The 57,671-nt window shown below is 40.8% G+C and carries 54 protein-coding genes (2 of these 54 running past the window's edge); 22 read left to right on the top strand and 32 right to left on the bottom strand.

All coding sequences use genetic code 11. The features are described 5' to 3' along the window. The 6 genes from IE199_RS06160 to merA form a co-directional block, all read left to right on the top strand. Positions 1 to 1,703, top strand: the 3' portion of a protein-coding gene (locus tag IE199_RS06160) for a conjugal transfer protein TraG N-terminal domain-containing protein (RefSeq protein WP_109247963.1). It extends 1,867 nt beyond the left edge of the window; 1,703 of the gene's 3,570 nt are visible here — the last part of the coding sequence; the start codon falls outside the window, past its left edge; the stop codon is at positions 1,701 to 1,703. 97 nt (positions 1,704 to 1,800) lie between these two features. Beyond that, a complete protein-coding gene (merR, locus tag IE199_RS06155) occupies positions 1,801 to 2,190 on the top strand; it encodes a mercury resistance transcriptional regulator MerR (protein WP_028867973.1) in 390 nt (129 codons plus the stop codon). 84 nt (positions 2,191 to 2,274) lie between these two features. Beyond that, complete coding sequence (locus IE199_RS06150; protein ID WP_028867974.1) at positions 2,275 to 2,622, top strand: mercuric transporter MerT family protein; 348 nt, start codon at positions 2,275 to 2,277, stop codon at positions 2,620 to 2,622. Positions 2,623 to 2,681: 59 nt separating this feature from the next. Then, a complete protein-coding gene (gene merP, locus IE199_RS06145; RefSeq protein WP_028867975.1) occupies positions 2,682 to 2,957 on the top strand; it encodes a mercury resistance system periplasmic binding protein MerP in 276 nt (91 codons plus the stop codon). 9 nt (positions 2,958 to 2,966) lie between these two features. Beyond that, positions 2,967 to 3,380, top strand: a complete 414-nt coding sequence (gene merC / locus IE199_RS06140) for an organomercurial transporter MerC (protein ID WP_154622165.1) — start codon at positions 2,967 to 2,969, stop codon at positions 3,378 to 3,380. Positions 3,381 to 3,417: 37 nt separating this feature from the next. Continuing rightward, positions 3,418 to 5,091 (top strand): mercury(II) reductase, encoded by a 1,674-nt coding sequence (gene merA, locus IE199_RS06135; protein WP_028867977.1) that lies wholly within the window; start codon positions 3,418 to 3,420, stop codon positions 5,089 to 5,091. A gap of 105 nt (positions 5,092 to 5,196) precedes the next feature. Here the strand turns inward: merA and eexR are convergent, their stop codons facing one another. The 7 genes from eexR to IE199_RS06100 are packed head-to-tail and all read right to left on the bottom strand — an operon-like array spanning position 5,197 to position 8,869. Next, on the bottom strand, positions 5,197 to 5,628 hold the full coding sequence (gene eexR / locus IE199_RS06130) for an entry exclusion protein EexR (RefSeq protein ID WP_040132805.1): 432 nt from the start codon (positions 5,626 to 5,628) through the stop codon (positions 5,197 to 5,199). 54 nt (positions 5,629 to 5,682) lie between these two features. Beyond that, positions 5,683 to 6,216 (bottom strand): FlhC family transcriptional regulator, encoded by a 534-nt coding sequence (locus tag IE199_RS06125; protein ID WP_000566752.1) that lies wholly within the window; start codon positions 6,214 to 6,216, stop codon positions 5,683 to 5,685. After that, positions 6,213 to 6,512, bottom strand: coding sequence for a flagellar transcriptional regulator FlhD (locus tag IE199_RS06120; protein WP_000210563.1), 300 nt, complete (start codon positions 6,510 to 6,512; stop codon positions 6,213 to 6,215). The genes IE199_RS06125 and IE199_RS06120 overlap by 4 nt, the downstream gene beginning before the upstream one ends. Beyond that, positions 6,509 to 7,057, bottom strand: a complete 549-nt coding sequence (locus IE199_RS06115) for a lytic transglycosylase domain-containing protein (protein ID WP_040132806.1) — start codon at positions 7,055 to 7,057, stop codon at positions 6,509 to 6,511. The genes IE199_RS06120 and IE199_RS06115 overlap by 4 nt, the downstream gene beginning before the upstream one ends. Continuing rightward, positions 7,044 to 7,706 (bottom strand): DUF6475 domain-containing protein, encoded by a 663-nt coding sequence (locus tag IE199_RS06110; RefSeq protein WP_007105460.1) that lies wholly within the window; start codon positions 7,704 to 7,706, stop codon positions 7,044 to 7,046. Before IE199_RS06110 ends, IE199_RS06115 begins: the two co-directional genes overlap by 14 nt. Further along, positions 7,693 to 8,562 carry a hypothetical protein gene (locus IE199_RS06105; protein ID WP_040132807.1) on the bottom strand — a complete coding sequence of 290 codons (870 nt, stop codon included), beginning with the start codon at positions 8,560 to 8,562 and terminating at the stop codon, positions 7,693 to 7,695. The genes IE199_RS06110 and IE199_RS06105 overlap by 14 nt, the downstream gene beginning before the upstream one ends. A gap of 55 nt (positions 8,563 to 8,617) precedes the next feature. Beyond that, entirely contained in the window at positions 8,618 to 8,869 is a 252-nt protein-coding gene (locus tag IE199_RS06100; protein WP_024015942.1) for a helix-turn-helix domain-containing protein, read from the bottom strand. Between the two features lie 117 nt (positions 8,870 to 8,986). On the opposite strand from IE199_RS06100, the gene IE199_RS06095 reads away from it, so the two are divergent. From IE199_RS06095 to IE199_RS06075, 5 genes are all read left to right on the top strand, one after another. Next, positions 8,987 to 9,634 carry a LexA family protein gene (locus IE199_RS06095; protein ID WP_000854920.1) on the top strand — a complete coding sequence of 216 codons (648 nt, stop codon included), beginning with the start codon at positions 8,987 to 8,989 and terminating at the stop codon, positions 9,632 to 9,634. 256 nt (positions 9,635 to 9,890) lie between these two features. Further along, on the top strand, positions 9,891 to 11,477 hold the full coding sequence (gene prfC, locus IE199_RS06090; protein WP_189768292.1) for a peptide chain release factor 3: 1,587 nt from the start codon (positions 9,891 to 9,893) through the stop codon (positions 11,475 to 11,477). 182 nt (positions 11,478 to 11,659) lie between these two features. After that, complete coding sequence (gene argS, locus IE199_RS06085) at positions 11,660 to 13,414, top strand: arginine--tRNA ligase (RefSeq protein WP_189768290.1); 1,755 nt, start codon at positions 11,660 to 11,662, stop codon at positions 13,412 to 13,414. Positions 13,415 to 13,430: 16 nt separating this feature from the next. Beyond that, a complete protein-coding gene (locus tag IE199_RS06080) occupies positions 13,431 to 14,549 on the top strand; it encodes an HDOD domain-containing protein (protein ID WP_189768289.1) in 1,119 nt (372 codons plus the stop codon). Between the two features lie 19 nt (positions 14,550 to 14,568). Further along, the gene (locus tag IE199_RS06075; RefSeq protein ID WP_189768287.1) at positions 14,569 to 15,354 is read left to right on the top strand and encodes a TatD family hydrolase; all 786 of its coding nucleotides are present in this window, start codon (positions 14,569 to 14,571) and stop codon (positions 15,352 to 15,354) included. Here the strand turns inward: IE199_RS06075 and IE199_RS06070 are convergent. After that, positions 15,340 to 15,933: a hypothetical protein gene (locus IE199_RS06070; RefSeq protein ID WP_189768285.1), complete on the bottom strand. Its 594-nt coding sequence runs from the start codon at positions 15,931 to 15,933 to the stop codon at positions 15,340 to 15,342. The two genes, IE199_RS06075 and IE199_RS06070, sit on opposite strands and share 15 nt — an antisense overlap. A gap of 94 nt (positions 15,934 to 16,027) precedes the next feature. On the opposite strand from IE199_RS06070, the gene serB reads away from it, so the two are divergent. Further along, on the top strand, positions 16,028 to 17,080 hold the full coding sequence (gene serB, locus IE199_RS06065; RefSeq protein ID WP_229854558.1) for a phosphoserine phosphatase SerB: 1,053 nt from the start codon (positions 16,028 to 16,030) through the stop codon (positions 17,078 to 17,080). On the opposite strand, the gene IE199_RS06060 is transcribed toward serB, so the two are convergent. Further along, positions 17,072 to 19,570 carry a PilZ domain-containing protein gene (locus IE199_RS06060; RefSeq protein ID WP_189768283.1) on the bottom strand — a complete coding sequence of 833 codons (2,499 nt, stop codon included), beginning with the start codon at positions 19,568 to 19,570 and terminating at the stop codon, positions 17,072 to 17,074. The genes serB and IE199_RS06060 overlap by 9 nt on opposite strands. Before the next feature lie 149 nt (positions 19,571 to 19,719). Here IE199_RS06060 and radA point away from each other — a divergent pair, with 149 nt between their 5' ends. Continuing rightward, positions 19,720 to 21,081 carry a DNA repair protein RadA gene (radA, locus tag IE199_RS06055; protein WP_189768275.1) on the top strand — a complete coding sequence of 454 codons (1,362 nt, stop codon included), beginning with the start codon at positions 19,720 to 19,722 and terminating at the stop codon, positions 21,079 to 21,081. A gap of 75 nt (positions 21,082 to 21,156) precedes the next feature. Next, positions 21,157 to 21,564, top strand: a complete 408-nt coding sequence (locus tag IE199_RS06050; protein WP_189768273.1) for a hypothetical protein — start codon at positions 21,157 to 21,159, stop codon at positions 21,562 to 21,564. Positions 21,565 to 21,608: 44 nt separating this feature from the next. On the opposite strand, the gene IE199_RS06045 is transcribed toward IE199_RS06050, so the two are convergent. Then, on the bottom strand, positions 21,609 to 22,517 hold the full coding sequence (locus IE199_RS06045; RefSeq protein WP_189768271.1) for a LysR family transcriptional regulator: 909 nt from the start codon (positions 22,515 to 22,517) through the stop codon (positions 21,609 to 21,611). A gap of 98 nt (positions 22,518 to 22,615) precedes the next feature. Here IE199_RS06045 and IE199_RS06040 point away from each other — a divergent pair, with 98 nt between their 5' ends. Both IE199_RS06040 and IE199_RS06035 read left to right on the top strand, forming a co-directional pair. After that, positions 22,616 to 23,464 carry an SDR family oxidoreductase gene (locus IE199_RS06040; protein ID WP_189768270.1) on the top strand — a complete coding sequence of 283 codons (849 nt, stop codon included), beginning with the start codon at positions 22,616 to 22,618 and terminating at the stop codon, positions 23,462 to 23,464. A gap of 196 nt (positions 23,465 to 23,660) precedes the next feature. Further along, positions 23,661 to 25,754 carry a M13 family metallopeptidase gene (locus tag IE199_RS06035; RefSeq protein ID WP_189768268.1) on the top strand — a complete coding sequence of 698 codons (2,094 nt, stop codon included), beginning with the start codon at positions 23,661 to 23,663 and terminating at the stop codon, positions 25,752 to 25,754. A gap of 64 nt (positions 25,755 to 25,818) precedes the next feature. Here the strand turns inward: IE199_RS06035 and IE199_RS06030 are convergent, their stop codons facing one another. The 4 genes from IE199_RS06030 to IE199_RS06015 all read right to left on the bottom strand — a co-directional run bounded on the left by IE199_RS06030 (position 25,819) and on the right by IE199_RS06015 (position 32,018). Then, positions 25,819 to 26,664: a hypothetical protein gene (locus tag IE199_RS06030; protein WP_189768266.1), complete on the bottom strand. Its 846-nt coding sequence runs from the start codon at positions 26,662 to 26,664 to the stop codon at positions 25,819 to 25,821. Between the two features lie 81 nt (positions 26,665 to 26,745). Continuing rightward, the gene (locus IE199_RS06025) at positions 26,746 to 27,354 is read right to left on the bottom strand and encodes a HutD/Ves family protein (protein WP_189768265.1); all 609 of its coding nucleotides are present in this window, start codon (positions 27,352 to 27,354) and stop codon (positions 26,746 to 26,748) included. A 3-nt stretch (positions 27,355 to 27,357) separates the two neighbouring features. Then, positions 27,358 to 31,050 carry a methionine synthase gene (gene metH, locus IE199_RS06020; protein ID WP_189768263.1) on the bottom strand — a complete coding sequence of 1,231 codons (3,693 nt, stop codon included), beginning with the start codon at positions 31,048 to 31,050 and terminating at the stop codon, positions 27,358 to 27,360. Between the two features lie 20 nt (positions 31,051 to 31,070). After that, positions 31,071 to 32,018, bottom strand: a complete 948-nt coding sequence (locus tag IE199_RS06015; protein WP_189768261.1) for a homoserine O-succinyltransferase — start codon at positions 32,016 to 32,018, stop codon at positions 31,071 to 31,073. Between the two features lie 304 nt (positions 32,019 to 32,322). Between IE199_RS06015 and IE199_RS06010 the strand changes: the two genes are divergently transcribed. The 3 genes from IE199_RS06010 to IE199_RS06000 are packed head-to-tail and all read left to right on the top strand — an operon-like array spanning position 32,323 to position 36,256. Further along, positions 32,323 to 32,832 (top strand): sigma-70 family RNA polymerase sigma factor, encoded by a 510-nt coding sequence (locus IE199_RS06010; RefSeq protein WP_189768258.1) that lies wholly within the window; start codon positions 32,323 to 32,325, stop codon positions 32,830 to 32,832. Beyond that, positions 32,819 to 33,133 carry a FecR family protein gene (locus IE199_RS06005; RefSeq protein ID WP_189768256.1) on the top strand — a complete coding sequence of 105 codons (315 nt, stop codon included), beginning with the start codon at positions 32,819 to 32,821 and terminating at the stop codon, positions 33,131 to 33,133. The genes IE199_RS06010 and IE199_RS06005 overlap by 14 nt, the downstream gene beginning before the upstream one ends. Before the next feature lie 39 nt (positions 33,134 to 33,172). Further along, positions 33,173 to 36,256, top strand: a complete 3,084-nt coding sequence (locus tag IE199_RS06000; RefSeq protein ID WP_268245320.1) for a TonB-dependent siderophore receptor — start codon at positions 33,173 to 33,175, stop codon at positions 36,254 to 36,256. A gap of 101 nt (positions 36,257 to 36,357) precedes the next feature. On the opposite strand, the gene recA is transcribed toward IE199_RS06000, so the two are convergent. Continuing rightward, positions 36,358 to 37,389 (bottom strand): recombinase RecA, encoded by a 1,032-nt coding sequence (recA, locus tag IE199_RS05995; RefSeq protein WP_189768252.1) that lies wholly within the window; start codon positions 37,387 to 37,389, stop codon positions 36,358 to 36,360. 262 nt (positions 37,390 to 37,651) lie between these two features. Beyond that, positions 37,652 to 38,365 carry a PEP-CTERM sorting domain-containing protein gene (locus IE199_RS05990; protein WP_189768250.1) on the bottom strand — a complete coding sequence of 238 codons (714 nt, stop codon included), beginning with the start codon at positions 38,363 to 38,365 and terminating at the stop codon, positions 37,652 to 37,654. Positions 38,366 to 38,616: 251 nt separating this feature from the next. Between IE199_RS05990 and mutS the strand changes: the two genes are divergently transcribed. After that, positions 38,617 to 41,169, top strand: coding sequence for a DNA mismatch repair protein MutS (gene mutS / locus IE199_RS05985; RefSeq protein ID WP_189768248.1), 2,553 nt, complete (start codon positions 38,617 to 38,619; stop codon positions 41,167 to 41,169). A 47-nt stretch (positions 41,170 to 41,216) separates the two neighbouring features. Here the strand turns inward: mutS and rpoS are convergent, their stop codons facing one another. The 10 genes from rpoS to IE199_RS05935 form a co-directional block, all read right to left on the bottom strand. After that, positions 41,217 to 42,152: an RNA polymerase sigma factor RpoS gene (gene rpoS, locus IE199_RS05980; protein ID WP_189768247.1), complete on the bottom strand. Its 936-nt coding sequence runs from the start codon at positions 42,150 to 42,152 to the stop codon at positions 41,217 to 41,219. Between the two features lie 89 nt (positions 42,153 to 42,241). Further along, complete coding sequence (locus IE199_RS05975; protein WP_229854556.1) at positions 42,242 to 43,063, bottom strand: peptidoglycan DD-metalloendopeptidase family protein; 822 nt, start codon at positions 43,061 to 43,063, stop codon at positions 42,242 to 42,244. Positions 43,064 to 43,092: 29 nt separating this feature from the next. Further along, on the bottom strand, positions 43,093 to 43,671 hold the full coding sequence (locus IE199_RS05970; protein WP_189768245.1) for a YqaA family protein: 579 nt from the start codon (positions 43,669 to 43,671) through the stop codon (positions 43,093 to 43,095). Next, the gene (locus IE199_RS05965) at positions 43,668 to 44,330 is read right to left on the bottom strand and encodes a protein-L-isoaspartate(D-aspartate) O-methyltransferase (RefSeq protein ID WP_189768243.1); all 663 of its coding nucleotides are present in this window, start codon (positions 44,328 to 44,330) and stop codon (positions 43,668 to 43,670) included. The genes IE199_RS05970 and IE199_RS05965 overlap by 4 nt, the downstream gene beginning before the upstream one ends. A gap of 3 nt (positions 44,331 to 44,333) precedes the next feature. After that, positions 44,334 to 45,092, bottom strand: coding sequence for a 5'/3'-nucleotidase SurE (surE, locus tag IE199_RS05960; protein ID WP_189768241.1), 759 nt, complete (start codon positions 45,090 to 45,092; stop codon positions 44,334 to 44,336). Further along, positions 45,089 to 46,138, bottom strand: coding sequence for a tRNA pseudouridine(13) synthase TruD (truD, locus tag IE199_RS05955; protein ID WP_189768240.1), 1,050 nt, complete (start codon positions 46,136 to 46,138; stop codon positions 45,089 to 45,091). The genes surE and truD overlap by 4 nt, the downstream gene beginning before the upstream one ends. Then, positions 46,138 to 46,617: a 2-C-methyl-D-erythritol 2,4-cyclodiphosphate synthase gene (gene ispF, locus IE199_RS05950; RefSeq protein WP_189768238.1), complete on the bottom strand. Its 480-nt coding sequence runs from the start codon at positions 46,615 to 46,617 to the stop codon at positions 46,138 to 46,140. Before ispF ends, truD begins: the two co-directional genes overlap by 1 nt. After that, complete coding sequence (ispD, locus tag IE199_RS05945) at positions 46,608 to 47,330, bottom strand: 2-C-methyl-D-erythritol 4-phosphate cytidylyltransferase (RefSeq protein WP_189768236.1); 723 nt, start codon at positions 47,328 to 47,330, stop codon at positions 46,608 to 46,610. Before ispD ends, ispF begins: the two co-directional genes overlap by 10 nt. 7 nt (positions 47,331 to 47,337) lie before the next feature. Continuing rightward, on the bottom strand, positions 47,338 to 47,631 hold the full coding sequence (gene ftsB / locus IE199_RS05940; protein WP_189768234.1) for a cell division protein FtsB: 294 nt from the start codon (positions 47,629 to 47,631) through the stop codon (positions 47,338 to 47,340). Between the two features lie 76 nt (positions 47,632 to 47,707). Beyond that, positions 47,708 to 48,328 carry a hypothetical protein gene (locus tag IE199_RS05935; protein ID WP_189768232.1) on the bottom strand — a complete coding sequence of 207 codons (621 nt, stop codon included), beginning with the start codon at positions 48,326 to 48,328 and terminating at the stop codon, positions 47,708 to 47,710. A gap of 194 nt (positions 48,329 to 48,522) precedes the next feature. Between IE199_RS05935 and IE199_RS05930 the strand changes: the two genes are divergently transcribed. Then, positions 48,523 to 49,428, top strand: coding sequence for a mechanosensitive ion channel family protein (locus tag IE199_RS05930; protein WP_189768230.1), 906 nt, complete (start codon positions 48,523 to 48,525; stop codon positions 49,426 to 49,428). 62 nt (positions 49,429 to 49,490) lie between these two features. Here IE199_RS05930 and eno read toward each other — a convergent pair whose 3' ends face one another. Next, complete coding sequence (gene eno, locus IE199_RS05925) at positions 49,491 to 50,783, bottom strand: phosphopyruvate hydratase (RefSeq protein ID WP_189768228.1); 1,293 nt, start codon at positions 50,781 to 50,783, stop codon at positions 49,491 to 49,493. A 118-nt stretch (positions 50,784 to 50,901) separates the two neighbouring features. Further along, a complete protein-coding gene (gene pyrG, locus IE199_RS05920; RefSeq protein ID WP_189768226.1) occupies positions 50,902 to 52,545 on the bottom strand; it encodes a CTP synthase in 1,644 nt (547 codons plus the stop codon). A gap of 244 nt (positions 52,546 to 52,789) precedes the next feature. Between pyrG and IE199_RS05915 the strand changes: the two genes are divergently transcribed. After that, positions 52,790 to 53,374, top strand: coding sequence for a DUF4202 domain-containing protein (locus tag IE199_RS05915; RefSeq protein ID WP_189768224.1), 585 nt, complete (start codon positions 52,790 to 52,792; stop codon positions 53,372 to 53,374). Between the two features lie 4 nt (positions 53,375 to 53,378). Here the strand turns inward: IE199_RS05915 and IE199_RS05910 are convergent, their stop codons facing one another. The 4 genes from IE199_RS05910 to IE199_RS05895 form a co-directional block, all read right to left on the bottom strand. After that, positions 53,379 to 53,762, bottom strand: coding sequence for a YbaN family protein (locus tag IE199_RS05910; RefSeq protein ID WP_189768222.1), 384 nt, complete (start codon positions 53,760 to 53,762; stop codon positions 53,379 to 53,381). A gap of 116 nt (positions 53,763 to 53,878) precedes the next feature. Then, positions 53,879 to 54,289, bottom strand: coding sequence for a hypothetical protein (locus tag IE199_RS05905; RefSeq protein WP_189768220.1), 411 nt, complete (start codon positions 54,287 to 54,289; stop codon positions 53,879 to 53,881). A 52-nt stretch (positions 54,290 to 54,341) separates the two neighbouring features. Next, positions 54,342 to 55,427, bottom strand: a complete 1,086-nt coding sequence (locus tag IE199_RS05900; RefSeq protein ID WP_189768218.1) for a metallophosphoesterase — start codon at positions 55,425 to 55,427, stop codon at positions 54,342 to 54,344. 105 nt (positions 55,428 to 55,532) lie between these two features. Next, positions 55,533 to 57,671 carry the 3' portion of a TonB-dependent receptor plug domain-containing protein gene (locus tag IE199_RS05895; protein ID WP_189768216.1) on the bottom strand. The gene runs 939 nt beyond the window's last position, so only the last 2,139 of its 3,078 coding nucleotides appear in the window; the start codon falls outside the window, past its right edge — the gene reads right to left on this strand; it ends in the stop codon at positions 55,533 to 55,535.

The raw sequence follows: 57,671 nt of genomic DNA, 5'->3' as shown, positions 1-57,671 counted from the left end.
CAGGGGGGAATGACTCCCCACAAGGTAACTTGCCTGGAGTCGATAAGCCTGAATCCTCAAGAGTGCCAAAAATATCACGGCTACGAGCAGGCTTGGATTTAGGTGGAAACTTTAGTGGCCAAGTTGAGTCGTCAGAAGGCAGTTCTCGATCTACGACCGCAAATACGCTCACTGGGGAGATGCAAAGCTTGGCATCGAGTGATTCACGACGTGCTGAGTATCGCGATGCAATGGTTAAGGACCTTTCAGATTCAAGACGTTCTGGCGTTGAAATGTCGTTGTCTAACCAAGACTATCAGTCACTTCAGAGTTCAGCACAAGACGTTATCACGGCATCAAACCGCTTTAGTGAGCTTGATCAGGCCAGCTACAGTCTATCAGGACAAAGGAACACGGATGGTGCGACGTTAACTCGATTAGCAGCGGATAATCCTGAAGTCATGGATTATTTAGGTCGCTATATGAACCAGCATGTTGAAGCAGGTAACCGATTACGTGAAAACCTTCCAATGTATCAGCGCTTGCTACCTGATGATAATCAGGCGTATGTGGCCGCAGCTATGGAGTCTTTAACCTATAGCAACTCCTCGACGCCCGCTGAACGAGACAATGACTATCAAGCAGCAATGACTGTTATGGCCATGGCTACCGGAGCCGATTTACGATCTATTCAGCCACGCTCTAATGAAGGCTTGTCATCAACTGCACCTACTTTTGGTGGCACTCAAAGCCAAGTTGAATCCGGTGTTCTGGGAGGCTATGAGGATGCTGCAACAGTTCAAACGCAGTTCAATTCGGCTCAATCCGCTTACCAAACCAATCTTTCTGGTGTAGATGGACAGCTGAATGCGCATCAGCAACAAGCCCAGCAGGCCGTAGCTTCTGACACAAGTACCTATCAATCTGGACTCAACAGTGAAGCTGGCTCTCAGTGGCGATCTCGCATTATGGCTGATGATAGCGGAGTCTCAGGTGCTGAAATGTTCTTCAACAGCGCCAGTGCTATCGGTGATTTCAGTGGCAAGCATACTGATGCAGCTCTGCATACCCTGAATCACTTTGGCGAAGACTATGAGAGTTACAAAGAACAAGCGCTTGAAGATCCTGGCTCACGAGGTTTCTTGCACAACGCTACTGTGGCCAGCAAATCAACCTGGGATGGCTTAAAAGCCGCCGTTGATGCAGGAACCTCTTTGGAAAACCCATTGACGGCGTTTAATGATGCATACAGTGGATCGAGTTCGCAGTATGCCTCCGAAGTAAACTGGGGCACTAAGTCTGAAGCCATGTTGGCGGGGGCATTCGGTGCGGCAGTTAACAATCGATATGGTGAGTTTCTAGAGCAGTATGCTGATGATTTTAAACAGGAAGCATACAGCGAAGGGCAGAGAATGGGATTGACCCCGATTCAAAGTCAAGTTTTCGCTCAAGCTTTCAATGAAGGTTTGGCGGGGCGCGTTTTCAATTCTGAAGACTCATCGAGTTGGTCGCCTGAAATGCTTGGTCTAAGGGAGCAAATGCTAAATGAGTATCGTCAAAAGGATGAGAGTGGCGCTTACATCTCTGACAGTGTGTCTGATGAAGATAAAGCATTTGTGGATAAGCAGATTGCAGTGATCTCAAATGCATCCCTTGCGGGAGATTATGCTCAGAACAACTTGATCGATATTAGGGCATATAACCAGGCATCAGGAAATAAATAAAACAAGGAGTAGAAGCTCAAGGCTAACGAAGTTTTATGGCTTAATTACGTAGATAGGGATATATTTCTCCGTACTTAGATACGGAGAAATATATCACATGTACACAATTGGAAAATTAGCCGAACAAGCTAGTATCAATGTTGAGACTGTTCGTTATTACGAACGACGTGGTCTTATAGAAAAACCTGAAAAACCGCATCTAGGCTACCGACTTTATCCTTTGGCAACATTAAACCGAATAAAATTCATTAAACGTTCCCAAGATCTTGGGTTCACTTTGGAAGAAATCTCCAATTTACTCAGCCTTAATGACACTCCCTGTATAGAAGTGCAAGAAATGACTTTACACAAGCTTGCAAGTGTGAAAGCCAAAATAGCAGGTCTTCGCCGCTTAGAAACCGTTCTCACAGAATTATTGAATGAGTGTAATTCTAATACTAACCAATCCCACTGTCCCATTATTGATTCCCTACTTCCTGAAGATTAATAATGAGTCAAATTTTATCTTGACTCCGTAGTTGGGTACGGGGTTTAAGCTTGTTTTACTAAAGTACGATAAGTAGAGTGAGTTATGTCAAAAAGTAATCCCAACTTTCCAATCATCGGCGGTGTTATTGCCGCTATTGGCGCTGGTCTTTGCTGCGCTGGTCCTTTCGTCTTGTTGCTGCTAGGCGTGAGTGGCTCCTGGATTGGTAATTTAACCTTGTTAGAACCTTATCGTCCCATTTTTATCCTGCTGGTTTTAGCCTTATTTGGCTTCGCAGGCTGGAAGGTCTATCGCCCCGTCGAGGACTGTGAGCCAGGCACCGCCTGTGCAGTTCCTCAAGTGCGAAAACGTCGGCAGGTGATCTTTTGGTTAACGGCACTGACTGCGTTGGTTTTAGTCACCAGTAATTATTGGATTGTCTGGTTTGCCTGATGACGATTTCTAACCTTTTATTTTGATTAAATCTTTATGGCTTGCTCTTGGAGAAAATTATGAAAACACTCGCCCTAATGTCCCTGTTCGTACTGACCAGCCTGAACGCTTTAGCTGCCCCGAAAACAGTTACTTTGGAAGTCCCAACCATGAACTGTGTGACCTGTCCCTTTACCGTGGAAAAAGCCTTACAAAAAGTCGATGGCGTCAGTAAAGCCGAAGTGACCTTTAAGACCAAACTGGCGGTGGTCACCTTCGACGACGAAAAAACCACGGTAAAAGCACTGACCGAAGCCACCACTAACGCGGGTTATCCGTCAACGCTCAAGGAGTAAAGCATAGAAATGCTAATACGGTTACTGACCCGGTTCGGCGATAAGATTAGCTCATTGGGCGCGCTGGTTTCTGCTATGGGATGCGCCATGTGTTTCCCGGCCATTGCCAGTCTGGGCGCTGCGGTAGGACTGGGTTTTCTCAGCCAATGGGAAGGTCTGTTTGTTAGCACGCTATTACCCCTGTTTGCCTGGATTGCCTTGGTACTCAACGGACTTGGCTGGTTCAGCCACCGGCAATGGCACCGTAGTGCGCTGGGTGTGGCCGGCCCCATTTTATTGCTGTTATCGCTCTATCCGTTTTTCCAGTACGGCTGGAGCAGCTATGTCACCTATTCAGCATTAGGCCTGATGGTTGCCGTATCGCTTTGGGATATTTTTTCACCGGCGAATAAACGCTGTGATGATGACAGCTGTGCTGTTTAACACGACGCAATGCCTGACTACTATTTGAGGAAAACGAATGATCTTACTATCGATAGAAGGGATGACCTGTCCAAGTTGCGTCGCCCACGTTAAAGAAGCACTCGATGCGATCGAAGGCGTTAATAAGGTTGAAATATCTTATGAAAACGCCAGAGCAACGATCACCACGAACGGTGGGGTCAGCGTAACCGTTCTCATTGGAGCAATAGAAGCTCTCGGTTATATCGCAAAAGAATCCACTGGCACTGCAAAAGAAATTACTTCACCGAACGACTGCTGTGACAACGAAAATGCAAGCAACACTGAAAGCAACCAAACTCAACATGTGGCGATTATCGGTACGGGTTCCGGCGCTTTTGCCTGCGCTATTAAAGCCGCTGAAGGTGGTGCCAAGGTCACTCTTATTGAGGGAGCCGATGTGATTGGCGGCTGTTGCGTGAATGTCGGCTGCGTACCCTCAAAAATTCTAATCCGCGCCGCTCAATTGGCTCAGCAGCAACGCAATAATCCCTTTACCGGACTGGAAAATCATGCGCCCCAATTGAGTCGAGCCTTGTTGACTCAGCAGCAGACCGCTCGGGTCGAAGAGCTGCGCGCGGCAAAGTACCAGAATATTCTGGAGACAAATCCTGCGCTTAGTTTACTTAAAGGTTGGGCGCAATTTAAAAATGCCAACACCCTGATAGTCAGAAAAAATGATGGAACCGAGCAGGCAGTTCACGCCGATAAAATCCTGATCGCTACCGGCTCCACGCCAACCATTCCTCCTATTGATGGTTTAACTGAAACACCTTATTGGACCTCTACCGAAGCGCTGTTTGCTCAGGAATTGCCGCAGCACCTGGTCGTGATTGGTTCGTCGGTTGTAGCGCTGGAAATTGCCCAGGCTTATCGCCGTTTAGGCAGTGAAGTCACCATATTAGCAAGACATACATTGCTTTATCGGGAAGATCCCTTGCTCGGTGAAAAACTCACCGGATGTTTTGAAAAAGAAGGCATTCGAGTATTAAACAGTACGCAAGCTACCAAGGTGACCCACGATGGAAGCCAATTTACATTGGAAACTAACGCGGGCGATCTACGCTGCGATCGTTTGCTGGTAAGCACCGGGCGACACGCCAATACTTGCCAACTCAATCTGGGCGCGGTGGGTGTTACGACCAACAAAAAGGGCGAAATCGTTGTTAACGAACGCATGGAAACGAATGTTCCCGGTATTTACGCCGCCGGAGACTGCTGCAACATGCCGCAATTCGTCTATGTCGCCGCGGCCGCCGGTAGCCGTTCCGGCATCAACATGACGGGCGGATACGCCAAACTGGATCTATCCACCATGCCAGCAGTGATTTTTACCGATCCCCAGGTGGCAACTGTTGGGCTCACGGAAGAGCAAGCCAACGCACAAGACATTGAAACCGACAGTCGTGTATTGGAGATGGAGAACGTGCCGCGCGCACTGGCGAATTTCGAGACCGATGGTTTTATCAAATTGGTGACGGAAAAAGCCACTGGCCGCCTGATCGGGGCGCAGATTCTGGCGCATGAAGGTGGAGAACTGATCCAGAGTGCGGCGCTGGCGATCCGCAACCGTATGACGGTGACGGAATTAGCCGACCAGCTTTTCCCTTACCTGACTATGGTGGAGGGTTTGAAGCTCTGCGCCCAAACCTTTAACAAGGATGTCAAAGAACTGTCCTGTTGTGCTGGGTAACGAACTTGAGTTGATCCGTATTCATTGATGGAAATGGCATTTTTCATTCGTAGTACGAAAGTGCCAATCAATTTTTTGAGTATAAGTAAAAAAGCAGTCAATTTACTATGACCTTGTTTTTTTAGGGAGGATAGATGAGCGACCATCTGCAAATTCGTTTACCCAGTACCAATATTTTTTTTCGCTCAGGCTTAGTTCTCGACCGGTATCTTTCAGTTGTCTTTGAAATAAATGGATTAGTCCGCTTAAGCCTAAGAAGGCTAAACCGACACATAAAATTGTCCAACTCGCTTGCCAATATGCGATTGCTACAAGCATAGTGATGATGGCTATAAGTCCGATGGGATTACAGGTCGCTTTGAATCCCAAGTAGCTGAAAAAAACGACGGTGCAAATCAGAAATGGCAAAGCCGCTAACTTGGCAGATGCCGTTAATATTTCTGAGGGAAAAAAATGAGCCGCAGCCAAAGTCGCCAGAAAAAGCCCCAGTGATATAAACCAGCAGCGTGCTGGTAAAGATTTAAGTAATTTTATCATCTTAGTACTCTCAAAGTGCACGGGCGGTGCACAATCAAATCATGCATCAGCATGTTAGTTCTCAAAAAGTGCTCTAGTGGTTTGCTCGGCCATAATCTCACACACAGGACATTTAAGCTGAATGCGCTGTTGAGATACCGTCAAATACAGACTGCCGCATCGACACCGGTGTAAGGATGCAAGCTGTGATCTTAAATCACGAGCTAGAACCCAACCTTCATTGATGGTCAGTTTTTTCCAGGGGATCTCAGCTGGAAGATCTGCCTCTTCTCTTGCAACCAAGTACGCATCGTAAGCCTTCATCAAAGCATCGATATTTAATTTCTTGTAGACATTATCACCACCAATATTGACATAAAGCGCCATCAGCAGGGAGCCTTCAACTAGGGCTCTTCTGCTTTTAACGATGGCATCAGATTCTGGCAATTGACCAGGACAAGGTGACTTGCCAGTCACTTCTTTGTGCAGCCTTCTGATAATGTGGATTGGCAAACCTGTATCGAGCGCGATAATGGTCGTTCGAAATCCGTACTTAATAAGCAGCGAGGCTCGGGTAAACAGCTCACTTTTGGACAGGTTATCAATCATGCATCCCCCTTGTTGTTTAGGGTTGATAATAAATAAGCGATTCTTGGGATACCTGTACCTTTGCTCTTCACCATCTCAATCAGTTGGCTTTGGTTACCCCTTGGTTGAAACAGCATGAATGATGAGGTCGCCACTCGTTGCAGGTCGTCAACACCGGCATTAATCAGTGCATCCACCACGTCGCGTGTAAGTCCAAAGCGCAAGACCGCCTCTTGCGGATCAATGCGCGCCAATTCACGTGCTGCGTGTAGGTACGCCAAATTTAATTGATAGAAGTCTTGTTGATTGGTTGTCATTGACGGACCTCCAGTTCATGTAAAATATTGCGATAGATAGAAAGCACTCTTTGCCCATACCAGCGTGCACGATCTTCGTTCCAACTGTGATAGCGGCCTATGCCAAGCTCTAAATCATTTGGTGAAGACTTGATTGCTTCGGCCAAAATACTTGAGCCGACCGTAAGGTTGGTGATGGGGTCTAGCAGTTCCGCTGCTGAGCTCACCCGATGCCCATGCCAATGCAAATTGATTTGCATAAGGCCAATATCGAGCTGATATTTTTCAGTCTCTTGCAGTGCCTGGTTTAACAGTTGCTCTGCTTCTGTCTTAGATTTGGCGTAGGTTGCGTTTGAACCATTGCGAATTGCGTATGGCCATGGACTGGTCATGTTGAGACCACGATGTGAGGCCGACTCAGCCAAGGCAACGGCGTAGAGCATGACTGGATCAATACCAACGCTTTGTGCTGCTTTTTCCCACTGATAGCCCGGAAACGCATAGACTGAAGTGCTTGCGGACATGGCTATCACTAGGGCAATGGTTTTTGCTTTAATCGTTTTCATTTTTGTCCTCTAATTGATTTCCGAGAAGCGCCTGAATGGCTTTCGGGCTTATTCTTTTTAATGGCACTGCGCTAAAGTCGGCGATGCCTCTCGTATAAACTTGTGCCGCTTTTGACCAGTCGCCTACGGCAACAGGCGCTTGCATATCAAATCCTTTTTGCTGGTTCTGATGGTCTGCAATACCCTGTAATAGCCTTGGGTATTCACCCACTTCGTCCCGTAGCAAGTAAGCCTGGTAGCGTGTTAAAAACTCTTTTTGCTTAAAGGGGTATTCCCTGTCATCAACCTTGCAGAGTTCAACCCATCCACCCATGTCTGAAATCACGCGGTGGATAAGCGCATCGTCAAACATCACGGATGTCCAAGCGCCAACCTGACGAACAGCCTTGTCAACTTTGTTCCAAGCAACCATGGCTCTTGAACCTGAGTTGCCGTCGATATGCTTGATGACGTCAGCGGGCTTTGGAAAAAATTGCCCAGTATCCGGTGATTGAATATGCCGAGTCAGACCGATTCGCACTTCTTCAATGCTATAAGCACGAAGGGCTTCAAATGCGATGGATAGCAATTGTGGTGATACGCTTTTGCCATACATGGCCCAAGCTGCTCCCCAAACTTCAGCAAACTCGCGTTTATCAACCTCCTGCACTTGAACGAACCTCCCGAATACCTGGTCCGGCCCAGCTTTCAGCAATGCGGCGATTGCTTTCTTCAATATTCAATTGGTGATTGCTGCCCTTTAGGCTCGTCGATGATTGCTGTACTTCATCAATGCGAACGTACTCGTCTTCCCATTGCCGGTTTAAAAGCCAGTTATGTGGCATAGGGGTCTTAGTCCGATCTTGATACTGTAATCGGTTGTCTCGTTGCTCTTTCCAGCGTGTTAGCACTTCCAAGGCGAGTTCATGGTCTTCATTGAGGCCCATGCGTAGCCATTCTTCTTTGGCTTTCGCTTTTTTTTCTTTGCGTATTTGTACATCCCAGAAGTCTTCAAACTGTATGTGGTCAACAGTTTTAACTGTTGGTTTATTGCTTCTCTCAGAGTCATCCGACCGTTGAGAGTCCCTTACCGGGTTGCCATCAGGCATAAACAATGATGAAAATTCTTCTGGTAGCCGAGCTTGAAAAGCGGCAAGAGATTTCAAAAGCGATGCCATACCAATGAAGTCGGCAGGTACATCTTTAAGCAACCGAAAGGCTGCCTTACCTTGGTTTGGGTTTTCGATTGGGTTGTGCTTCAGAAAGCTTCGAATCAAAGTCCAACCAGATCCCTCGCAACGAATCAGGAACTGATCTTGTTCTAACTCACTTAACGTCTTGGCAACCTGTTGCTCATCCCAGTTCAAGTCAGAAGCAACGTAACCAATCGGCAGTCGAAAGCAGCCAAGCAAATTACAATGTGGGCATGTAAGCAAATACAGTCCTAGCAACTTCGCTGAGTCACTCCAGGACAAAACATTTTGCTTTAGCCAAAAGCGGGTATAGACCTTGCCATAATCACGCATGGAGGAACTCGCTTTTGTGTTTACGTAAAATGCTGACCATTATTTGCCCTTAATCCTACTGGTTACTGGCTTTCAGCTCGCTTGGGCATTCGGGATAGATGTCCGGTCTTAACTGAGATCGGGTTACCTGTCCTTGCGTAGCTTGTTCGATGGGTAAAACGAATTCAGCGGGAACACGCCCTGATTTATTCAACCAAAACCAGACGTTTTGCTGTTTTGAGTTGATGGCTCTTGCTAATGCTGATTGCCCGCCGACCAAGTCAATGGCACGGCGGAGATGTTTTTGTGTCGTTTTGAACACTTCCATACCGTCTCCTGTTACAATAATAACTGTTACAAGATTGAATGTTACAGTTTAAACTGTAGATAAGTCAACAGTTAAAATTGTTGAAAGACTACAGTTTTATTTGTAGAATGCGGGCTTATGAAAACTTTATCCGAACGACTAAACCATGCCTTGCAGCTTACTGGGGTAACTCAGTCTGAGTTGGCTCGTCGCATTGGTATCAAACAGCAGTCGATCAGCCAGATTTGCTCTGGTAAATCGGCTAGGTCTCGTTACACCATGCAGATCGCGGAGGCGCTTCGCGTGAATGCTCATTGGCTCGCCACAGGTGATGGCGAGATTGGCTTGGGGGTCGGTAATGTAGAAGTCGGGCCTGATATTAAGGGAAGAATTCCTCTCATTAACTGGGTTCAGGCCGGTGATTGGACTGAAATAGCGGAGGGATTTGCCCATGAAGATGCTGAGGAGTGGCGTGAAGTCACTGGGAAAGCACATGAGGGTTGTTTCGCACTTCGCGTAAAAGGCGACAGTATGGAAAATCCAAGCGGAAAAAAATCCATACCTGAGGGGGCAGTGATCGTTGTTGATCCTGAGTTACCTTACTCTTCAGGTTCATTGGTTGTTGCGCGTTTGGATGATTCGAAAGAAGCAACCTTTAAGCAGTTGGTTATTGATGGTGAACAGAAGTATCTAAAACCTTTGAACCCGCAATACCCTGCAATACCGATCAACGGCAACTGCACCATCATCGGTGTAGTACGACAAGCTATCATCGATTTCTGGTAGCGAAGGAATTTGTGGTTTAGCCACAGTTGTTCATTAGCTGAAGAAGCAACGATTGCAAACAGCTACAACTGAGCATTGGTGCACGCTGAGAGTAAATGGTAACCGATTAGATAACCATTGATTGTTTATAAAGTCAAGATCAGCGAAAATAGCGGCCAATTACGATTAACACGACGGATTTGACAAGCGAAGAACTGAAAAGAGAGTACTTCCAAAAGTGTGTACAAATCCGTGTACAAACTAAAAGAATTTATACATGGCAAACCAAGATTTTCTTAATGAAATCAATAAGCGAAGGACCTTTGCTATCATCTCTCACCCTGACGCCGGTAAAACCACCATCACAGAAAAAGTTCTTTTATTTGGACAAGCTCTGCAAAAAGCAGGCACGGTAAAAGGTAAAAAATCCGGGCAACATGCCAAATCTGACTGGATGGAAATGGAAAAAGACCGTGGTATTTCTATCACAACGTCTGTAATGCAATTCCCTTATCGTGATTGCTTAGTTAATCTTCTTGATACTCCAGGCCACGAAGATTTCTCTGAAGATACTTACCGTACTTTAACAGCGGTAGACTCATGTTTGATGGTTATCGACACCGCAAAAGGTGTTGAGGATAGAACGATTAAATTGATGGAAGTAACTCGACTTCGCGATACACCAATTATCACCTTCATGAATAAAATGGACCGTGATACACGTGATCCAATGGAAGTTATGGATGAAGTTGAAGAAGTATTAAAAATAAAATGTGCACCTATTACTTGGCCAATTGGCATGGGCAAGGAGTTTAAAGGTGTTTATAACATTTTAGATGATGAAACTATCTTGTATCAGTCAGGCCAAGGCCATACTATTCAAGAAAAGCGTGTTATTAAAGGCCTAAATAACCCTGAACTGGACGCTGCAATAGGCAACTATGCTGACGATCTTCGTGAAGAATTAGAGCTTGTTGTTGGCGCTTCTCATGAATTTGATCATGAAGCGTTTTTAAAAGGTGAATTAACACCGGTATTTTTTGGTACCGCGCTTGGTAACTTTGGCGTTGACCACATGTTGGATGGTTTAACTAAATGGGCACCTACACCACTACCTCGCACCACTGATGTACGTGATGTTGCTGCAACAGAAGAAAAGTTCTCAGGCTTTGTCTTTAAAATTCAAGCGAATATGGATCCTAAACATCGTGACAGAATCGCTTTTATGCGTATTGTGTCAGGTAAGTATTCAAAAGGCATGAAGATGCGCCAAGTACGCATTGGTAAAGACGTAAAAATTGCGGATGCTGTAACCTTTATGGCCGGCGATAGAGCTAACGTTGAAGAAGCCTTTGCAGGTGATATTATCGGCTTACATAACCACGGTAGTATTCAAATTGGCGATACCTTCACTGCAGGTGAAGACATGAAGTTTACCGGTATTCCAAACTTCGCCCCTGAACTGTTTCGTCGTATACGATTAAGAGATCCATTAAAAGCCAAGCAATTACAAAAAGGGTTAATTCAGTTGTCTGAAGAAGGCGCGGTACAAGTATTCCGTCCATTTAATTCTAATGACATGATTGTTGGTGCCGTTGGTGTGCTGCAATTTGAAGTGGTTGTTCAGCGCTTAAAAACAGAATACAACGTCGACGCAATTTATGAACCTATCAGCGTTGCGACAGCAAGATGGTGTACCTGTGATAACCCGAGAACGTTAGAACAGTTTGAGAAAAAAGCGTACGACAACCTTGCACTTGATGGTGGTGACAACTTAACTTACATTGCTCCAACTATGGTTAACTTGAGCTTAGCGCAAGAAAGGCACCCTGATATTGAGTTCCACCGTACAAGAGAGCATTAATCTTTAACTCAACACAGGCATTTGAGCGAAAAGAAGCACACAAAACTGAAACGGCAACATACCGTTTCAGTTTAGCTGGCCAACAAAAAATAAATTTCTATCGGTTAATTGCGTCAAGCTAACCGAAAGTCGGCAAAATAAACAAATAACATTTTGCGAAATAAACGATTAAGTGACAAAAAATGAATATTAAACAACTGTTATCTGAAAAAGTATTAGCGGCAATGGTAGCGGCGGGCTTACCCGAAGATACAAACCCTGCCTTAAGTATCTCGACCAAGCCACAATTTGGTGATTACCAAGCAAATGGTGTTATGGGTGCAGCGAAAAAGCTAAAAACAAACCCTCGCGAATTAGCAACTAAAGTAGTAGAACAGTTAGACTTAGACGGAATTGCCAGCAAAATTGAACTGGCAGGTCCAGGCTTTATTAATATTCATCTTGACCAACATTGGTTAGAACAACAACTTGCAACAATTGCTATCGATGAAAAGTTGGGGGTTGCACAACGTGGCGACTCAGCAGCAGATAAAGTGCAAACCGTTGTTGTTGACTATTCAGCACCTAATTTGGCGAAAGAAATGCACGTTGGCCATTTACGTTCTACTATCATCGGCGACGCTGTGGTAAGAGCGCTTGAGTTTCGTGGCGATAAAGTTATCCGTCAAAACCATATGGGCGACTGGGGTACACAATTTGGTATGTTACTGGCGCACCTTAGCGATAAATTACAAGCTAATGAAGTAGCAGAAACCGCTTTATCTGACTTAGAAGCATTTTATCGTGAAGCTAAAGTTCGTTTTGACGACGAAGAAGGTTTTGCCGATCGTGCTCGTGACTACGTGGTAAAACTTCAAAGTGGTGACGCAGATTGTGCGACACTTTGGCAACAATTTATCGATATTTCTATTGCACACAGTGAAGAAATTTATCAAAAGCTCAATGTCACACTAACTCGTGATGACATTATGGGTGAAAGTGCCTACAACGATGACTTGCCTAAAGTCATTGAAGCGTTAACAGAGCAAGGTCTTGCAGTTGAAGATCAAGGCGCGAAAGTCGTCTTTATTGAGGAAATGGCTAACAAAGATGGCGAGCCCTCAGTCTTTATCGTACAAAAATCTGGTGGTGGTTACTTATATTCGACAACTGACTTATCGGCTTGTCGTTATCGCAGTAATAAATTAGCCGCTGACAGAATAGTAATCTTCACAGATGCTAGACAAGCACTTCACTTTAAACAAGTTGAACTGGTTGCTCGTAAAGCAGGCTTTTTACCTGAACACGTTGGTTACGACCACTGCCCATTCGGCATGATGATGGGCGACGACGGTAAACCATTCAAAACACGTACTGGTGGTACCGTTAAGCTTGCTGAATTATTAGATGAAGCTGTTGTTCGTGCAAAAGACGTGATCAAAGAGAAAAACCCAGATTACTCAGATGAAAAGCTAACTGAAGTGGCACAAAAAGTTGGTATTGGTGCAGTTAAGTTTGCCGATTTATCAAAAAATAGAACCAGCGACTACGTATTTAACTGGAAAACCATGTTGAGTTTTGAAGGTGCTACCGCCCCATACTTACAATATGCTTACTCTCGTATTCAAAGTATTTTTGCCAAAGCAGGTGTTGAACAAGCCAATTTAGCTTCAGGCTTTGTTATCGAAGCAGAGCAAGAAAAAGCGTTGGCACTGAAATTGTTACAACTAGAAGATGTTATTGATCTGGTTATCAACGATTGCACACCTAACATGTTATGTAACTACTTGTATGAATTATCTAGCTTGTTTATGAGCTTCTATGAAGCATGCCCAATATTGAAAGACGGTATTTCAGAGCAGTCAAAACACGCTAGATTAGCCTTATCAGCTCAAGTATCTAAAGCATTAAAACAAGGCTTAGATATTTTGGGTATCGACGTAATGGAACGTATGTAACGGAGCCAAATACTCAATGAAGGTTTTGCTGTTTGATAGCCCTCAGAAGTCACTTTCTCCTCTTGTTTCGCTGTTAAAGCAACAGCTTTGTCAAACAGCAACAGCTTCAGATCCTATATCGGGTCTGAAGCTTATGCAAAAACATAAGTTTGACATAGTTGTCATTGCACAACATATCACACGAACGTCAGTAGAAAATTTACTTAAAGCTATCGCTTTAAAGTTTCCTAAGTGCATTCGAATTACCGTCTCTCAAGATGAAAGTAATACTAAACAACTTACCCACTATGACTTTAAAGAGCCAATTGAGCCCTTTGACGTCATCAATACCATATTATCGCTGCAAGATAGCCATAAACTAATCACTAAAGATGTTGTAGTGAAATCAGTGGCAAAAGTTAAATCACTGCCAACTCCCCCTAAAGTATACATGCAGCTAAATGCACTGCTTAAACAAGCAAATGCAGATTCAGAAAAAGTTGCAGAGATCATCACACAAGATCCCTCACTAACAGCTAAGGTACTGCAATTTAGTAACAATACTTTTGCAACACCCGAAAAGCCGTTAACGAGTATCAGTGACGCAATCACAAAAATGGGGTTAGATACTCTGTGTTGTATAGTGATGACTGCGGAGCTTTTTTCTTATCAACCTGACATTCCGAATTTTTCAGTTGTTGATGAGCAGCTTCATGCACTGGCTACTGCTCGATTTGCGGCAAGTCTTGTGCCTGCTCACTTAAAGCAAGATACTATGTTAGCGGGCTTGTTACATGGTTTGGGTAAGTTAGTGTTATTTGAAATTGATCAACGCCTAACACTTAAATACTTTGAAAATAATGCAAGAAAGTCTGAAGATATTTTGTTAGAGCAACGTATTTTTACTACAGATCACGCTCAAGTTGGCGCTTACCTTTTGCATACTTGGTGTTTCCCCTACTTTCTGATTGAAGCCGTGTTAAATTATTGTCGTCCTGACAAAATTAAAAATGGTACATTTGGTATCACCCAAGCAGTGTACTTGGCAAATGCCATATTAAAAGAGCAGCCTTTAGATAAGCTATTTCTTGAACACTACCAATTCGCCAATCAATTAGAGCAGTTACAAGAAAAAGCACTAAGATTTAAACAATAGGCCAAAGAAAAGCTAGCCGATGAAATTTACCGATAGCCATTGTCATCTTGATTTTCCTGAACTAGCTCAACAGCTAAAACCAGAGCTAGCAGATTGTTTTGAGCTTGCAATTGAGCGTATCATTGTGCCAGCTGTTAACCCTGACAATTGGCAACCGGTTTTAGAGATAACATCAAAAGTACCTAGTAATGTTCTACTCTTTCCCTGTTTAGGCATTCACCCTTGGTATTTAAATGAACTTACTGAACAACACCTCATGGCGCTTGAGCAAACTGCACTTAATTATCAAGAAAGAATTGTTGCCATTGGAGAAACGGGTATCGATGGCAAAATTGCTATCGAACAAAATAACATGGAAAAACAAAAAGAATTTTTTCGTTATCAACTGGAATTAGCTAATCGGTTAAACAAGCCCGTTATTGTGCATCACCGTCGTTCTCATAACGAAGTCATTGAAATATTAAAGCAAAGCCCAGTAAAACGTGGCGGTATTATTCATGCGTTTTCCGGTAGTTATCAACAAGGGAAAACTTACATAGATATGGGGTTCAAATTAGGCATAGGCGGAACGATTACCTACGAACGAGCAAAGAAGACGATTAATGCCATTAAACGCTTCCCAGTTGGTGCCTTAGTTTTAGAAACAGATGCGCCATCAATGCCATTGTCAGGGGAACAAGGTACCACCAACAAACCAAGCAATATCAAGGTTATTTTTCAGCAGTTGGTAAACGTGTTGCAATGCGAACCGGAAAAGCTCGCCGAACAGATAGAACAAAATATTGATCAGTTATTTTTTCGCTAGGCGAAAACTTTGACGACTGAATCTGTTAAAACCTCGTGTCAATAAAAAGCCCACTATCCCTGCCAAAATAAGCATAATGCGAAAATCTGTATGCTGCTGTTCTGCTGCGTCAGTTAAACTGGCAATAAACGCGGAATTTACCGCGGTTACACGGACATAACCGAGTTTTTCAATGGGTAACACAACCGTAGTGTATTCGCCGCTTACATCTTCAAATTGTTGATCAAATCCGTAAAGTGTTTTTACCGGCACCTGCCGGCTGCTAGCATAACGTAACTGACCAGTTTGTTGATAAACAGAAATGTCTTGAACCCAAGGCAGTAAAGCCGTTTCATCAATAAACTCTTGAAAGTTCTCTGGTTTTTCATCCCAAAGCCTTATAGATGAATTGGCTATCATTTGAGTATGTGACGTAGCAACATCTTTTAATTGTTGTTTTATATGCTGTTTTTCATCGACATAACTTACTACCCACATATTTAGCGTGACCAACAAGAAGACAATGGCTATAGCTAATTGCAATATTTTATTATAACTAGATGATAATTTAGGGTATAAAAGGGTTTGATTTTGTGTCATAAACCAATCTCTTGTATCAGTATTATCACTATAAAGAGAAATTCGTTCATTTGCATTTTTATTTACCAATACAAACCCAAATTAAGGCCTTAACGTGACGGACACTTTTACCAAATTATCGGCAGTAAAAAACGCTGATTTATCTTTAGCACATGTATTTACGTCTAAAACTCAGCATTTACCAGCTTACTGCCAAATCGCAAGTTCCTTTTTGGTCTTCAATGCGGCGCTGAGCCAATTAGCAGGTGAAAAAACGGAAGTACAAAATGTACCATCACTTTCATCTTCGCTTGAATTGGTTGTGTTTGACAACCTAACACTGCAACATTTGGTGCAAATAATCGATATCTGCCATTTGGAAATTATCGCTTTAAGTGCAATCAATGAACGAAATCAACGCACCAGCTATCGTTTTGCTGCCGTTACAGAAAACCTCGAAAAGAGTAATCAATCACTGATTGAATATTGTCAACAACATCAACTAGAAGCAGCTCTTATTAACAATGCACCAAAACTAACAACGCCTGGACTCTTGGTGATGGACATGGACTCAACCACGATTCAAATTGAATGTATTGATGAAATTGCTACGTTAGCGGGTGTGGGTGAACAAGTGAGTGAAGTAACAGAACGTGCCATGTTGGGCGAGCTGGATTTCAGCGAAAGCCTGTACCAGCGTGTTGCCACGTTAAATGGAGCTTCTGAGACGGTATTGTCACAAGTTGCAAGTGATATTCCTTTAATGCCCGGATTAAAAGTGTTATTAGCAGAACTAAAAGCACATCAATGGAAAGTTGCAATCGCATCAGGTGGTTTCACCTATTTTGCCGATCATCTGAAACAGTTACTAGATCTGGATGCCGCTGTTGCCAATGAACTAGAAATCATAGATGGCAAGTTGACAGGTAAAGTGCTTGGGCGCGTTGTCGATGCGCAAATAAAAGCACAAACGCTAACTGAATTAGCGCAAAAATATGGCATATCACATCAGCAAACTGTTGCTATGGGAGATGGTGCTAATGACTTAGCCATGATGCATAGTGCACATCTTGGCGTTGCATTTCACGCAAAACCTATCGTACAAAAACAAGCCGATAGTGCAATTAATACTAGCGGCTTAGATTTATTACTGCACTGGTTAGCCTAGTGCATTCAGATTTGCGGTTGAGGGTGAAAACTCATCCTCTTTCATGATGCGATAGCGTGTTAATGCTTCTTGTGTGATATCAAAAACTTGCACTATACCTGCAACACTATATATATCTTGCTCCAGCTGTTTACCACGATGAATGGCATAGGAGCTGATATAGCTTAATTCAGGATTTAAATAATGCATATCTGGCGTTTTTGTTCTTGATAACTTAACTTGGAAGCAGAAAAAGTCACCTCGTTTTAGCGCCTTACGAATAAATAACTTCTTCACTAAATCAGTTGGCAGCTCAGAAGCGAGCTTGGCAGTAACAGACTGGTCAACGGGTTTATCGCCGAATTCAATTGCAACATACAACATATCAACAATAGGTTCATCTTCAGCCTGAAGCTTTTTCAGGGTTGAATGCATAAAACTAGTTGCTTGTTGATTGGCCAACAAGGGGTACAAGTTATATGTATTAACTCGGTCGCTCAGCCTTTTGCAATGTTCAAGAAGTTCAGTTCTTTCTGCGTTTGTGGTTATTTTCTCAATTTTATAGCGGCTACCGCTGGTTTGAATAATCATTGATAACGCGGTCGAACTGCGACTATAAATATTACGTAGTGCTTTAGCTAACCCGGGACTAAACAAAGCGTATTCATCAGGGGTTAACTTGTGGCGATTTTTTTCTATTAACGCTTTAAAGAAAGCTCGGCCAATGTGTTTATGTTTTTCAACATGCACTCTTAAACTTATCACCGTCTTGTCTTTATTTACCCGCATCACTTCATACGGTAGATCTTTTAGCTCAAAAGCAGAGGTAATTTTTTGCAGTTGTGGAAAAGATAAATAAACAATATCGCCTTTGTTTAAAACACTCGCTTTATTTAATTCTATTTTTAATCCTAACGTTGAGAAATCTTCGGATACACCATCCCAACTTACACCAGCTGAAGCAATTTGCGCTTGAGTTTTATATTTAAACCGAGACTCTGAGCGTTGATTATTAAAGTTAATCCCTACTTCATCCATTGCCAAAGGTTCAGCAAGCCTTTTATGTCCAAACTGTTTCAACTTTGACGTGTTAATGTCTTGGTAAGCTAGTCCCTTGTAAAAGTCGACCAATTCATTAGTATGTATTTTGTTGACCACAACAATGTTGCTCAAGCGCGATAAAATCGCTTTAACATCATCTTCCACTGGCAATGCTAAGTGTTGATCTTTAACCGTTAATGAAGTTGATAGCGTCATTACGGTTTCAGCTCTAGATTCAACAACCGGTAATAGCTGTAACTGATGGATGGCAAAACTGGGTTTATTGCTAGCAAAACCTAAAAACTCGTTTGCAAACGCTTTGTCATGGTCTAGTTGAACGGAGTCTGCAGTGTAGAAGTACGACTTTCCTTGGCTATGATGAGTGAAACTAAAAACTAGTAAGCTTTGTCCGTCGGCGACGTCTTTTTTCAGGCGCAAAATGCGTTCAGGGGTGATTAAAAAGTTTAACGTAGAGTTCTTTTCTTCATCTCGCCAGTACTGGTAAATGCGCTGGTTATTAGGACATGTGAGCGCGTACCTTGGTAAGGCGTCAATACCATTGTCTTCTAAAAATACAGGCAGTTCACTTGATTTAGGTAAAACAAATTGTTCAAACGTCCTAGCTTGCAACGCACTGATAGAATTATCTAAATTAATTTTATAACGACGCTTATTCCCTTGGATAAAACCTTTTAAAAACTGCTTAAAGCCATCTCTGGATTCGTCACTAATATAGACACGTTGTAAACCTATCAGTTGGATATTATCGACTGTTTGTTGATTACGAACTTCGTAGCTAAAAATTTCATCTTTTTTAAACTGAAAATCTTCTTCAAAGCCTGTAAAACGTATTTGTAATACTTGCCTTGTCGCTAAATTAATCGGTTTACTTAATCTAATTTTACAGCCATTCACACTTATGTCTGAGCTTACGGCCTCAATCACATTATTTTCTGACAAAACCATAACCAACTGAATTGCAAAATTCATCCGCTCATCACGACGATTATAAAATGGTCCAAAGTTTTGTATGGTTGCAGGATACTGTGTTTTTTCGAATACTTTAGCTGTTGTTTGTTTAGGTACTTGGCCTTGCAACGAAGCAGTTTTTTCTTTTTGATACATAACCCTGAAGTTATTCTCAGTGTTCATTACCGCTTCATAAACACCAAAAGTATAAGCTCCATAAGCTTCAACAGTTTCTTGATAAACGTTAATTGCTACGTCATCTAGATAATGAACACGTCCATCATGCTCAAATGCACGGCACTCACCGTCGACATGACCGCGCAAGTCAACAAGTCTAGTACAGGGCGTAGCCAAACGTTTTAATTCCATCTTCAGAAGAAAACGCTCTGTTTTATTTAAAGAATCCGTGCGTTGAGCAAAATTTGCTTCAAAATCATCAGCGAGCACTATCCCTCGAAACTCATCGATAATCGCTTGATATTTTGAAAAATCTTTAATCATCTATTTATTTAATTCTATGCAAAAAAGCTGTTGTAATTTTGTTAAACAAATCCATTATAATGAGATCTCTCTATTTGTCATAGACTAGTATTTACTCGTTTATAAAACAAATTTTAAAGCAATTTCCATACCTTAACGTAGAAAACAATATGGCAAAAAATAAAGTCGCTTACGTATGTACTGATTGTGGCGCAGAATATTCACGTTGGCTAGGTCAATGTAACGAATGTAAAGCTTGGAACACTATTTCTGAATTCAAACAAGCTAAAGCCCCCAAAACTAGCTCGCGATATTCAGGTTATGCTGGTCAAGTAGAAAGTAAAGTCCAAACTTTAGATACCATTGATCTTGCTGATTTGCCTAGGTTTTCTTCAGGGTTCAAAGAATTTGACCGAGTATTGGGCGGCGGAATTGTGCCAGGCAGTGCCATTTTAATAGGTGGAGAACCTGGAGCAGGTAAATCCACCCTATTGCTACAAACCATGTGTGCACTGTCAGAACAAATGCCTACCTTATATATAACGGGGGAAGAATCATTACAACAAGTGGCAATGCGCGCTAAACGACTAGGCTTAAAAGCGGATAAATTAAAACTACTGTCAGAGACTAGCGTGGAAAATATTTGCCATATTGCCGAACGTGAAAAGCCCAAGATCATGGTAGTAGATTCAATTCAGGTCATGCATATGGCAGACATTCAATCGGCACCGGGTAGTGTATCTCAGGTTCGTGAAACCGCTGCTTTTTTGACACGTTTTGCCAAACAAAACCATGTTGCTATGTTACTTGTTGGCCACGTAACTAAAGACGGCTCATTAGCTGGCCCAAAAGTATTAGAGCACTGTATCGATTGCTCTATTATGTTAGAAGGCAGCACAGACTCTCGCTACCGCACACTTAGAGGCAACAAAAACCGCTTCGGTGCAGTAAATGAACTGGGTGTCTTTGCCATGACTGGCACAGGGTTAAAGGAAGTCACTAACCCGTCAGCAATTTTTTTGACACGTAGTGAAGAACAAACACCTGGCAGTATCGTGATGGTGCTATGGGAAGGTACTCGGCCTTTGCTCATAGAAATACAGGCTTTAGTTGATCATTCTGCGCTTGGTAACCCTAGACGAGTCGCCGTTGGCGCTGAACAAAATCGACTCGCCATGTTACTTGCTATTTTGAATCGCCATGGTGGTCTGCAAATGAACGACCAAGATGTGTTTATTAATGTTGTTGGCGGTGTAAAGGTTTCTGAAACCAGTATCGATTTAGCATTAACATTAGCTTTAGTCTCTAGTTTTAGAGACCGAGCATTACCGCAAGATTTAGTCGTTTTTGGCGAAATTGGATTATCTGGTGAAATTCGTCCTGTACCTAGTGGACAAGAACGAATAAACGAAGCGGCAAAACACGGCTTTAAACGAGCCATTGTGCCTTACGCTAATTTACCTAAAACCACTATTGAAGGCATGGAAGTGATTGGTGTCAAAAAACTCAAAGATGCATTAGACGTCATTTGATATAACTAAAAACCATTAGAAATCAGCTAGTTTTGGCAATAGATTAATGGCTTGATAATAATTTAAGGATAGCGAATGAAATATCTTGTGATATTAGTTTTGGTACTTAGTACGACACTTTGCCAAGCTCAAGCCAAGGATAATCCTTTTGTAGGCACTTGGCAGTTAGTTTCTGGTGAATATGTTAACGAAAAAAATGAACTAGTAGATTACAAAACGTTAGGCATTAACTCACAAAAAGTGATCACTCAACGTCACTTTAGCTTTGTCTCTATGGCAAATGGTAAATTTTGGGCAGCCGGCACTGGCACCTACAAACACACAAGCGACGAATACTCAGAGCAGCCAACCATGGCATCTTTTGCCATGGAAAATGGAGGTAATTATGTGTTTAAGTATGAAATGAAAGGTGAATATTGGCACAACAGTCGCTGGCATGGCGACAAGCGCGTCGAATATGAAGTATGGCAGCGTATCGATTAATTAAAGCCATGATGTCAGCACAAGCTAAATACAATAACGGGTATTTAGCTTGCTTTTACACCTTCCAATAAATCTAAATCTTTTTGTTTGGTCAATATAAAATCAATAAAGGCCGCTAATTTTTTTGATTTCAAACTCGCCTCTTGGTAGACGATGAAAAAATCAACCCATCCCGGCCATAAAGTACGACAAACAGCTTGTATGTTACGGTTTAACAATGCTTCTCTGGCGTCAAAACATGAGGTATACGCAACACCAATCCCAGCTACCGCTGCTTTTATTGCTTGTTTTGGCGACTCCAACAGTAACTCGGCTTTAGGTTGAAAACTTGTGATTTTCCCCTGCTCTTTAATTAACCATGGAAAAGGCCTGCCTTTTGCGCCAATATTGATCGCTTTCTGTTGCTTCAGCCAAGCTAAATCTTCTGTAGTGTTTTTTTTAATTTTCCAACTCGCTGGTGCAAATAATCCATATTCTAAACTAAACAATTTACGTTGCAGCATATCTGAGTCTGGTAGTGGACCTTGGCGAAAACCGATATCGATATGCTGGTCGTAAAAATCCAAATACTCATTACTGCCAATAACTTGGACATTAACCTTAGGATATAACAGCTTAAACTCTATTAACCAATCACTCAGTGGCCATTCGATAAACTGCAGTGGTGCCGTTAATTTCAATAAGCCACAGACCTCAGACTGGCTTTCTTTCCAGCGCTGCATTTGCTGAACGTTAACCTCCAAGTCTTTAACAAGTGAGACAAACTCTACACCAGCTGGTGTTAAGCGTAAGTGTCTAGTGTTTCTAATTAAAAGCTGTGTATTAAGCTGCTTTTCCAGTTGCGCAATCCGCCGACTAACAGTGCTGACAGGGACATTTAACTGCACTGCACACTGTGAAAAAGAACCACATCGGATAACATTCAACAGCCACAAACTAGCTTCTAAATCCATAACCTTCCCATTTTTGATAAACAGAAGCTCAATTTATCCCACTTATCATTAAATTAAAATGATTTACGATAGCGACATTAATGTAAAGGAGAAAGAAAATGATCCACCATGTAGCTGTCGTTGGCGCAACAGGTATGTTAGGACAACCTGTAGTAAAAGCTCTCTTATCTGCAGGTTACTCAGTAAAAGTAATTACAAGAGATGTGACAAAAGCTAAATGTCTATTTAACAATGTTAATGTAGCGTTTATTCAAGCAGATATTTTTGATGAAGAGTCGCTTAAAAAAGCGTTACAAGGAGCGGAAGCAATTCATATTAATTTGAGTGGCAATAGCCCACAAAGCTATATTAAAAATCATGTAGAAGGCACTCAAAACATCTTAAAATGCTCAGACACCAGAAGTACAAAGCTTATCAGCATGATTTCAACTGCCACTGCCTACCCAGAAAACAATGTTAGAGCAGATACAAAGGCAAAACTAGACGCAGAACGCTTACTAAAAGAAAGCCCTTATCCTTACATCAGTTTCATGCCAAGCTGGTTTTATGAAACACTTAACTTATTAGTTGACGGTGACAATGTTACTACCATGTGTAATGCAACTCAAAAACTACATTGGCTTAGTGCGGATGACTTTGCTCAATCGGTTGTTCAAAGTTATGCTAATTTAAGCTTATACAACAGAAGATTAACCCTAATTGGCCCACAAAAATTGACATTAATCGAAGCCGCTAATCAATATGCTCACACAAAAGGACTCAACCGAGTTCACTTAAGTAATGACGAAGCTAAAGCTTATGCAAATGAAGTTAATGACGATACACTTATCGACGCAGTAGATTTACTCGAATACACCGAACTGGTTGGCGAAAACATTGCGCCAGAAACATTGGCACATCCTTTAAAGCACACAACTACGCTGTCAAAGTGGCTGGCGACAAATTAAAATCTAACAATTTGTTTTTTATTTTACTCCCTCCTTGATGACGAGCTAAGGCCTTTGGTTTGACTAAACCAAAGGCCAATTCGTTTAGTTTTACTTCACTTGTCGTAACAATTTTGTTACTTGTCTGATCAAAGTTGACTTTATGTTATCAGACGCCAATATAGTTCGGGTCAAAATAACGATAAGAGACAACTCTATGAAAAAGTCACTCATTGCCATTTCAGTCGCTTCTATTTTATTAAGCGCCTGCGGTAGCGAAAAAAGCACACAAAGCGCACAGCAACAACCACAACAAGTAGAAACAGCTAAAGCAGCGCCAGCAACTGCTGGAAAAGCCGAGTTAGGCACCTTTGGTGTTGACTTGACAGCACGTAATTTAGAAATTAAACCTGGTGACGACTTCTTTATGTACGCCAGTGGTACATGGTATGACAACTATGAAATGCCAGCCGATAAAACTCGTTTTGGCGCTTTCACAGCGCTTGCTGAACGTAGTGAAAAACAAGTAAAAGAAATTATCGACGACGTTACTTCGCGCACTGATTTAAATGCCGATGAAAAAATGGTTGCTGATTTTTACAACAGTTTCATGGACACTGAAACCATTAACAAGCTTGGCATTAAACCAATTCAATCAACTCTTGACGCAATTGCAGCAGCAAAAAATGTTGAAGATTTGACTAAATTGTTTGGTCAATCTTGGTTAACTGGCACAACTAGCCCAATTGGCAGTGGTATGTCGTTTAACCGATTAGACCCAGACAAATATGAAATGTCTGTTGGTGCTGGTGGTTTAGGTATGCCTGACCGTTCTTATTACCTAGAAAAAAGTGAGCGTTTCGAAAAAATTCGTACAGCTTACGTTGCCCATATTGCAGAAATGTTAAGCTTTGCTGGCGTTGAAGACGCTGACACTAAAGCAAAAAATATTTTAGCGTTAGAAACTAAGATTGCTCAAGGCCACTGGCCTCGCGAAAAGCGCAGAAACCGTGATTTAACACTGAATCAAATTAATCGCGACAACCTAAACAAAGAATACCCAGGATTTAACTGGGATGTTTATTTTGCGCAAACTCAATATCAGGTACCACAACTGAATGTTACGCAACCAGAACCTGTAAAAGCAATGATCGACTTGATCAATAACGAAGAGTTAAGTGTGTGGAAAGACTATATGACTTACCATACTATCAGCAACAACTCTGGCTTATTATCTGAAGAAATTTATGCCGCTAACTTTAAGTTTTACGGCACTGAGTTAAGTGGTCAACAAGAGCCTCGCCCTCGTTGGAAGCGTGCAGTTTCTCAAATGTCAGGCACTCAATCTTTAGGTTTTGCAATAGGCAAAATCTATGTTGCACGTTACTTCCCTGAATCATCTAAAGAAAAGATGGCTGATCTGGTTGAAAACCTACGCACAGCATTGGGTGAGCGTATTGATGGCTTAGATTGGATGGGTGAAGAAACCAAAAAGAATGCCCATGCAAAACTGGCGGCATTTACACCAAAAATTGGTTACCCAGATGTTTGGCAATCATACGAAGGCCTTACAATCTCGTCTAATGACTTAATGGGCAACATTAAAAATATTCGTCAATTTTTCCATGACGACAGTGTGTCAAAAGAACTAGAAAAAACCGATCGTAACCGTTGGGGCATGACACCACAGCGCGTTAATGCATACTACAACAGTTCGTTTAACGAAATTGTATTTCCTGCCGCTATCCTTCAGCCTCCGTTTTTTGATCCAAACGCAGATCCAGCGGTGAACTACGGCGGTATCGGCGCAGTTATCGGTCATGAAATGGGTCATGGTTTTGACGATCAAGGTTCTAAGTCTGACGCTAACGGTATTCAACGTAACTGGTGGACTGACCAAGATCGTTCAGCATTTGAAGCAAAAGCTGATGCATTAGCAGCTCAATATAGCAAATACGAGCCAATTCCAGATAACTTTGTTAATGGCCGAAACAGTCTTGGTGAAAACATTGGTGACGTGGGTGGTATTGCCATGGCATATCATGCTTACAAGTTAAGCTTAAATGGCAAAGAAGCACCAATCATTGACGGTTTAACTGGCGATCAACGTTTCTTCCTAGCTTGGGCACAGGTTTGGAAAGAAAAACGCACTGAACAAAGTATGTTAAGCCAATTACGTGGCGGTACTCATGCGCCAGGTCGTTTCCGTGCTTTAGCACCTCGTAACCATGATGCATGGTACAAAGCATTTGACGTGAAAGAAGGTGATAAGTTGTATTTACCACCTGAACAACGTGTACGCATTTGGTAATAACCAATCTTGTTGGTAAAAAGGCTGCTTTGCAGCCTTTTTTATTGGTGTTTTAAAGGAAAAATCAATGCTTTGCTTGGGCAATAAGCTTTTGCCATTCATTTGTAATAGACATATGGCTTATCGCCGGAAAGTAGAATACATTTTGTTTTATCATCATCTGTTGAACACTTTCGCGCCCAAGTGCGGCATTTAGAATATTTATCAGATTTTGCCCTTGTGGCGTTTTAGAACATGCAATGTATCCATGAGCAAAACCCGCCCCACTTTCAATTTGAAAAGCATTTATCCGCTCAATTAAACCTGTTTTATCGTTTGCTTTTAAACTGTTATCAACAACTGTTGGAAATTCGACAATAGCGTTTATCCGGCCACTTAACAGCATATCCATGATTCTATTAGTGCTATTTAATCCTTCCACCACAATCAGTTTTGTTAAGTTATCCTGCAATTGTTTATCAGTGTCTTTACCGTAAGAGCGGCCTGCTTGAATGGCAATTTTAAGTTGATATTTTTCAATTGCCTCTTCAATGGTAAGTTCATCAGGCAGATGAGGGACATCTATAGTGATCAGCTGATTAGGCGGAAATATTTGAATAGGCAGTTCAGAGAATATCGCACTTTGTTCCCGTTCAACCGTTTTGATTTTATTGTACAGGCATACATTGTCATGTGATGTTAATTCTAACCATTCGCGCTTTCTACTAGCGCCAATGTAAACAAACTTTAGTTGCTCAGCAAGTTCCCGTTTTAAATGCTCGATAACTAGGCTAGCACCCGTCAATTTTTCAGTTTGTGCAAGTTCATCAGAAACAAAGATTATTTCTACAGGTTCATTGACTAACGCATGGCTGTGGCCGATAAAAACGACGTTAAATACCAATAAACACGCAATAACCCTTACATTCATGAGCAACAACCAAACAGCATTGAATATCACTAAGTATAGCTAAGATACGCTTTGTCGCTGTTTGGATTTTTTTTAGTGTGGCTAAGCTAATGACAATTTGATCAGAATAAATAGCTCGCCACTAATATTGCTGAGCTTATCATCTGTCAATTTTACTAGTGCACCTCTTGCCACTTCACTTTCTCCCTGCTCGGTCGATAGCGACAAGTTAGCGAGTTGTTGTTGCGACAAAGTGATGTCTGGTGCATAAATAAATAGCAATTCATCGTGCCTGATATTTAAGGGTGAATGAAGTAACTGTGGCTCAACAAAGGCATGAATTTCTACATGATATAGACCTTCTTTAGTCATCAAGTTAAGATCAAATATCTCACCATTAACTAAGGTACCTGTTGTTTTACTCGAACCATAAAAACTCGAATGCTCTAGCAGATTAACTAAACGGTCTGTTTTTCCGATGCCATTTAGCTCATGATGTAACTCAATACCATTACCGGCAATAAGGAACAAGTTACGCTCAACGCCAGTAAAATCAGAAAATGCACCATTTTCACTAACGGTAGCAATACTAATTCGCCAGTCAAAATTATCTAACGTACCACCATCACTAATAGCAAGTTCGGTCGTTACGCCCTTGCCATTTTTCCATGGTGTTTGCACAAATTGTGTTTTATCAATAATGTTCAGCATGGTTTAATCTGGCTCATAATCAAGGTTTGCCGATAACCAACGCTCAGCTTGCTCTATGGTCATATCTTTACGTGCTGCGTAATCTAACACTTGGTCTTTAGCTATTTTTGCCACGGCAAAGTATTTGCTATCTGGATGTGCAAAATACCAACCACTAACCGCGGCACCTGGCCACATGGCATAACTTGAGGTTAATTCCATGCCGATATTTTCTTCAACACTAAGCAGCTTCCACAACAAGCCCTTTTCCGTGTGATCAGGACAAGCAGGATAACCAGGAGCCGGGCGTATGCCCTGATACTGCTCTCGGATCAAACCATCATTGTCAAATGATTCATCGGCAGCGTAGCCCCAGTAGTCTTTACGAATTTGCTCATGTAAATATTCGGCAGCCGCTTCTGCTAAGCGATCGGCAACCGCTTTAATTAAAATACTGTTGTAATCGTCGTGCTCTTTGTCATATGACTTGGCTAATTCATCAGCGCCAAAACCAGCAGACACTGCAAATGCGCCCATGTAATCATCAACACCAGAATCTTTATCTGCGACATAATCGGCTAAACAGCGGTTATATTGCCCTGCTGGCTTTTTGCTTTGCTGACGTAACTGATGCAAACGCATCAAGGGCGTTTGTTTAGCTTCATCACTAAACACCCACAAATCATCTTGAACACTGTGTGCTGGAAATAAACCAAATACCGCTTTTGCAGTTAATTTATTATTAGCGATCACGTCATCAATCATGGCATTAGCATCGTTATAAAGCTTAGTAGCTTCTTCGCCGACCACTTCATGGCGTAATATTAATGGAAACTTACCCGATAACTGCCATGTCATGAAAAATGGCGTCCAATCGATGTAGTTTCTCACCACATTCAAATCTAAGTTATCAAGTACGGTGACGCCTAACTTTTTCGGTTTAACTGGTGTGTAATCATCAAAGGTAATTGGCGTGCGATTAGCGCGCGCATCTTCGATGCTGATCAGGCTACTACGCGGCCCTTTTTTATAGTGACGCTCACGAACACGTTCATATTCTTTGTCTTGACGAGCAATAAAGTCGCCACGTAACTCTTTTGATAACAAGCTACTCACCACAGATACCGAGCGCGATGCGTTTGGTACATAAACCACAGGCTCTTTGTATTGGTGCTCAATTTTTACTGCAGTGTGGGCTTTTGATGTTGTAGCGCCGCCAATTAGTAACGGAATTTCGAACTCTTGACGTTGCATTTCTTTGGCAACATGTACCATTTCATCAAGTGATGGAGTAATTAGACCCGATAAGCCTATCACATCAACATTTTCTTCTCTGGCCACACGTAAGATATCTTCACACGACACCATAACGCCTAAGTCAATGATCTCAAAGTTATTACACTGAAGTACTACACCAACAATATTTTTGCCGATATCGTGCACGTCACCTTTTACTGTTGCTAGCAAAATTTTACCGTTTGAACTGGCTTCGGTTTTTTCTTCTTCAATAAAAGGCTGTAAATGCGCTACTGCTTGTTTCATTACCCGTGCAGACTTAACTACCTGTGGCAAGAACATTTCACCGGCACCAAACAAATCACCTACCACGTTCATACCATCCATTAATGGACCTTCAATCACATCCAATGGTCGGCTTGCTTCTAAACGGGCTTCTTCGGTATCTTCGACAATAAATTCATTAATACCTTTAACTAAAGCATGTTCAAGGCGCTTAGTCACTGGCAGTTCTCGCCATGCTAAATCGACCTTGCTGTCTTTGGTACCGCCTTGACCACGGTACTTCTCTGCGATATCCAATAAACGTTCTGTTGCACCGTCATCGCTGTTTTGAATAACATCTTCAACCGCTACTCGAAGATCTTCTGGTATATCAGAATAAATGGCTAGTTGACCCGCGTTAACAATGCCCATGTCCATGCCATTTTTAATCGCATGGTATAAAAACACGGCATGAATCGCTTCACGAACAGGGTTATTGCCTCTAAACGAGAATGAAACGTTAGATACACCACCCGAAATCATGGCATGTGGTAAGTTTTGCTTGATGTCAGCAACCGCTTCAATGAAATCAACTGCGTAATTGTTGTGCTCTTCAATTCCGGTTGCTACAGCAAAAATATTCGGGTCGAAAATAATATCTTCGGCAGGGAAGCCAATTTCATCGACTAAGATGTGGTAAGCACGATGACAAATTTCGTATTTGCGTTTGCGTGTATCTGCTTGGCCTACTTCATCAAACGCCATAACAATAACGGCAGCGCCGTAGCGACGTAGTAGCTCAGCTTGTTTTCTAAATTGTTCTTCACCTTCTTTTAGTGAAATTGAATTTACAATGCCTTTACCTTGAATGCACTGTAAACCCGCTTCTAAAATGTCCCACTTGGATGAATCAAGCATGATGGGCACTTTGGCGATATCTGGTTCACCGGCGATTAGGTTCAAAAAGCGCACCATGGCAGCTTTTGAGTCCAACATGCCTTCGTCCATGTTGATATCAATAATTTGTGCGCCATTTTCTACTTGCTGCAAAGCAACGGCAATCGCTTGATCGTAGTTCTCTTCGGTGATCAAACGTCTAAAAATGGCTGAGCCTGTTACGTTAGTACGCTCACCAACGTTAACAAATAAAGTGTCTTCTTTGATGGTGAGTGCTTCTAAACCAGATAAGCGACAAGCGATCTCTCTTGCGGCTATTTTTCTTGGTGTAATACCAGCAACAGATTCAGCCATACCTCGAATATGCTCTGGTGTTGTACCACAACAACCACCAATAATATTTAAAAAGCCTGCTTGCGCCCACTCTGCGACATGTGTATTCATATCGTCAACGCTAAAGTCATATTCTCCAAATGCATTTGGCAGGCCAGCGTTAGGATGAGCAGATACAGCACAGTCACTAATACGGCTCATTTCTTGAACATATTGCCTTAATTCAACAGGTCCTAGAGCGCAGTTTAAACCAAACGAAATCGGTTTAGCATGACGTAAAGAGTTATAAAACGCTTCCGTTGTTTGACCAGATAAAGTGCGACCAGAAGCATCGGTTATCGTGCCTGAAATCATCACAGGCAGTTTATAGCCAAGCTCATCAAATACCGTTTCAACTGCAAATACCGCAGCTTTAGCATTTAAGGTATCAAAAATGGTTTCGATAAGAATGATATCTGAACCACCTTCAATTAACGCTTTGGTTGATTCGATGTACGCATCAACCAATTCATTAAAGGTGACATTACGATAAGCTGGGTCATTAACGTCAGGAGAGATAGAACAAGTGCGGTTAGTCGGGCCCAAGACACCAGCAACAAAACGCGGTTTATCTGGTGTTTTTGCGGTATATTCATCACAAGTTTTACGAGCAATTTGGGCTGCCGCTAAGTTGATCTCAGCACTGTGCGCCTGCATATCGTAATCAGCCATCGCGATAGTCGTCGCATTGAAGGTATTCGTTTCAATGATATCTGCGCCGGCTTCAAGGTACTCAGCATGAATCGCTTTGATAATATCAGGCTGAGTAAGCACTAACATATCATTATTACCCTTTACATCAAGATGCCAGTCGGAAAATTGCTCACCACGATAATCTTGCTCTTCCAGCTTATATGCTTGGATCATGGTGCCCATTGCGCCATCAAGTATTAAAATACGCTCTGCAAGTTGCTGTTCTAACAAAGTGTAAGACGCTGATTTGTTCATGTTACTGCTGCTCATCTCAATTAAATAATGGTATCTGGGTGAATGGCTTTTACGCTACGACTGTCTAGTTGATAAGGCGTAATTTGATAAACGTAGTAGTTCAGCCAGTTAGTAAATAATAGACTACCATGGCTCTTCCATGAACAATGTGGCGTTTGACTAACGTCATCACTTGGATAATAGTTTTCTGGTAATTTAACCGCATCTTTCGCTTGAGTATCACGCAAATATTCATCATGTAGTGTATTGGCATCATATTCAGGATGACCAGTTAGATACACTTGTCGTTGGTCTTTACTTGCTACCAAATACACCCCTGCTTCAGGCGATTCAGCCAAAATCTGTAAACTATCCACCGACTGATAATCTTCTCGCGATATATAACCAAAACGTGAATGAGGCACATTGAAAAACTGGTCAAAGCCACGTGTTAATGGCTCTTTGACATCTAGTGGGCTGTGTGCAAAAACACCTGATAGTTTTTCATCTCTTAAATGACGCTTTAAACCATAGTGATGGAACAAAGCAGCATGTGCTGCCCAACACGAAAACATGGTAGAGGTTACATGTTCTTCTGCCCAGTCAAACACCTCACATATTTTGTCCCAAAACGTCACTTTTTCATATTCCATGAGCGCTAAAGGTGCTCCGGTGATGATTAAGCCATCGTATTGTTTGTCCTTAATATCGTCGAACAAATGATAAAAATTTTCTAAATGCTCGGTCGGTGTGTGTTTAGATTCATTGGCATGAATACGAACAAAGTCGATATTAATTTGCAATGGCGTATTCGACAACATACGGCAAATTTGAATTTCCGTTTCAATTTTATTAGGCATCAAATTTAAAATAGCCACTTCCATTGGACGGATATCCTGATTGGCAGCACGATGTTCTGACATAACGAAAATATTTTCATTATCAAGCACTTGTAACGCAGGAAGCTGGTCGGGAATTTTAATGGGCATTGTTGACACCTAATCGCAATTTACTTAGCTAAGAATAGCATTTGGAAACCTAGTTTAGTCTAGCGTGTAATGTGCCTTGGATTGCTAGATATGTCAACATCTAAACGTATAGACGTCTAAATGATTTTGATATGAACTTAACCTAAGTGTTATATACATGAGCGATGAGAACTCAGCTAATCTATCGACAAAGAGATTATTCATGATGAAATCATAGGCTTAATTGTACTAAAACTTGCTTGCAGCTTAGATTAAACACGATATAATCCAACGCTAATGGGAATTATTATTATTTACAAAAAGAATGAGTATTGCCTTCAGCAATAGTGCTGATTTTTACCATGCACATCACACATGGCTTTATCAGTTATTAACTGCAAAATTAAAGTGCCATGCGCAAGCTGCTGACGTAGCACATGACGCATTTGTTCAACTACTTTCAAAACCAGTAACCTTTGATAGCCATATTAAAGCAAAAGGTTATTTAAAGCGTGTCGCAAATGGAATTTGTATCGACCAGTGGCGTAGACAACAAGTAGAGCAAGCGTATTTATCTGCTCTTCAAACACATGCTTGTCACACTGTGATCTCTGAAGAAGCCAAGTTACTCATGTTAACCAGCCTTATAAAAATTAGTGACGTACTCTATGCCTTACCTGAAAAGCTTTGCAAAACCTTTCTAATGGCGCAGTTCGACGGTCTGACATACAAACAAATTGCACTGCAACTAAAGGTAACAGAGCGCTCTATCAAAAATTATATGGCGCAGGTGTTAACCGCTATTGCTATTGCGTTTGACGATGAAAGTTTCTGAACACGCCCTACGTGAAGCCGCGCTGTGGGCTGTAGAATCAGCAGAAGGTTTATCAGAACAGCAACAACACCAATTTGATCAATGGCTACAGCTGGAAGCAAATCAACTTGCTTGGCAGCGTATTAAGCAGGTTAACACTCAATTAAATTGCTTAAGTGAAGAAACACTTGCTTCTGTGTCAGCAAACTCTTTACGTGCTGGCTCAACGGCGAGTCGTAGACGCTTTCTTTTCAATATTGCTGCTATATCCAGCGGCATAGGTTTGTCAGCTTACATGGCGCCTTATGGTTTAAGGCAATGACAACTTGCAAATGCGACATTAAGATCAGAACAAACACTTATCACTAAACAACTAAGTGATGGCAGCAAGATTTGGCTAAACAGCCATTCAGCAGTCAATATCAACATCGATACATCAACAAGACAACTAGCGCTGCTCAAGGACGAAATTTATATCGCAACAGGTAAGGATGTTAGGCCTTTTTCATTATCTACACATTTTAATGAGAAATTTATTGATGTTATACCTATCGGTACTGAATTTAACGTAAAACTGCGCAATGATAGGTTAGTGATTGGTGTTTTTGATGGACTGGTAAAAGTCAAAAGCCAAGGCATTGAGTATGCAATATATGCTAATCAGCAAATGGTTATCGACAACGATTTCCATACTCAAGTCATCAAGGCCAATATTAATTTTTGCGCGTGGCGAGACTCAGTGTTTTTTGCTGATAACACGTCATTACCTGATTTATTTGATGTACTTGAGGATAAGTTTGATGTCAGAATTTTCAGTTCAGCAAAGGTCAAATCTTTAGCCATTTCAGGCACAATCCCAATGACAACACTGAGCAAGTCACTCGCTATTATTGCAGTTACTCTCAGCTTAAATATTAGGCAAGTACTTAGTTCAAGTTTTACATCAGCAAAATTTAACAAAATAAATTTTCACCTTTTCTATTTTCATTCGATTTATTCAGTAGATACATTAAAAAATAAAGGAACCAAAGTGAATTTCCGTTTATCGCGCTTAGCCGCTATTTCTGCGCTGTTAACCTCTCAATTTTCCGCAACTGTTTTTGCCAGTGATACAGTTAACATTAATATTCAGCAAGCTCCTCTAAGCCAATGTTTACAACAACTTAATAGGCAAACAAGCATACTCGTTACTTTTGAATTGAGTAAAAACAAACAAATCCAATGTTCCCCTGTTTACGGCAAACTAACAGCAAAACAAGCACTAAATGCTTTGCTACACAATACGGGTTATGTCGCACAACAAAAGGAAAATAATCACTTTGTATTGCTTGATGAAAATACCATTGCTTCATTACCCGATATGCAAGTGACCTCTATTGAAACCATCGAAGTTTATGGTAAAGCAGTTAGTCGCAGTTCGTCGCCTACTGGGTTGGACTTGTCAGCACAAGAAACGCCTCAGTCGATATCCATTATCGATATCGATTTTATTCAAGACTATGGTCTAGATGATATCGAAAAAGTATTAAATAACACCACGGGGGTTTATCGCTATAAATACGGTACCTCAGACGATACGCTTTTTTCTGCTAGAGGTTTTTATGTTAATGACTATGTTAAAGACGGAATGCCAGCAGGTTTTTCTAGTGGTCAGGAGTTTCGCTTAGACAGTACTGTGTATGAGTCGGTTGAAGTATTGCGAGGTGCAGCAGGGCTAATGGCAGGTGCAGGCGAGCCCTCAGCTACCATTAACCTGATGACTAAACGCCCAACCAGAGATCCCTTATTAAACCTTTCAGCACAATTAGGATCATTTAACCATAAACGTGTCGATATTGACGCCTCTAGCGCCCTCACTAGCGATGGCAAGCACGCCGCTCGAATCGTATTGGCTTATGAAGACCAAGACACTTTTGTCGACCGAGAAAACAAAGAAAAGAAAGTATTTTATACTCAGTTTCATAGCTATTTGGGTGAACAAGAAAATACAGAAGCGAGATTTACTATTCACTACCAAGGGTTAAATCATCGTGGTTTACAATGGGGAATACCTCTTTTTTATGATAATGGCTTTCAGGTGAAGGTCGATGAGTCAACCAACCTAGCATCCCCTTATGCTTACCAAGACCGAGAACATATTGGCTACACGCTAAAGCTGACACATCAATTAAATTTAGACTGGGAGCTAAATGCCGCGGTTTATTACGGTACTAATGAGCTTAAATCGATATTTTCTTACTTTGCTGCACCATCGTTCGATATGGAAACAGGTCTTGGTTTACTAGGTCAAGATGCATCATTTAATGATAAAGGCACAGTAAGGACTATTACGGCAAGCGCTATAGGCCGAATTGAAGCTTTTGATCGAGAACACCAAATCAACCTTACCTATCTAACTAACGCAACCGAATACGACTCTTTAAGCTATGAAGAGCGTGAAAACGGCGAACGCGTTGAATATACACTTGGTAGTATTTTCGATAAAAATCCCGCAGGCCACTTACCTAAAGCAATATTTAATACTCAGTTTGTTAAAAAAGCTGAAGATATTAGTGAAGATACTTTTGCTATTAGCGGTAAACTTGATATGTCTGACGCATTAGATGTCGTGCTGGGCATAAAATTTTATCAATATAAAGAAAAACGATTTTTTCAATACTTAAATTTCCCTGCAAGTGATGAAAAATCTGATGATAATGGCAGCAGTAAATACCTTGGTCTAGTATACAGTTTTACTGACACTGTTAATGCCTATGCTAGTTATACCGACACATATAAACCACAATTTGGTATGTTGAATGAAAACCTTAAACCACTCAATGCCATTACAGGTCAAAACATCGAATTAGGTATAAAAGCGTCTCTACTTAACGACGATTTAATGATTAATTTAGCTCTATTTGACACGCTTTTAAAAAATGTTGGGGAAGTTATTCCTGAATATGCCGAACAACGCCCTGTTAGATACAGAGAAGTAGATGGTGCCAATTCAAAAGGCTTTGAACTTGAAGTATCTGGTAAAATCACCGAAAACTGGGATTTAATCTTTGGCTATACACAATTTAACCTTGAAGACCAAGACGGTGACAAAGTTAATCGTGAAGCCCCACGTAAACTGTTAAAGATAAATTCACTATATAGCTATAACGACTTTACTTTTGGCTTAGCATTGCAGTGGAACGACGATACAAAAGTCAATGTTAGAGGTGTACCTGGTATAGATTTAGAGCTTCCACTAGGCACTCGACGAGGTGCACTACTTGATACAAAAGAAGGCCACGCACTGTTGTCAGCTCATTTAGGTTATCAGGTCACGGAGCAATTAGATGTAAAACTACATGTGCGTAACTTGCTCGATAAAGATTACTACGACACATATGGCTTCGTTCCGAAAAAGCGAGGTGAACCTCGCGCTTTCAATTTAACAATGAATTATAAGTTTTAGTCGCTTACAGCAAAATTGAAAACTTATATAAAGAAAAAGAGCACCTTAATGACTAAGGTGCTCTTTAAATTAACTTATCAGGCTTATCAGGTTAAAGTGTTTTACGATTCTGTTACAGCCTCTTCTTCAACCTTTTGTTCTTTACCTGGTCTTAAAAACATTTCGCGCAATTTAGTATCAATTTCTTTGGCGATTTCTTTATTTTCACGCAAGAAGTCAACTGCTTTTGCTTTACCTTGACCAATCTTATCGCCATTGTAGCTATACCAAGCACCAGCTTTTTCAACTAACTTGTTTTGTACACCTAAATCGATCAACTCACCTAAGCTGTTAATACCTTCGCCGTATAAAATCTGGAATTCTACTTGTTTAAACGGTGGTGCAACTTTGTTTTTAACCACTTTAACACGCGTTTCATTACCAACAATTTCATCGCCATTTTTAACCGCGCCAATACGACGAATGTCTAAGCGAACTGAGGCGTAGAATTTTAATGCGTTACCACCAGTTGTAGTTTCAGGATTGCCAAACATAACACCAATTTTCATACGAATTTGGTTGATGAAAATCATCATGGTATTTGACTGTTTAAGGTTACCAGTCAATTTACGCATAGCTTGTGACAACATACGCGCTTGAAGGCCCATGTGTGAGTCACCCATGTCGCCTTCAATTTCTGCTTTTGGTGTTAATGCTGCAACAGAGTCAACTACAATCACGTCAACTGCACCTGAGCGCGTCAACATGTCACAGATTTCAAGCGCTTGCTCGCCTGTATCTGGCTGAGAAACTAATAATTCATTAATATTAACACCCAACTTTTCAGCATAAATAGGGTCAAGAGCATGTTCAGCATCGACAAACGCACATACTTTACCATTGCGCTGTGCTTCAGCAATAACTTCTAACGTTAATGTTGTTTTACCACTCGATTCAGGACCATAAATTTCTACGATTCGTCCCATTGGTAAACCACCTGCACCTAAGGCAATGTCTAATCCTAAAGAGCCTGTCGAAATCGTTTCAACATCCATGCTGCGGTTTTCACCTAACTTCATGATTGACCCTTTACCAAATTGACGTTCAATTTGACTTAGCGCAGCAGAGAGGGCTTTTTCTTTATTTTCGTCCATTAATGACTCCAAAAATACGATGGTAAATAACTTAATTGCTGAAAGTATACTGTACGCTCGTACAGTATCAAGTGTTTTTTTGAATATCCTAATTATGTTTATGATTTAACTATATATTTTATTTTTGTGGAGTTAAAAGGAATAGAAAATCAGATAATAAAAAAGGTAGGAATAACAAATTACCTACCTTTTACAAATTTTGCATTTATTGATAATTAATCTAAAACAATTGATGCTTTGATTAACACATAAAAGTTAACACTTAGCTATTTTTACGTCTTCTAGCTGCAGTTAAACCAGCAACAGACAACACAAATAATGCAATTGTTGAAGGCTCAGGTAAAACACCAACTTGTAATGACGAATACATAATAGTACCACCAGCAGTTAAGTATTCACCAACACCATTTCCGTAGAATGTTACTTGCGTAAAGGTTGCAGAATCGTCAATCGCACCAACAAAAAATGCATCACCAATTCGGCCACCAGCAGCAGTTGCAGGGTTATCATCTTCATCCGTTGCACTCGCAACTTTAATAACAGCACCACCATCAAAACTGATAAATAGCTCTGAAGGGAAACAACAAGTCGCCCAGTCACCAACTTCAAAGCCAATTGCATTGATTGCACTGTCAAAATTAAAAGTAATACCTGAACCAGCACCATTGTCATTGTTGGAAATTCGCGGATCGATACCAATCATTTGTCCAGTAGCGTTATCAACAGACGCTGAATCTATATTTTCATTACCACCATCGGTAGTTGAAATTGAAAAATCACCTAGATCCCAAAAATTACCATAGCTCAATCCAGAAAGAGTCACTTGTGAAACTGAACTACCAGCTCCTGTAACCGTTGACGTAAATTGAGCTTGACCGTTTGCAATCGTGTCGTAGTAGTCAAGTAATGTTGCGCTAGCTGAACCAGCGACAAGAAGTGAAGATAAAGATAAGATTTTTATTGCTTTTTTTAACATGTTATTTCCATTAATCAGTTAGTAAATTAGCAGCGGCACTTTAAGCAAATTTTAAACCATTAAAATATATCCCTTAATTATCATACGATTAAGTTTTTCTCTTAAATAACCCGTAACTTATTTGTAAAATTATTCGACAGTTTATAAATGTAAAGTAGCAACTAGGTTAGTACTTTACATGCTGGTCATGACTCTACAAGCTTGATAAAATTTGACGCAAAATACAAAAGAAGAATCAAGCACCTTTCTTTATGACCACGCAAAACCATACGCCAATGATGCGTCAATATATGACCATTAAAGCTGAATTTCCCTCGATTTTATTGTTCTACCGCATGGGGGATTTTTATGAGCTATTTTATGATGACGCTAAAAAGGCTGCCGACTTACTCGACATTTCTTTAACTGCTCGAGGTAAGTCTGGTGGAAATGCCATTCCGATGGCTGGTGTTCCCTACCACGCGGTAGAAGCATATTTGGCAAAATTAGTGCAATTAGGTGAGTCTGTTGCCATATGTGAGCAAGTTGGTGATCCAGCAACAAGCAAAGGCCCTGTAGAACGTAAAGTAGTAAAAATTGTTACACCTGGTACGGTCAGTGATGAAGCTTTATTGACAGAACGCAAAGACAACCTTTTGGTCAGTATTTATCAAGAAAAAGCGCAGTTTGGTCTAGCATACTTAGATATGACCAGTGGTCGTTTTGTTATTTGCCAACCAAAAAATGAAGAGCAATTACAAGCAGAGCTACAACGTTTATCGCCAGCGGAGCTTTTATATCCAGAATCGTTTGCTGCATTTTCAGTTATTGAGCACATTAAAGGCTTGCGCAGAAGACCGGATTGGGAATTTGAATTACAAACAGCGCAAAGTTTACTTAACCAGCAATTTCAGACCAAAGAGCTCAATGGCTTTGGCGTAACTGATTACCCACTTGGTATAGCAGCAGCTGGCTGTTTGATGCAATATGTGAAAGATACACAGCGTACTCATTTGCCACATATTCGCTCTATAAAAGCAGAGTCAGCACAACAAGGGGTCATTCTTGATGCTGCGACACGCAGAAACTTGGAGTTAACACAAAACTTACAAGGTGGAACAGACAATACATTAGCATCCGTACTTGATAAAACTTCAACCCCTATGGGCTCTCGTTTATTAAAGCGCTGGTTACATTTTCCATTAAGAAATACAGAAGTTCTGAACAATCGACATCAATCTGTCGATTGGTTTTTATCATCTGACTGCTTTAACGATATACAGCCTGTATTAAAACAAGTTGGTGATATCGAGCGGATCGTTGCCCGTATAGCTTTGCGCTCTGCAAGACCAAGAGACTTTGCCCGATTAAGAAATGCTTTAGGTACACTTCCCTTACTGCAAGATTCGTTGCAAAGTGCCACGGTAAAACACTTACAGGTTCTCGCCAACAATGTGCAACCTATCGATGCGCTTTATCAACTGCTTTCTACCGCTATTGTTGATAACCCTCCGGTTATCATTCGCGATGGTGGCGTTATTGCGCCAGGCTATCATGCAGAACTTGATACTTTACGTGATTTAAGCCAAGGCGCGACTAACTTTTTAGCTGAGTTAGAACAACGTGAAAAAGAAAAAACAGGCATACATTCACTAAAGGTTGGTTATAACAAAGTTCATGGCTTTTTTATTGAAGTTAGCCGCGCAAACTCAAACCAGGTGCCTGCAGACTATATTCGTCGTCAAACCTTAAAAAACAACGAAAGGTTTATCACCGAAGAACTTAAGTCACACGAAGAAAAAGTTCTCACTGCACAAAGTCGATTTTTAGCGCTAGAAAAACGCTTATACGATGAATTGTTTGATGTCATTTTACCTGAGTTAGACAAACTTCAAATATTAGCAGAATCATTGGCTGAACTTGACGTATTAAGCAACTTCGCAGAACGCGCTGATACGTTAAACTACGTCAAACCTAGCATTGCTCAAGAACCTGGAATTAATATAGATGGCGGTAGACATCCAGTCGTTGAACAAATGACTCAAGATGCTTTTATCGCTAATCCTGTTGTGTTGACCAACAGTAGAAAAATGTTGATTATCACGGGCCCCAACATGGGGGGTAAATCAACTTACATGAGACAAACAGCATTAATTACGTTATTAGCTCATGTTGGTTGTTATGTGCCTGCTGAATCGGCAACCATCGGCATGGTAGATAGAATATTTACGCGAATTGGGGCATCAGACGATTTGGCCAGTGGCCGCTCCACTTTTATGGTGGAAATGACAGAAACAGCAAACATACTGCATAACGCTACCGACAAAAGCTTAGTGTTGTTAGATGAAATTGGCCGTGGAACTAGTACCTACGATGGTTTATCGCTAGCTTGGGCTTGTGCTGAAATGCTGGCGTTAAAAACCAAGGCCTTTACCTTATTTGCCAGCCATTACTTTGAGTTAACCTTATTGGCAGATCAAATTGAGAATCTCGCCAATGTACATTTAGACGCTAAAGAGCATGACGATAAAATAATTTTCATGCACGCAGTGCAAGAAGGTGCAGCAAGTAAAAGCTTTGGCTTACAAGTAGCGCAACTTGCTGGGGTTCCAAAACAGGTTATTCAACGCGCCAAACAAAAATTACAGGAGTTGGAGCAAAATCACACTCCAGTCACTATTCAAACATCTAGCCAGCCTTTTGAACAGTTGCCGCTAATTGACACTGACCACCCTGTCGTTCAGGAAATTAGATCGTTAGATATTGACAGCTTGTCTGCAAAACAAGCACTAGACTTGTTATACGCCTTAAAAGCCCAGATTTAGGCATAAAAAAACAACCAGCTTCACTGCTGGTTGTTTTCACTTTATCATTATGCTTGAAACAGCGCTTCTATTGATAAATCTTGAGCACTCAAGATATCACGTAAACGCTTAAGTGCTTCCACTTGAATTTGGCGAACACGTTCACGTGTTAAACCAATTTCAACACCTACATCTTCTAGTGTTGCTGCCTCATATCCCAATAAGCCGAAACGTCTTGCTAAAACTTCTCTTTGCTTAGAGTTCAATTCATTAAGCCAGTGAACAATATTACTTTTGATATCATCCGATTGCAGGTTGCCTTCTGGACCTGCAGACTTTTCATCTGGAATCACATCTAATAATACTTTGTCTGATTCTGCGCCAAACGGTGTATCAACGGAGGTGATTCGCTCGTTTAATCTCAACATTTTACTTACATCTGCTACTGGCACATCAAGCTCTTTAGCGATGTCTTCAGCAGTAGGTTCATGATCTAGTTTTTGAACTAAATCGCGAGCGGTACGCAAATAGATATTAAGCTCTTTGACAACATGGATCGGCAGGCGAATAGTACGCGTTTGATTCATGATCGCTCGCTCAATGGTTTGACGAATCCACCAAGTCGCATAAGTTGAGAATCTAAAACCTCTTTCAGGATCAAATTTTTCAACGGCGCGAATTAAGCCTAGATTACCTTCTTCGATTAGGTCCAGTAGCGGTAAGCCACGATTGTTGTATCGACGTGCAATTTTGACAACTAAACGCAAGTTACTTTCAATCATGCGTTTTCTTGAGGGTTCATCACCTTTTAAGGCAAGGCGAGAATAATAGACTTCTTCTTCAGCGGTGAGTAAAGGCGAAAAACCAATTTCTCCTAAATACAACTGAGTTGCGTCTAAGTTTGAAGGTACTTCATCCTGTATTTTTTCAAAAACATCCTGTTCCGAACCACTAGTAGTGGTGTCTTCTATAACAATGTCTTTTAATTCTTTTTCTATGCTCATGCTATATCTCCCATCAATTAGCAAAGCTGAATTACTGATTAAATACTCACGTTATCTCCAATTTATTATTATTTATATTTTTATATATATTATCTTCTCGGCAGGTATTTCAATGGGTTAACTGGTTTACCACGAAAGCGAACTTCAAAATGAAGCATAACTCTTTCTGCGTCAGTACTACCCATCTTAGCGATAACTTGCCCTGCTTTAACAGACTGCTGCTCCTTGACCAAAATGTGATTGTTATGAGCATATGCGCTTAAGTAGTCATCGTTATGTTTAACAATAATCAACTTACCGTATCCTCTTAACACATCACCTGCATATACTACCGTGCCATCAGCCGCTGCTTTTACAGAGTCGTTCCGACTACCTGCGATGTCTATCCCTTTATTACCTTGTTTTTTAGTGGAAAACCTAGCGATAAGTTTTCCTTTCGCCGGCCACACCCAACGCTTAATTTTTTGCGAAAAAGTTGCCGATGAGCTCGACGATGAATTCACTGAATTTTTTCGTCTTGCACTTTCACCATACTCCTGCTTTTTTTCTGTTGCAACAGGTTTTTTTACAACTTTTTGTTGTGGTTTATGTAATGTTTCACTCGAGGGTTTATTTTTACTAGGCTTGCTAGGTTTTTTGGTCAAATATAATTTTTGACCAGGAAAAATTCTATAAGGGGCAGCTATTTGGTTTATAGATGCAATTGTTCTTACATCGAGTCCAGCTCGCCAAGAAATGGAATATAAAGTTTCACCTTTTTTAACTATATATTCAGTTCCTGTTAAACTATTTTTAACTTTTTGGTTGAGTGGCGTCTGCGCCTGAGCATTAACAACAGGCGCCGGCGTGTTTCTTGATGAACAAGCAAACAACGTCAAAGTGATTAAAATAATGAATATTCTGACGAGCACTTTTCCCTCAATGCAAATAACTAATGAACTTATCTAAAAACAAAATAAGCGATAACAATTAGGGCAACTAGACCCCACCCCAAAACATCTACCCATTTTCTTAGCTTCTGTTCCATTAAAGGTCCGCCCCAATAAATTAAACCTGCAACTAAGAAAAATCTCATACCTCTACCAATCGCTGAAGCAATCAAAAAAGGTAAAAATGCCATACTTAAAAAACCGGCACTGACTGTAAATATTTTGTATGGAATGGGTGAAAAGCCCGCTAAAAAAACAACCCAAACTCCCCAATCTTGAAACCAATTTACGGCTAAATCAAAGCTTTCCTGTTTTCCTAAGCTAGTGATCATCGGCTGAATCCAAGGTTCAAACATAAAATGACCCAGAGCATAACCCGCAATTCCACCTGCTACAGACGAAATGGTGGTAATAGTTGCAAAAAACCATGCTTTTCTTCTTTCCGCCAACACCATAGGCGCGAGTAATACATCAGGTGGAATTGGGAAAAATACGGACTCAGCAAAAGTAATAACTGACAATATAACGGGGGCAAATTTATGCTTCGCCCACCTTAATGTCCAGTCGTATAATGCGGTAAAAATTTTCACTGAACAGCTCCAGGTACTAATGGTACAAATCGAACAGCTTCAACTTGCTGCTCATTAAATTGGTCGCCTTGACGGGTAATAAGTTTGAGTATTTGAGTTTGCTCCCCGACTGGGATAACCATTCTTCCACCATCAGCTAATTGTTCAAGTAACGCTTGTGGCACTTGATTTGGTGCAGCTGTCACTATAATTGCCTGAAATGGCCCTTTACTAGGCCAGCCATTCCAACCATCGCCATGTTTCATGGAGACATTATGCAAATCAATAGATTGCAATTTACGTTTCGCTTGAAATTGTAGCGACTTAATTCGCTCAACAGAGTAAACATGTTTTGTTAGCTGAGCTAAAATTGAGGTTTGATAGCCAGACCCAGTACCTATTTCTAAAATACTGTCAGGTATGCCATCAGCCAGCAAAAGTTCAGACATTTTAGCCACAATGTATGGCTGTGATATTGTCTGCCCCTGCCCTATTGGCAAAGCTGTATTGTCATACGCTTTATGCGCGAGGATCTCTGGAATAAAAATATGACGAGGGCTTCGTGCAATTGCTTGTAAAACTTGTTGGTTTTTAATACCTTCAGCGTGTAGCTTTTGTGCCAGTATTTCACCACTTCTTGTGGATTTACCACTACTACGATGTCCTGCTCTGACATTCATTTGTTAATCTCTTATTGAAAATTCACTGATCCACTGTTCCATTGACGGCATACTTTTATATGCCGTCATGTCTACGGTCAATGGTGTAACTGATGCGTATCCATGCGTCACCGCGTGGAAATCGGTTCCTTCACCCGCATCAAGTTCTTGTCCTAATAACCCGTACCAATATATATCTCGGTTCCACGGATCTTTACTCGCTTTCATTGTTTCAGCCTTGTGCCTGTGACCCAATCGAGTAACTTTAATACCTTTCAATTGTTCAAGCGGAATATCCGGCACATTTAGATTGATAATTTGATCTGACGGCAGAGGATGAAGCTTTAAACGCTGAATAAAAGCAGCTGCAACTTTAGCGGCTGTTTCAAAATATTGCTCATCTTTTCCCACCAACGATACAGCAACTGCAGGCATGCCCATATGGCGGCCTTCTGTTGCGGCTGCAACTGTGCCTGAATAAAGCGTATCATCCCCAAGGTTGGCACCATGATTAATACCTGCTACTACTAAATCTGGGGCTGGTGCCATTAATTGACTGATCCCTAAATGCACTGAATCAGTTGGGGTGCCGTTAACCGAATAAAAGCCGTTTTCAAGCTGAGTTGCTCGCAAGGGATTAAGTAAGGTTAACGAGTTACTTGCCCCACTACAGTTTCTATCTGGCGCAACCACGGTAACGTCAGCAAACTTACACAATTCTTCATACAGTACTTTTATGCCCAGTGCATGAACACCGTCATCGTTACTCAATAAGATTTTCATGGTTGTTCCGTTGGTTGATTAGTTAAATCGGTATACTTGACCACTTCCCTTAAAATAGAGGTGGCAAAACTACCCGCGGGTAAGAAAAATGACAAGACAACACTGTGATCATTTTCGTCAACAGTCATTGAAGTATTTGATGGCAGCAATCGAATGCGGCGCCTTTCTTGTTTTAAACCAAATTTATCTAATCCCTGACAAAGCTCTTGATGGTTATGGGCAACGCGCTGCTCCATTTGAGCTACAGATTCAAAAGTTAATAAATTGCCTTTGCCCCACATAGGTGCTGTGATGTCGAGATCGCCTTCTTGCAAACGTGTTGTTAAGCTGTCGTCTTGTTGCTCAACTTTAAATACAGATTGGCTACCCGAAAGCATTAATACGTCGCCAATTTGAATCACTTCAAAACATGAGTTATCAATGCGTTCACTGATCATGTGATTAAAGATAAGCGAACGTGCTGCTGATAAATACATACTGCGCTTGTTTTTATCACGTATTTTTTTACCGTCAAACATAGCGCGAGCTTGAACTAAGTTGTTACCTTGTATGCCAAAACGTTGTTCACCAAAATAGTTTGGCACACCATGATGACTCACCAAATGCCAACGTTGTTGTAGTGCTGTTAAATCAGTACAGTTACGTAAAGTAATTTCAAACTGATTGCCTGTTAACGCCCCCGTTTTTAACTTTTTATTATGACGAATCGCTTTCAACACTTCGACGCCGTCCACGTCTAAGTTTGTTAGATCATCATTTTTCCCGCCAGGCATGTGAACACCAAACCACTGTTCAGTCACGGCATGTCTGTCTTTAAGACCTGCATAGGAAACACAATTGTCTTTAACATTAAAATGTTTTGCTAATGCTCTGGCAACAAACTGAGTATTTTGGCCTGTTTTTCTCAAGTAAATATAAAGATGTTCACCTTCGCCGCTTGGCTCAAACGGTAATTGTTCAAATACTTTAAAATCAGCGCAGCTTGAGCGTAAATCGCCAGTTGAGTTTGGTTGGCCAAAAAGATATGAAAATTCAGGTAACGACATTATGCATTTTCCGCCAATAGCAGCACAACAGCATGAACTTCAATGCCTTGTTTTTGCCCAACAAAGCCTAAGCCTTCAGTGGTCGTTGCTTTTACGTTGACTTGTTCGATACTTGTTTGCAAATCATCACTCAGTATTTGACGCATCGCCATTAAATGTGGTGCCATTTTAGGCGCTTGCGCTGCGATAGTAATATCAGCATTGCCGATAACATAGCCTCTTTGCTGCATTAACTTCACCACATGGCGCAATAAAATTCTGCTGTCGATATTTTCATATTCTTCGTCAGTATCTGGAAAATGGTTGCCGATATCAGCCAAACACAAGGCACCTAAAATTGCATCACACAATGCATGGATTGCCACATCGCCATCCGAGTGTGCAATAAAGCCTTGTTCATAAGGAATACTTACGCCAGCCATGACGATTGGCCCTTCACCGCCAAATTTATGTACGTCGTAACCATGGCCTATGCGCATATCTCATCCTCTTGTTTATGTAATATAAATTCTGCTAATGACAAATCATCCGGACGTGTCACTTTAATGTTATCACCTCGCCCTTCAATCAATAGGCTGGCGTGTTTTGAATACTCAATGGCTGAAGCTTCATCCGTGATTGTCACTTCGTTAGACAAAGCAAATTCAATCGCATTTTTTAATTGTAATAGTGGATAGAACTGCGGCGTTAAGGCATGCCAAAGCTGCTCTCGCTCTTCTGTTTGCTTAATGAAAACCTGCTGACCATGAGCAACACCACGTTTCATCGTATCTCTCACTGGCGTAGCCAAAATACCCCCGGTGTTTTCGGCAAGGCAAGAGTCGATTAATTTGGTGATATCCTGATGTGTTAAACAAGGTCTTGCAGCATCATGAACTAACACCCAATCCGTTTGTTCAGTATCTATAGCTTTAATACCATTGAGTACAGAATGGACACGTTCTTCGCCACCTTCAACTACTTGGACGTTAGCAAGTTTATTCAGTGGTAATTGCTGAAAATACTCATCTTCGGCACTTATCGCGATAATCACTTTACTAATTTGGGGATGAGTCAATAAGGTTTCGACCGTATGCTCTAGTATGGTTTGATTACCAATAGTTAAATACTGCTTGGGGTGATTTATTTGCATGCGCTTACCAACACCGGCCGCAGGCACTATAGCAACAATAGAGGTTTGCTTTGATGGCATAATTTAATTAGCCTTCATCATGATGTTGTTTACTCGGGATAATTCTAAAAAATGTTTCGTTGGCTTTGATCATACCTAGCTCATTTCGAGCACGTTCTTCTATTGCTTCCACGCCAGATTTTAAGTCATCAGTATCGGCATAAAGAAGTTTGTTACGTTGTCGCAGTTTGTCGTTATCTTCTTGCTGGCGAATAATTTCGTCTTCGAGCGCCAAGTAGTCAGGCACACTATTTTTGCCAAACCACAATCGGTATTGCAGCATTAGCAAAAAAATGATCAAAACAATAGAAATAATACGCATGAATGATTTGAAGCTCTTATCGTTATAGTTGCTATTATAAGAACAGCAAGCGCTGTGTAAACCTAGTTTGTTTAATTCATTGCTTTATTGGCAAAGGTTGTTTGAAATTACGCCAGTTTATTGCACAGGAAAGCAGTAACTCTCTTAAGGTTGGAATTGTTGGATTAGCTTTATGGTCATTAATCCAAGTATGGCCAGTACAGGCTGCCGTCATAACTTTTTTATTGGGCTTTAGTAATTTAACGGGTTTGTCATTATCCTGGCTTTGCATATCAAACCAGCCAAATACATTGGTACGAAAACGACTATTTTCTGTGTCAATTCTATCTATTGAATCTAAAACAATATGTGACTCTTGAGCTATTGGTACAACCAAGCCATGTGTTAAGTTAAACGAGTTATACCATTGATTAACCTGGTCAATATCTTGGCCAGTTAAAGGCATATGTGAAGCTTGTTTTGCCGACCAGCTGGCATTTTGAAGATCAATATCTAATGGTGATTCAACTTCTAACATTCTAGAGGCTGTACGTTTAACGTAATAGGGTAAACTTTTTAACCGGTTTTGAAGGGATGAAGTATTACTGATATCAAGTAAAACAAAATGAGCAATTTCGCGTTCATAAAGCGCACAGCAAAGCTCTGCGAACTCGCCCGATTGCACTTCATTTTGCCATAGTGATACTTGCTCAGTCATAAACGTTTAATACCAATGGGAACAACACATCTCACCTACTGTTCATAGTTTAAGCATATTTCACAGTGAATTAAAGATAAAGTTATTGGCAAAACTTTAATATATTCAGCGAAATAGCTGATTACTTATCACGGTAAATTGATCTACACTAACCAAATCAACACCTAAAATACTGTTACCAAGGAAACCTCCTGATGAATACAGAACAAGCAACCGCAACAGATGCGAGCAATCAAGCCCCTAATTTAGACCCTAGTGTTTTATTACAAGATGAACTCAATCTAATCAGTCACGCTTATCAGGTGACGGTAGAGTTTTTTACCAATTACACCTTCCAGCTAATTGGCGCCCTGATCATTTTTATTATCGGTTTTATCATCGCAGGTAAAATCGCAAAAGTTGTATTAAAGCTTTGTCAAAAACACAATCTTGATATCACTCTAAGTCAATTCTTAGCAAATACCACCAAAATGATTATCGTGGTGCTGATCACTATTGTTGCTTTGGGCAAGTTAGGCATTAGTGTGACACCATTTATTGCTACCATTGGTGCATTATCTTTAGGCGCAGGTTTAGCACTGCAAGGGTTATTGGCCAACTATGCTGCCGGTTTTAACATTATTTTAATCCGACCTTTTGTTGTCGGTGACACTATTACAGTGCAAGGGGTAACGGGTATAGTAAAAGAAGTGTTATTAGCCTATACCATTATTGCTGATGAAGATAATGTAGAAATCACCATTCCAAATAAACACATTGTTGGTGAAGTATTACATAACTCAAAACATGATTCGCTGTTAGAGCTAACCGTTGGCATTGCCTATAAAGAAGATCCGCTATCTACTATCGAAATTCTGCAAGCGGCAATAGACAAATTAGATATCGTCAGCGATGCCAAAAAACCTCAAATAGGTATTGATGAATTTGCCGATAGCTCAATTAACATTGGATTAAGAATTTGGACGCCTACAGAAAGTTTGTATGATTCAAAATACAAAGCCAATAAAGCAATTTATCAAGCCTTAAAAGATGCCAACATCGAAATACCATTCCCACAACGCGATGTGCATTTAATTCAAGCCAGCGATAAAGCTGCGTAAAAATAGGCAATAAAAAAGCCACGTGATAACGTGGCTTTTGCTATAAAAACTAAGGGTATACCTTATTGGCCTTTAACTTCACTTAAACCGTTAAATACCGCTTTATCACCTAAAAATTCTTCAATACGTAATAATTGGTTGTACTTAGCTACGCGGTCTGAACGACATAAAGAACCCGTTTTGATTTGACCCGCTGCGGTACCAACAGCTAAATCTGCAATTGTTGCATCTTCTGTTTCACCTGAACGGTGTGAAATAACCGCAGTGAAACCTGCTTCTTTAGCCATACGAATAGCAGCTAAAGTTTCAGTTAATGAACCAATTTGGTTGAATTTGATCAGAATAGAGTTACCAATACCTTGTTCGATACCACGTGCTAAAATCTTCGTGTTAGTTACAAATAAATCATCACCAACCAATTGCACTTTGTCACCAATCAAGTCAGTTAATACTTTCCAACCATCCCAGTCAGACTCGTCTAAACCATCTTCGATAGAAACAATTGGGTACTTAGCTGAAAGGTCAGCAAGGAACTTAGCAAAACCTTTAGAATCAAATTGTTTACCTTCACCTGCTAGGTCATAAACGCCATCTTTGTAAAATTCTGAAGATGCGCAGTCTAATGCTAGTGTTACGTCTTTATTCATTTCGTAACCGGCATTTTTAACTGCAGTTTCGATTACTTTCAACGCGTCTTCATTAGATGCAAGGTTTGGAGCAAAGCCACCTTCATCACCAACTGCGGTATTTAAACCTTGGCTTGAAAGTTCTTTTTTCAACTGATGGAAAATTTCAGCACCCATACGCAATGCTTCTTTAAAGCTTGCTGCACCTACAGGCTGAACCATGAATTCTTGAATATCAACGTTGTTATCAGCGTGCTCACCACCGTTAAGAATGTTCATCATCGGAAGTGGTAGTGAGTATTGGCCAGGTGTGCCATTAAGATCAGCAATATGTTCGAATAACTGTACTTTCTTTTCCATTGCAGCCGCTTTAGCGTTTGCTAAAGAAACCGCAAGAATAGCATTAGCACCAAACTTTTCTTTGTTTTCAGTGCCGTCTAAATCAATCATGATTTGATCAATTTCAGCTTGAGCAATGGCGTTTTTCCCAATAATGGCTGGAGCAATATGATCATTTACCGCTGCGACTGCTTTTAAAACACCTTTACCTAAATAGCGTGTTTTATCACCATCGCGCAATTCTAGCGCTTCACGAGAGCCTGTTGATGCTCCTGATGGAGCACAAGCACGTCCCCACGCGCCAGATTCAAGGTAAACATCCGCTTCTACTGTTGGGTTACCACGTGAATCCATAACTTCACGAGCAATTACTTTACTGATTGTTGCCATTACTTTTCCTCGGTTTCCTTGTTCACTACAGCCAATGAACACACTCAATTAGCCAGTGTTTAAAATTATTTGTGATTTAAAATGCAAAACCGCAGCCAAAAGCTACGGTTTTAATTGATTATGCGTCGTTTGATTTGTTTTTACTGTGCTCGTATGAGGCAGCAACAAAACTCTCAAACAGTGGGTGTCCGTCACGCGGAGTTGAATTAAACTCAGGGTGGAACTGACCCGCAATAAACCATGGGTGATCTGGGATCTCAATCACCTCAACTAAGCTTTTATCTGTCGATAAGCCCGAGAACACTAAGCCAGCTTTGCTGATTTGATCTCGGTAGTTATTATTTACCTCATAACGGTGGCGGTGTCTTTCATAAATTGTTTCACTGCCATATACGTCACACGCTTTGGTACCTTTCAATAAGTGACACAATTGAGAGCCTAAACGCATAGTGCCGCCAAGATCAGAGTTTTCGTCACGACGTTCCACTTGGCCCGCATCGTCTAACCATTCATTGATTAAACCAACTACTGGGTAAGGAGTTTCGGCATTAAACTCGGTACTATGTGCACCTTCCAAACCAGCAACATTTCGAGCAAACTCAATTAACGCTACTTGCATACCTAAACAGATACCTAAGTATGGGACTTTATTTTCACGAGCATATTGCGCCGCTAAAATTTTACCTTCAACACCACGCTCACCAAAACCGCCAGGAACAAGAATCGCGTCTAGACCTTTTAGTAAATCAGTGCCTCTAGATTCAACATCTTGTGAGTCAACGTATTTAATTTTAACTTTTAATTGGTTTTTTAAGCCCGCATGTTTTAATGCTTCGTTAACAGATTTGTATGCATCAGGTAACTCAATGTACTTACCTACCATACCAATAGTTACTTCACCGATTGAGTTCGCTTCTTGATAAAGTACTTTTTCCCACTCAGATAAATCAGCTTCTGGTAAATCTAAACCAAAACGCTTAGCAACTAATTGGTCGGTACCTTGCTCTTTTAAAATAGCTGGAATTTTGTAGATTGAGTCAACGTCACGCATTGAAATAACAGCGCGATCTTCAACATTACAGAATAGCGCGATTTTGGCACGTTCATTAGCAGGAATTGCATCCGGGCTTCTACAAACAAGAAGATCAGGGAAAATACCGATAGAGCGTAACTCTTTTACTGAATGTTGAGTAGGCTTAGTTTTAATTTCACCAGACGCAGCTAAATAAGGCACTAATGTTAAATGCATGTACATTGCACGCTCACGGCCAAGTTCAGTACCTAATTGGCGAATCGCTTCCATAAACGGTAATGACTCAATATCACCTACAGTACCACCAACTTCAACCATCGCAATATCAGCACCCTCGGCACCTTCAATCACACGACGTTTGATATCGTTAGTAATATGAGGAATAACTTGAATTGTTGCCCCTAAGAATTCACCTTTACGCTCACGCGCTAGAATATCTTGATAAATACGACCTTGCGTAAAATTATTGCGCTTAGTCATTTTGGTGCGAATAAAACGTTCGTAATGACCTAAATCTAAGTCAGTTTCAGCACCATCTTCAGTGACAAATACTTCACCGTGCTGAATTGGGCTCATTGTCCCTGGGTCAACGTTTATATATGGGTCTAGCTTTAGCATGGTTACCTTTAAACCACGCGCTTCAAGAATTGCGGCAAGTGAAGCTGCAGCAATACCTTTACCAAGAGACGATACAACGCCACCTGTTACAAAAATATATCTAGTTGTCATGCGTTACCCAGAGTCAGGAAAATTAGAAAAATTTGCTTTTTGTGTTGATATGACAGGCAGAATGGATATTTTGCCGTCCCAACAAGACGGGAGAGCATTATACGCATTTAACCACGCAACAACAACACAAAGTTAGCACCATTCTATAGAAAATAGCTGATATTTTTATGAGGTAAAGCTTGACCATAAGAAAGCGAACACTAATATTTAAGCCAAGTAGTAACTTGCGTTGAAGGAGCAAGTCATGACAAACCAACGATTAACCGATGTAATCGCCGCTGTCGATAAAATAAATCAGCAAGATCCTAATAAAGAAGAGTTTCAAGGCAAAAATTATGCAAAAGAATATTTATACAGCATGCGCATGTCGGTGATGCTAGATAAATATTGGCCTGACTCAGACGAATATTTAAAAATAGCGGTGCGTGCGCAACACATAAAACGTTGGCACATTCCCAGAATTAACTTTCCGCAGGGTAAAGAGGGATATTTACTGTGGCGCAAAGAATTAGGGATTTATCATGCACAACTTGCCGCACAACTGATGTTAGACCAAGGATATTCAGAGCATGAAGCTCAGTTAACAGCCAATATCATTAAAAAAGAAAAATTCAAACGTAATCATGACGCTCAAACTTTAGAAGACGTAGCATGTTTGGTATTTTTGTCTCACTACTTCGATGCATTTGCAAAAAAGCACGAAGAAGACAAGATTATCAGTATTTTACAAAAAACTTGGAAAAAAATGTCTGCTCGAGGCCATGAAATAGCCTTGAAGTTAAAGCTCCCTGATCATTTAGCAAATTTAGTGAACAAGGCGCTAAGTTAACAACTTAGCTTTTAGTTTGCTTTGATACTTGATAATTACCATTAGACACGGGCAATCGGTAAATAAAAATAAAAGGCCCTGCTATTAATGCGATAACCAGCAATTTCAACCACATATTATCCATCATATAAACAGACCAAGAAGCGGCCAACACCATCGATATCAAGGCGACTACTTTGCCTCGTTTTGGGATGCTTCTTGATTCCTGCCAATGATAAATCAGTGGTCCAAAAACTCTATTTTCAAGCAGCATTTTATGTAATCTTGGGGATGACTTAGCAAAACAAGCGGCGGCAACCAATAAAAATGGCGTGGTAGGTAATAGGGGTAATACTGCCCCTAATGCAGCTAAGCCTACAAAAAACAGACCGACAATTTTTAACAACAAATCAGCTACTCCACCACTTTAATATCTACACTGAACATGCTTTTTTGCAAGTATAGCATTTGTGCCACTCTGTTTAATGTTTGTGGTTAAATCAATGTGTGATTTTGCATTATCATTTAGGGTATCTTTGCAGAATTGTCAGCAATAGAACTTTTGAATACCTTATTTTCCAAGTTCACTTCATCACCTGTTGCTGTTTGTACATTCGAAAGGAAATTAGTAAAAAACACTCTATCTTTATCTGATAAAGCGTTTACGACATTTAAATTTTTCATTTGATTAAGTTCAAATTGCCAAAGGCTATCACAAGAATGATAAACAGCGGCCATTTCTGATTTATCTAATGCATTTTTAACTAAACACTTTGCTTCAATTTCAAATGGTTTAGCACTAAGCTCAAAAGTTGCATTGTCAAGCTGGTAAATGACGCTTCTGTGCATGTAGTCAGAAGGAATAACTTTAGTATTGTTTGAACATCCTAACGTTAGAATACTGAATGCAGTAACAGAACAAAAAGTTTTTAACATTATTAACTATCCTTAGTTTTTAATAAATTAACAGAAAATATTGTGATAATTTTTAATCCAGTTTTATTTTTTCCCCATTTAAAGTAGCACGCCACTTAGTGTTGTTTTCAATGATCAGTAATTCACCATACGCCCCGCGTTTAATACTTGAGTCTATGGCGATAACACGGCCTTGGTGTTTCGTTAATACTTGCTTTTGAGAGGTATGCCCAACAATTAAATGATCAACTTCAAAGTGTTTAAGCAATAAATCAATCTCTTGACTCGTTGCACCGTTATCTTTGAAATAACCACGGTACCAAATAGGTCCATTCGTACGATGTAAATAATTGCCCCATTCAGACCTAGGTTTATTCAATTCAAATTTAACTAAGTTTTCTTTGAAAATTCGATTAATACTTTCTAAGCTCATTTTTTCTCTGGCAAGATCTGGGTGAAAACCGCCATGAGCAAATAAGTTATTGTTGATTTTAACTAATACTGGCTTGCTACGTAGCCATGCCCCCAATATCGTTTTTTGTGTTAGTAGTTTATCTAAGGTTTCACCAAGTATTTGCTGAACTTCGACATATTTAGGATGTAAATATCGCAAATCGCCATTCATCACCATTACTTCATGATTACCCAGCAATAAATGAAGTTTACCGCCAGCCTCTTCTGCCTGCTGTTCTAATTTATGTAAAAACCACAAAATTTCAGTTACTTTGTCACCCCGGTCAAAAATATCACCAGTGATAACAAAGTGCCCTTTACCAAAGGTCCAGTTACTTGCTGTATCGATAATGCCATTATTGACTAATAGTCGATGCATCAAGTCGTATTGACCGTGAAAATCACTTACTGCGACGATTTTTTCAGTCGTCGTATATTCAAGTACCTTTTGTTCAAGAGCTGGTTTTGACGTTAACTTTGCAGGGTAATTACAATCAGAAACCGTCAACGGTAAATCACTTTTTGAGTAAAGCTGAGTGACCAAATTTCCCTGTAATACACACCTAACCTGCATGTTATTGTCCGCCGCCTGAATATACGGCCCATCATTAATTTGTTCGGGGTCTATATTGTTTGCTTGGGCGGAAATGCAAAAACCTAGCCCTAAGAGGCTAGCAAGAAAAGAAGTTCGAGAATTAAACGGCATAGAAACTTTCCAAATAGAGATAAAATTCACATCCTAGTAAATTTGCGTAGTAAAAAATGTGACGCAACAGTCACAATCCTTGTGACTGTTGCCCAGAGAGTAGTTTTAGAATTTAACCTCTGCACCAGCAAAGAAGTAACGTCCCATACCTCGGCCAAATGCACTTGCATAATTACCGGTATAACCACGCATAAATGGGCCTACATTATCAAAAATATTGTTTACCCCACCATATAGTCTTAATGTTCCTTCATTTTCTAAATCCATTTTGTATGACACAGACAAGTCATGACGAATGTAAGAAGGAATATTATAAAACTTAGGCGCTTCTGGATTCTCCACACAGCTTTCTAGCCCAGCAGCACAGTTTGCATCATTCTTAGTAAAGATACCGCCGTCACCATTTTCATCTAAAGGTGCATAGTAATCTTTTTGATCTTCTAAGCTGTGGATCATGCTATCTTTCCATTTAGCACTCCAACGTACGCGCCAAGCATCATCGTATGTCCAAGTAACTGACGCTGAAGCTTTATCTTTAAAGATACCATTAGCCATGTCGCCAAGGTAATTATTGGTTTGCTTACCGTCATTAGTTTCAAATGTTTTTGAATACTCAATCACATGCGTAATATCAGCTTTGAACTTTAACGAGCCCATATCACCCAAGTCATACTTGTAAGCTGCTGCGATGTCGTAACCACGAGTTGTTAGCTCATCAACGTTAAATGAACGTTGCAGAATTTCAATAATGTTACCTTCTGCGTCACGCGTGATATCGTTACAAAAGTTATTACTCGCACCAAATGGGGTGTCAGAAGCATAACACTGACGAATAATGTCATTATTATCGATTTGTGCTATTGCGTCGCTAACCGTTATGTCGTAATAATCAACAGCAACTTGGACACCTTGGAAAATTTCAGGTGAAAGTGACAAGCCAAACGTATAGGTATCGGCAGTTTCTTCTTTTAACTCGCCATTCCCCGTGTTTGGTGAATAGCCAGTATTTCGATCTTCAAATTCAAAATTCGGATCTTGTGCTAACAATTGTGCCAATACAGGATCTTGTCGACAGCTGTCATGGCCAACATTTGTAGACGTAGCAGTTAAACCATCACAGATGTCATCAAACGAATCGTAATCTCCGCGTGGTGGCGATAGTAATTCAGCAATACTTGGTGCACGTTGCGCACGAGCGTAACTACCACGGAACATGTAGCCATCAGCAATTTCCCAAACAACAGCAAGGTTGTGACTTCCTACAATGTTAGAATCTGACCAACTGTAGTCAGCAAAGCGAGAGGCAACGGTAACATTTAACTCTTTAGCAAACTCTTGATCCTTTAATACAGGAATAGCTAGTTCACCAAAGATCTCTGTCACGTTAACATCACCAGAAAACTCAGGAACAATGTTAAAGGTAATACCACCATATTGCTGATCATCACTTACACGTAAATCTTGCTTATCTTTACGGTATTCTGCACCAAATACAGCACCAACAGCACCTGCTGGTAATTCAAACAAATCTCCAGCCACATAACCTACGATATTAAATTGTTCTACTGTTGAATCTATAACAGGATTGGCGCGAATGTAATTTGCCATTTCAGGCGTAATTGAACCTTCACCAAATAAGTTTAAAGGCACGCAACCTTCAGCTCGTGCAGCTTCACTTTTACACTGGATAGTTCCATCGTCCAAGCGCTCTGCTTGAAGAGCTTCTCTAACACGAAGAGTATTTAATTCATTTAAGCGAGTTTGATCTTGCGTTGTACGACCATATGATGCCGAGATATCCCAATCCCACTCACCGTTGAACACAGTACCTTGTAAACCACCCCAAGTACGTAATGTTGTACGCTTGTTGTCAGTAGTTACAGGCCCTACTTCACTAAAACGGCGATCCCAGTAGATTCGATCTCTATAAAGCCCAGCGTTTCTGATTTCTTCTGGTACAAAAGGGTTATCCATTGGAATATAGCCCGGTGCTACGCGACTAGGCGCTCCTGTAACAGGATCAATGACTAATGCTGCAGCACCTTCATAATCATCTTCTGGAGATTTTACATTAACCGATTTATTTTCACTGTATTGAATTTGATAATATGCAAGCACATCGTCCGTCACTTCAAAATCTAATTTTAACGCTGCTGACAATGCTTCATCAGGTACTTTTAACCACTCGTATTGATTTGCATGAATACCGTATTTTTCTTCGTTATCTTTCCAATCATTACGTAA

This window comes from Thalassotalea marina (assembly GCF_014656435.1).
GTDB classification, from domain to species: domain Bacteria; phylum Pseudomonadota; class Gammaproteobacteria; order Enterobacterales; family Alteromonadaceae; genus Thalassotalea_C; species Thalassotalea_C marina.
The sequence above is the reverse complement of the archived record's forward strand: the minus strand, read 5'-3'. Positions and strand labels throughout refer to the sequence as shown.

What these genes read in the sequence shown, in the direction of transcription:
- merR (WP_028867973.1), top strand. Translation starts at nt 1,801, where the DNA reads ATGTACACAATTGGAAAATTAGCCGAACAAGCTAGTATCAATGTTGAG.
- IE199_RS06150 (WP_028867974.1), top strand. Translation starts at nt 2,275, where the DNA reads ATGTCAAAAAGTAATCCCAACTTTCCAATCATCGGCGGTGTTATTGCC.
- merP (WP_028867975.1), top strand. Translation starts at nt 2,682, where the DNA reads ATGAAAACACTCGCCCTAATGTCCCTGTTCGTACTGACCAGCCTGAAC.
- merC (WP_154622165.1), top strand. Translation starts at nt 2,967, where the DNA reads ATGCTAATACGGTTACTGACCCGGTTCGGCGATAAGATTAGCTCATTG.
- merA (WP_028867977.1), top strand. Translation starts at nt 3,418, where the DNA reads ATGATCTTACTATCGATAGAAGGGATGACCTGTCCAAGTTGCGTCGCC.
- eexR (WP_040132805.1), bottom strand. Translation starts at nt 5,628, where the DNA reads ATGATAAAATTACTTAAATCTTTACCAGCACGCTGCTGGTTTATATCA.
- IE199_RS06125 (WP_000566752.1), bottom strand. Translation starts at nt 6,216, where the DNA reads ATGATTGATAACCTGTCCAAAAGTGAGCTGTTTACCCGAGCCTCGCTG.
- IE199_RS06120 (WP_000210563.1), bottom strand. Translation starts at nt 6,512, where the DNA reads ATGACAACCAATCAACAAGACTTCTATCAATTAAATTTGGCGTACCTA.
- IE199_RS06115 (WP_040132806.1), bottom strand. Translation starts at nt 7,057, where the DNA reads ATGAAAACGATTAAAGCAAAAACCATTGCCCTAGTGATAGCCATGTCC.
- IE199_RS06105 (WP_040132807.1), bottom strand. Translation starts at nt 8,562, where the DNA reads ATGCGTGATTATGGCAAGGTCTATACCCGCTTTTGGCTAAAGCAAAAT.
- IE199_RS06100 (WP_024015942.1), bottom strand. Translation starts at nt 8,869, where the DNA reads ATGGAAGTGTTCAAAACGACACAAAAACATCTCCGCCGTGCCATTGAC.
- IE199_RS06095 (WP_000854920.1), top strand. Translation starts at nt 8,987, where the DNA reads ATGAAAACTTTATCCGAACGACTAAACCATGCCTTGCAGCTTACTGGG.
- prfC (WP_189768292.1), top strand. Translation starts at nt 9,891, where the DNA reads ATGGCAAACCAAGATTTTCTTAATGAAATCAATAAGCGAAGGACCTTT.
- argS (WP_189768290.1), top strand. Translation starts at nt 11,660, where the DNA reads ATGAATATTAAACAACTGTTATCTGAAAAAGTATTAGCGGCAATGGTA.
- IE199_RS06080 (WP_189768289.1), top strand. Translation starts at nt 13,431, where the DNA reads ATGAAGGTTTTGCTGTTTGATAGCCCTCAGAAGTCACTTTCTCCTCTT.
- IE199_RS06075 (WP_189768287.1), top strand. Translation starts at nt 14,569, where the DNA reads ATGAAATTTACCGATAGCCATTGTCATCTTGATTTTCCTGAACTAGCT.
- IE199_RS06070 (WP_189768285.1), bottom strand. Translation starts at nt 15,933, where the DNA reads ATGACACAAAATCAAACCCTTTTATACCCTAAATTATCATCTAGTTAT.
- IE199_RS06060 (WP_189768283.1), bottom strand. Translation starts at nt 19,570, where the DNA reads ATGATTAAAGATTTTTCAAAATATCAAGCGATTATCGATGAGTTTCGA.
- radA (WP_189768275.1), top strand. Translation starts at nt 19,720, where the DNA reads ATGGCAAAAAATAAAGTCGCTTACGTATGTACTGATTGTGGCGCAGAA.
- IE199_RS06050 (WP_189768273.1), top strand. Translation starts at nt 21,157, where the DNA reads ATGAAATATCTTGTGATATTAGTTTTGGTACTTAGTACGACACTTTGC.
- IE199_RS06045 (WP_189768271.1), bottom strand. Translation starts at nt 22,517, where the DNA reads ATGGATTTAGAAGCTAGTTTGTGGCTGTTGAATGTTATCCGATGTGGT.
- IE199_RS06040 (WP_189768270.1), top strand. Translation starts at nt 22,616, where the DNA reads ATGATCCACCATGTAGCTGTCGTTGGCGCAACAGGTATGTTAGGACAA.
- IE199_RS06035 (WP_189768268.1), top strand. Translation starts at nt 23,661, where the DNA reads ATGAAAAAGTCACTCATTGCCATTTCAGTCGCTTCTATTTTATTAAGC.
- IE199_RS06030 (WP_189768266.1), bottom strand. Translation starts at nt 26,664, where the DNA reads ATGAATGTAAGGGTTATTGCGTGTTTATTGGTATTTAACGTCGTTTTT.
- IE199_RS06025 (WP_189768265.1), bottom strand. Translation starts at nt 27,354, where the DNA reads ATGCTGAACATTATTGATAAAACACAATTTGTGCAAACACCATGGAAA.
- metH (WP_189768263.1), bottom strand. Translation starts at nt 31,050, where the DNA reads ATGAACAAATCAGCGTCTTACACTTTGTTAGAACAGCAACTTGCAGAG.
- IE199_RS06015 (WP_189768261.1), bottom strand. Translation starts at nt 32,018, where the DNA reads ATGCCCATTAAAATTCCCGACCAGCTTCCTGCGTTACAAGTGCTTGAT.
- IE199_RS06010 (WP_189768258.1), top strand. Translation starts at nt 32,323, where the DNA reads ATGAGTATTGCCTTCAGCAATAGTGCTGATTTTTACCATGCACATCAC.
- IE199_RS06005 (WP_189768256.1), top strand. Translation starts at nt 32,819, where the DNA reads ATGAAAGTTTCTGAACACGCCCTACGTGAAGCCGCGCTGTGGGCTGTA.
- recA (WP_189768252.1), bottom strand. Translation starts at nt 37,389, where the DNA reads ATGGACGAAAATAAAGAAAAAGCCCTCTCTGCTGCGCTAAGTCAAATT.
- IE199_RS05990 (WP_189768250.1), bottom strand. Translation starts at nt 38,365, where the DNA reads ATGTTAAAAAAAGCAATAAAAATCTTATCTTTATCTTCACTTCTTGTC.
- mutS (WP_189768248.1), top strand. Translation starts at nt 38,617, where the DNA reads ATGACCACGCAAAACCATACGCCAATGATGCGTCAATATATGACCATT.
- rpoS (WP_189768247.1), bottom strand. Translation starts at nt 42,152, where the DNA reads ATGAGCATAGAAAAAGAATTAAAAGACATTGTTATAGAAGACACCACT.
- IE199_RS05965 (WP_189768243.1), bottom strand. Translation starts at nt 44,330, where the DNA reads ATGAATGTCAGAGCAGGACATCGTAGTAGTGGTAAATCCACAAGAAGT.
- surE (WP_189768241.1), bottom strand. Translation starts at nt 45,092, where the DNA reads ATGAAAATCTTATTGAGTAACGATGACGGTGTTCATGCACTGGGCATA.
- truD (WP_189768240.1), bottom strand. Translation starts at nt 46,138, where the DNA reads ATGTCGTTACCTGAATTTTCATATCTTTTTGGCCAACCAAACTCAACT.
- ispF (WP_189768238.1), bottom strand. Translation starts at nt 46,617, where the DNA reads ATGCGCATAGGCCATGGTTACGACGTACATAAATTTGGCGGTGAAGGG.
- ispD (WP_189768236.1), bottom strand. Translation starts at nt 47,330, where the DNA reads ATGCCATCAAAGCAAACCTCTATTGTTGCTATAGTGCCTGCGGCCGGT.
- ftsB (WP_189768234.1), bottom strand. Translation starts at nt 47,631, where the DNA reads ATGCGTATTATTTCTATTGTTTTGATCATTTTTTTGCTAATGCTGCAA.
- IE199_RS05935 (WP_189768232.1), bottom strand. Translation starts at nt 48,328, where the DNA reads ATGACTGAGCAAGTATCACTATGGCAAAATGAAGTGCAATCGGGCGAG.
- IE199_RS05930 (WP_189768230.1), top strand. Translation starts at nt 48,523, where the DNA reads ATGAATACAGAACAAGCAACCGCAACAGATGCGAGCAATCAAGCCCCT.
- eno (WP_189768228.1), bottom strand. Translation starts at nt 50,783, where the DNA reads ATGGCAACAATCAGTAAAGTAATTGCTCGTGAAGTTATGGATTCACGT.
- pyrG (WP_189768226.1), bottom strand. Translation starts at nt 52,545, where the DNA reads ATGACAACTAGATATATTTTTGTAACAGGTGGCGTTGTATCGTCTCTT.
- IE199_RS05915 (WP_189768224.1), top strand. Translation starts at nt 52,790, where the DNA reads ATGACAAACCAACGATTAACCGATGTAATCGCCGCTGTCGATAAAATA.
- IE199_RS05905 (WP_189768220.1), bottom strand. Translation starts at nt 54,289, where the DNA reads ATGTTAAAAACTTTTTGTTCTGTTACTGCATTCAGTATTCTAACGTTA.
- IE199_RS05900 (WP_189768218.1), bottom strand. Translation starts at nt 55,427, where the DNA reads ATGCCGTTTAATTCTCGAACTTCTTTTCTTGCTAGCCTCTTAGGGCTA.